We start from the raw sequence: 57,671 nt of genomic DNA, 5'->3' as shown, positions 1-57,671 counted from the left end.
CAGCGGTGTTCCGGGGCGTTCGTTTTCGGGGCGTGACCAAAGGACTGTGGGGGTTTCACTCATGCCCACATCTTTCCATGCACGCCGCGCCGCCCCAAAAGCAGGACCCCTCCGGGCACTGGCGAAAACACGTTGTTACCGGGCAGTATGTAAGTGTGAGTGATTCTTTGACGCAACATCCCTGGAACCGATACGTCGCCATGGGCGACTCATTTACCGAGGGCATCGGCGACGCCGAACCTTCAAGCCCGGGCGGATTCCGCGGCTGGGCTGACCGGGTCGCGGAGGAACTCAGCCACGGATCCGAGGACTTCAAGTACGCCAACCTGGCCATCCGCGGACGCCTGCTGGGCCAGATCCTGGGCGAACAGCTGGAGCCGGCGCTTGCGCTCAAGCCGGACCTCATCAGCATCTCCGCCGGCGGCAACGACCTGATCCGGCCCGGCTCGGACCCCGACGCCCTGGCCGAGCAGCTCGACGCGGCCGTTGGACGCATGACGGCGGCCGGGGCCAATGTGCTGATCCTCAACGGCCCCGACATCCGCGACACCCCTGTGCTGGGCCTGATCCGCGGCCGCGTGGCCATCTACAACGAGAACCTGCGCACCATCGCCGCCCGGCACGACGCCATTGTGGGGGACATGTGGTCCCTGCGCCAGCTTTCGGACCCGCAGATGTGGGACGGCGACCGGCTGCACTTCTCACCCCTGGGCCACCACACCATCGCCATCATGGCCCTGCAGGCACTGAACGTCCACCATTCCCTGGTGCCGCTGGAACCGACCCCGCTGCCGCCGCAAAAGTGGCAGGCCGCCCGGGCCGAAGACCTGGTCTGGGCCAGGGAATTCCTGTTCCCCTGGGTGCTGCGCCGGCTGCGCCACCAGTCCTCCGGCGACGGCATCACGGCCAAGCGCCCCACGCCCGGACCCGTGGCCGGTCCGGGAACAACAATGCCGGGGGCGGGCAGCTAGGCCGGCTGCCCTTCGGCCCGGTGGCGGGCCGCGTGTTCCTCGGCGGCCGGCGTTTCTGCATCCCCGGCGTCGGGGTGCTCGGTTCCCAGCGTCTGGCCGTGCCCGCGGCGCCGGAAGACAAGTGCGGACATGACGGCGCCAAAGGCGAAGAAGCCCGCACCCCACCAGTACGCAACTGCATAACTGTGCACGGCCGCCTGGGCCGCAGTTTCAGCGGTGGGCGGCAGGTGTCCGGACAGGTAGCTGGTGGCAGCCGTGGCGGCCAGGGTGTTCAGCAGTGCCGTGCCGATGGAGCCGCCAATCTGCTGGCTCGTGTTGACCATGGCGGAGGCCACTCCGGCAAACTGGCGGTCAACCCCGTAGGTCGCGGTCTGGATGGACGCCGGCATGATGGAGCCAATGCCAAAGCCAATGATCATCAGGGGCGGCAGGAGGTCCCGGGCGTAAGTGCTGTCCAGCCCCAGGTGCGTCAGGTAGACCATGCCTCCGGCGGCCAGCACCATGCCGATGGGGACCATGACCTTGGGCCCGAACCGCGGCAGGAAGATGTTCGTGGACAGCTGGGCGGCCAGGACCAGCATGCCGATCATGGGCAGGAAGCCCACACCCGTTTGGATCGGCGAATAGTGCAGGGATGTCTGGACGTAGTACGTGACGAACAGGAAGATCCCAAACATTCCCGCGCCGGCAATCAGCACCGAAGCGTAGGCGGCACCGCGGTTGCGGTCCAGGATGATGTGCAGCGGCAGGATGGGATGGGCGGCCCGGCGCTGCCACAATATGAACGCCGTCATCAGGACCGCGGCACCGGCCAGCATGCCCCAGGTGTTCGGCGAGTCCCAGCCGTCGGTTTCGGCGTTGGAGAAGCCGTACACCAGGCCGAAGAGGGCGCCGGAGACCAGGACGGTGCCGGGGATGTCCAGCTTGGGGCGCGGGCCCTCAATGTGCGTGTGGCTCACAAAGGCGATGGCGCCAAACACGGCAAAGATGGCGATGAAAACGTTGATGTAGAGGTTCCAGCGCCAGTTGAAGTCTTGCGTCAGGTAGCCGCCCAGCAGCAGGCCCACTGCACCGCCGGCACCGGCGATGGCACCAAAGACACCAAAGGCGCGGGCGCGTTCCTTGGGAACGGTGAACGTGGTGGTCAACACGGCCAGGGCCGTCGGGGCAAGCAGGGCGCCGAACGCGCCTTGCAGTGCGCGGGCAAACACGAGCATGCCGAAGCTGCCGGCCGCGCCGCCGAGGGCCGACGCACCGGCGAATCCGATCAGGCCGATGATGAAGGTGCGTTTGCGGCCCATCAAATCCGAGAGCCGCCCACCCAGCAGCAGCAGGCTGCCGAAGGCCAGGGAGTAGGCCGTGATGATCCACTGTCGGTCGCCGTTGCTGAAGCCGAGGTCGTGCTGCGCGGACGGCAGCGCAATGTTGACCACCGTGGAATCAAGCACCACCATCAGCTGTGCCAGGGCCACGGTGGTCAGGGTCCACCAGCGGCGTGAGGACACGGCTGGCACGTTGCCCGGAACCGGGGCAAGGGTTGAAATGTTGGACATAGCCGCCACTATATACGACACTGACCAGTTTCGGATATGATGAGTTTCAGAATTAATGGGAAGTTCACATCTTCAAAACAAGAGCACCAAGGAGCCTGCCGCGATGACGCAACCGCGCACCAACGACGAGCCCGCACCCGGACCCGCCGACGAGCTTGGCCGCGCCCGCAAGGCGCCTGCCAAGCTCGGGCGCAAGCGCGACCACACGCGCGACCCCGAAATCCTCGAGGCGGCCCTGGCCGTCCTGGCCGAGACCGGCTACGACGGCATGACCATCGACATGGTGGCGGCACGGGCCAAGGCCGGCAAGGCCACGTTGTACCGGCGCTGGCCGTCCAAGGCGGAACTGGTGCTGGACGCCGTCGCCTGCCTGAAAAAGGTCGATACGGACCCCGCCCGCCTGCCCGACACGGGGTCGCTGCGCGGGGATCTGGTGGCCATGGTCAAGCCGCATTCCATCGAGGACGGCGAACGCAAGCTGCAGATCATGGCCGGCCTCATGTCCATGCTGAACAGCTCCCCCGAGCTGGTGGACATGGCCACCGCCGCGATCGTGGATCCGCGGGTTGCTGTGAACCGCATCTTCCTGCGACGGGCCATGGAGCGCGGGGAAATCCCTGCCGACTGCGATGTGGAGACGCTGGCCCTGGTGACGCCGTCGATGGCCGCATTCCGCGTGCTGGTGCTGAAAAAACCCGTGGACAGGGACTTCCTGCTTTCGCTGATCGACGGCGTGCTGCTGCCCGCCGTCGGCCTCGGCGCCGCGAGCGTGCAAGCGGTCTAGGATGGGGTCAGGCGCGGCATCATTGCACGCCACCCATAGAAGAGGTGCATTGTGACCGTACTGCTGGTTCCCATGGCGGCGGACAGCTCCACGTCGTTTTCCGTGCAGCCGTTCATTTTCTTCGCGTTCATTGCCCTGGCCCTGCTCAGTGCCTTCTTCCGGGCCGCCAACCGCAAGAAGCGTGCGCAACAGGCCAACCCCAACGCACACGCGCCGCAGCTCCAGCGCCCCCAGGCGAACCAGGCCGGCCGCAACGGCGCGGCACAGCAGCAAAGGTCCACGGCCAAGCCCTCCCCCGGCGCCCAATACTCAGGCACGCTGCTGAACGGCGTGCCCATGAAAAGCTACGACAACCCCTTCGGCTACCAGGCAACTGGCTTCGCCAATGAGCGCATGCGCATGGAGGCCGAACTCAAGCGCCAGTTGGATGCGCTCGACGCCGCCCGCCGCGCAGGCCAGGTCACGGCAGAGCAGTACGCAGCCCACCGCGAGGCCATCTTCAAGACCTTCTAGGCGCCGGGTCTCAACAGGCTCGACCACCGCTGTTCGGTGATTGAGCCTGTCGAAATCCGCTTCCGGGTCTCAACAGGCTCGACCACCGCTGTTCGGTGATTGAGCCTGTCGAAATCCACCGCCTGGTCTCGACAGGCTCGACCACCGCTAGTCGGTGAAGAACGACTCCCGCAGCAGCTCGCCCACGGCGGCCACCTCCGTAAGGAAGCCGTCGTGGCCGATCGGTGAATCAATCCGTCCCACCGAAACGTCCCCGGGCAGGGCCCGGGCCAACGCCTCGGACTGCGCCGGGAAGTACAGCCGGTCGCTGTTGACGGCCGCGACAAGGAATTCCACGCCGGCCACAGCCTGCAACGATTCCTCCATGCTGCCGCGTCCACGTGAGACATCGTGGCTCATGAGGGCCTCTGTGATGGCTATGTAGCTGTTGGCGTCGAAGCGGCCCACGAGCTTGCGGGCCTGGTGGTCCAGGTAGCTTTCCACCTGGTACAGGCCCCCCGCGTCACCGCGGTTGCGCGCATGGCTGATGGTGCCGCCGTCGTCCTGGGCATTGCGGCCAAAACGGGCACCCATCTCAGCCTCCGAGCGGTAGCTGATGTGCGCAATCCGCCGGGCCAGCCCCAAGCCGGCGGTGGGGGCTGCGCCGTCGTAGTAGTCGCCGCCGGCAAAGTTGGGGTCCTGCCGGATGGCGAGCACCTGCGCCTGTGCCAGGGCAATCTGCTCGGCCGTGCTGGCCGCGCAGGATGCCACCACGGCGCAGCGCCGCACCCGTTCAGGGAAACTCACGGCCCACTCGAGCGCCCGGGCACCGCCCATGGAACCGCCAATGACGGCGTGCCAGGAGGTGATGCCCAGGGCGTCGGCCAGCCGTCCCTCCGCCAGGACCGAGTCGCGGATGGTGACAAACGGGAAGCGCGAACCGTACGGCTGCCCGTCGGCGGCAATGCTGGAGGGCCCGGTGCTGCCGTAGCAGCCGCCGAGCATGTTGGCACACACCACAAAGTACTTGTCGGTGTCGATGGTCTCGCCGGGGCCAACCAGCCCCTCCCACCAGCCGTCCTCTTCCGAGTCGCCACGGCTGACGTGGGTGCTGCCGGTCAGGGCGTGCTGAATGAGGACGGCATTGTCGCCGGCCGCATTCAGCGTGCCCCAGCATTCAAAGGCCATGGTGACCTGCGGCAGCTCTCCCCCTGCCTCCAGGGGCAGCGCGCCGATCTGAATCGAGCGCAGCAGGCCGCCGCCCTGGCCGACTGCCGCCGACCAGGGGGCAGCCGGGGCCGTCCCGCTGTCAATGCCTGACGAAAACACGCTGGTCCCCGCTTCCGGCCGAATCACTTGGCTCATGGAAAATCACGCCGATTTTGCTGCGCGGAATCCGGCTTCGAGGTCGGCGATGATGTCCGCGATGTTCTCGATGCCCACGGAGAGGCGGACCAGGCCGGGGCGCACGCCGGCGGCCAGCTGCTGCTCGGGTGAGAGCTGTGCGTGGGTGGTCGACGCCGGGTGGATGACCAGGGAGCGCACGTCGCCAATGTTGGCCACGTGGGAGTGCAGTTCCAGGCCGTCCACAAAGCGCTTGCCGGCCTCGGCGCCGCCCTTGATGTCAAAGGCGATGACGGCGCCGGTGCCCTTGGGGCCGTACTTGCGGCCACGCTCAAACCAGGGGCTGGACGGGATGCCCGCGTAGGCCACGGCCTCCACGTTCTCGTTCGTCTCGAGCCATTCGGCCACGGCGACGGCGTTGCTCACGTGGCGCTCAACGCGCAGGCTGAGCGTCTCGATGCCCTGGGCAATGAGGAAGGCGTTGAACGGTGCCACGGCAGAGCCGAGGTCACGCAGCAACTGCACACGTGCCTTGAGGATGTAGGCCAAGTTGGCGCCGAGTGCGCTGCCCACGCCCAAATCGCGGGCGTACACCAGGCCGTTGTAGGTGACATCCGGGGTGTTGAAGCCGGGGAACTTCTCCGGGTTCGCGGCGAAGTCGAACTTGCCGCCGTCGACAATCACACCGGCGATGGCGCTGCCGTGGCCGCCAAGGTACTTGGTCGCGGAGTGGATGACAATGTCGGCACCCCATTCCAGCGGACGGATCAGGTACGGGGTGGCCAGCGTGTTGTCCACCAGCAGCGGCACGCCGGCCTCGTGGGCGATGGCGCTGATGTTTTCAATGTCCAGCACGTCCTGGCGCGGGTTGGAGACAACCTCGCCGAAGAAGGCCTTGGTGTTGGGGCGGACGGCCGCACGCCATTCGTCCAGGTTGTCGGCGTCGGAGACGAACGTGACCTCAATGCCGAGCTTCTTCAGGCTGTGCGCGAACAGGTTGTACGTGCCGCCGTAGATGCTGGGGCTTGAAACAATGTGGTCCCCGGCCTCGGCCAGGTTCAAGATGGCGAACGTTGTTGCTGCTTGGCCGGAGGCGAGCAGCAGTGCTGCCACGCCGCCTTCCAGACTGGCAATGCGCTGCTCCACTGCATCCTGGGTGGGGTTGCCGATGCGGGTGTAGATCGGTTCCAGCTCGGCCAGGGCAAACCGCGCTGCGGCGCTCTCGGCGGAGGGGAAAACAAAGGATGTTGTCTGGTAGATCGGCAGGGCGCGTGCACCAGTGGTGACGTCCGGCTCCTGGCCTACGTGGATCTGACGGGTTTCAAATGACCAACCGTTGCTCATGGCTGAATTCCTTCACACTAGAGGCCTGCGCCAAAAAACCCTCCAACGCAGCATGCGTGAAGGGCCTTAAAGACTCGATGGCCCGCGCTTGCACCGGAACCGGACGGCTCGGTGCCAGGTCTTCACCCGGGGCACCCCACCGCGGAAGGAGGGTTGCCGGTCAGCGAGCCGGGGCTTGTCGCTGACACTCATGACCTGCATCCAGTGTGGAAGATCAGCCGCGGCAGACGCAAGAATGTGACGAGTTTATGACCTTGGCCGAACATGTGCTTGAAATCTCACCATACAAATGGCGCGGGGCGAATTTATGAATGACACACCCCCCCTGCGCCCGGCCGTGAGCTCGCATTGCTTACCGCTTCGGGCGCGGCAAAGGGGCAAGCAATGCGAGTTCACGGCGGCACTGGCGCTACTTGCCCAGGCCCGCCCGGCGCAGGGCCTCGGCCATGGCCGTGTTGGCGTTGCCTGCCGCCGGCGCAGCGTTGCCCGGACGCGGCGGGCGGCCGGCCTGCTGCCCGCGGCCCTGGCCTTGGCCGCCGCCCGGGCGGGGGCCACGTGCGGAACTGCGGGAGCCGGCGTCATTCGCCACCCGCTCCGCGGACTTGGCCTCGTCATCCAGGCGCAGGGTCAGCGAGATGCGCTTGCGTTCAGGCTCCACCTCGAGCACCTTCACGCGCACCACCTGGCCGGACTTGACCACGCTGTGGGGGTCCGAGACAAAGGTGTTGCTCATGGCCGAGACGTGGACCAGCCCGTCCTGGTGCACACCAATGTCAACGAACGCGCCAAACGCGGCCACGTTGGAGACGGTTCCCTCCAGGATCATGCCGGGGCGCAGGTCGGTGATCTTTTCGATGCCGTCGGTGAAAGTGGCTGTTTCGAAGCGGGGGCGGGGGTCGCGGCCCGGCTTCTGCAGTTCGGCCACAATGTCCGCCACTGTGGGCAGGCCAAAGTCGCCGTCCACAAAGTCGGCCGGGTTCACGGAGGCCACGGCACCCACACCGCCGGCAATCTGGCCCGGCTTGGCACCCACGGCGGCGAGGATCTTGCGGGCCACGCCGTACGCTTCCGGGTGCACGCTGGAGGAATCCAGGGGTTCAGCTCCCCCGGTGATGCGCAGGAAGCCGGCGCACTGCTCATAGGCCTTGGGACCCAGGCGGGCCACCTTGAGCAGTTCGCGGCGCTTGCTGAACGGGCCGTGCTCGTTGCGGTGGGCTACGATGTTTTCGCTCAGGAGGGGTCCGACGCCGGCCACCCTCGCCAGGAGCGCGGGCGAGGCCGTGTTCAGGTCAACGCCCACGGCGTTCACGCAGTCCTCCACCACGGCACCGAGGGAGCGTTCCAGCTTGGCCGGCGTGAGGTCGTGCTGGTACTGCCCAACACCGATGGACTTGGGGTCGATCTTGACCAGCTCGGCCAGCGGGTCCTGCAGGCGGCGGGCAATGGACACGGCGCCGCGCAGGGAGACGTCCATGCCGGGCAGCTCGGCGCCGGCCAGGGCGGAGGCGGAGTACACGGAGGCCCCGGCCTCGGAGACCACCAGCTTGGTGACCTTGCTCTCCGGATTCAGCCGCTTGAGCTCCGCCACGAGTTCGGCAGCCAGCTTGTCGGTCTCGCGGCTGGCCGTTCCGTTGCCAATGGCGATGAGCTCAACATGGTGCCTTTGCGCCAAGCGGACCAGGGTGGCGAGGGACTCGGTCCACTTGCGTGCCGGGGCGTGCGGGTAAATGGTCTCGGTGGCCGCCACCTTGCCGGTGCCGTCCACCACGGCCACCTTGGTGCCGGTGCGCAGACCCGGGTCCAGGCCCAGGGTTGCCCGGTTTCCGGCGGGCGCGGCCAGCAGCACGTCGCGGAGGTTGGCGGCAAACACACGCACGGATTCCTCTTCGGCGCTTTGGAACAGCCGCACCCGCAGGTCAACCGAGAGGCGGGTCAGGATGCGGGTGCGCCATGCCAGCCGGGCGCTGGTCATGAGCCAGGTGTCGGCGGCACGGCCGGACTCGGCGATGCCCAGGGAGTGGGCCACGGCGTTTTCGTACCCGGCCCGGGCCTGTGCCTGGGCGTCGGCATCGCGGGGGTCTGCCTCGGCCAAGTCCAGGCTCAGCACGCCCTCCTTTTCGCCGCGCAGCAGCGCCAGCACGCGGTGGCTGGGCAGCGTGTGCGGCGGCTGGGCAAAGTCAAAGTAGTCCTTGAACTTCTCGCCCTCGGTGTCCTTTCCGGCCTTCACGGCCGAGCGCAGGCGGCCCTTCTTCCAGAGCCGTTCGCGCAGTTCGCCCACGAGCACGGCGTCCTGACCTGCACGCTCGATGAGGATGGCCCGGGCACCGGCCAGGGCGTCGTCGGCCGTGGCCACACCGCGCCCCGCATCCACAAAGGTGTCAGCCTCCACTGCGGGGAAGCGGGACGGGTCAGCCAGCAGGGCATCGAGGAGGGGTTCCAGCCCCGCCTCGCGGGCGGCGTCTGCCTTGGTCTTGCGCGTGGACTTGTACGGCAGGTACAAATCTTCCAGCTCGGACTTCGTGGCGGCCGCCTCCACTGAGCGCCGCAGGGAGTCCGTCAGCTTGCCGGCTGCGTGGATGGTTTCCAGCACCACAACGCGGCGGGCCTCCAGTTCACGCAGGTACCGCAGCCGTTCCTCAAGGTCGCGGAGCTGGGCGTCGTCCAGCGTGCCCGTGGCTTCTTTTCTGTACCGGGCAATGAACGGGACGCTCGCGCCGTCGTCCATGAGGGCCACCGCGGCACGGACCTGTGCCGGGCGAACGCCCAGCTCCGCGGCGATGGCGGCAATGATGCGCTCGGCCTGGGCGGCGGCGGCGGGCAGGGACAGCGGGGCTGGCAAAGTCTGGGTCACATCACCAATTCTGCCCCACCCGAGGGGCCGGAAAACACGCCCCTGATCAGACGTCCCATGTGGCTAAGGTAACACTAAGTCGAGAGCCAGAACACAAAGTGCCAAGATGATCACATGCGAATGGATCATGTTTCTTACGCCAGTGAATCAGACGGATTGGCTGCCACCACGGAGCGAATCGCGACCGCCCTCGGGGTCAAGGCGGTGAAGGGTGGAATCCACCCTCGCTTTGGCACCCGCAATATGATCATCCCCCTCACGGACCACCACTATCTCGAGATCGTCGAGTGCCTGGACCACCCCGCCTCGGACAAGGCCCCGTTCGGCCAGGCCGTCAAGGCACGCTCGGCTGCCGGCGGCGGCTGGATGGGCTGGTGCGTTGCAGTTGATGACCTCGCACCTTTCGAGGAACGCCTGGGCCGCAGCGCAGTCCCCGGAAACCGCAAGTTCCCCGACGGCCAGGAACTTATCTGGCAGCAGATCGGCATCAAGGGCCTGATCGCCGACCCGCAGGTCCCCTACATGCTCAAGTGGGAGGGCGACCCCACGCTGCACCCCTCCCTGGCCCGTCCCTCCAACGTCAAGCTTTCCTCGCTGACCATCGCCGGCAGCGCCGAGCGCGTCACCGAATGGCTGGGCGAGCCGGTTGAGGCACCCCTGGACGACGTCGCCGTGGAGTGGATTGCCCCGCGCGGCACCCCGGGCATCATGTCCGTGACGTTCGAGACGGAGCACGGCCCGGTCACGATCTAGCGTTCCTGCTCCACCCCCAGCTCGAGTATGCAGCTATGGCGGTTTAGACCCGGTCTAAGCCGCCATAGCTGCATACTGACCCGGCGGTCAAGGCTCCGGCGGCCGTCAGCCGCCGAAGCCCAGCGCCGGCCCCAGCGTGAAGGCCGCGATGTCCACCAGGGCGTGCGCCACCACGAGCGGCGCCACCCTGCCCCACTTCTTGTACACCCAGCCGAACAGCAGGCCCATGGCAAAGTTGCCAATGAAAGGTCCGAACCCCTGGTACAGGTGGTAGCTGCCCCGCAGCAGGGCGCTGAGCAGGATCGCGGACCATGCCCCCAGCCCAATTTTCTCCAACCGCCCCAGCAGGTAGCCGTTGAGGATGACCTCCTCCAGCACGCCGGCCCGGATGGCGGAGAGCACCAGCACGGGCACAGTCCACCAGTACTGGTTCAGGGCGCTGGGAATGATCTCGGTGGTCACACCCAATGCCCGCCCGGCGGCATAAAGCCCCAGCGACGGCACGCCAATGACCACCAGCAGCCCCAGCGCGCCCAGCCCGTCTCGGACCGGGTGCCGCAAGTCCAGGCCAATCTGCCGGAACACCGACTTCCCGGGCTCGGCCAGCAGGTAGAACACCAGCATGACCGGCACCAGGGCGAAGAAGATGTCCAGGATTTGGTAGGTGAAGTCGAAGAATTCGCGGTTGTTGCGCACCGCGTTCAGCGTGGAGGTTCCCTGGGCAATGGGTGCCCGGCTCATCTTGTCCAGCAGCGAAACCACCGAGTACACGGCAGACTGCCCCAGTGAGACTCCCAGCACCAGCAGCACCTCGGTGATGAGCCGCCGCCGCGACCGGACGCCGCCGGGATTGTCCGGACCGGGCGGGGCGGGGGCCGGGGCAACGCCGCGGTGCGGGGAGGTGGCGGGAACTGGTTCGCTCATGACTGCAATCATGCCGCGCCCGGGGCGTTTTCGCATAAGCTCTCTGGCATGGGTGCACCTCGGCAAATCATCATGGTCAGGCACGGGCAGTCGGCCGCCAACGTAGACCAGACCATCTACAACCGGATTCCCGACTACCGGATCCCGCTGACGGAGCTCGGCGTGGAGCAGGCCCGGGCAGCCGGGGAGCGGGTGCGCCGGCAGCTGGACGGGCAAAAGGTGCGCGTCTACGTTTCCCCGTACCTGCGCGCCTACCAGACCCTTGAGGCGATGAACCTCGGCGACCTTGTGGAGTCGACCATGGAGGAGCCGCGGCTGCGCGAGCAGGACTGGGCCAACTTCCAAAACCCCGCGGAGATTGCCGACCAAAAGGAACTCCGCAACGCCTACGGGCATTTCTTTTACCGCTTCCGGGAGGGCGAATCGGGTTCGGACGTCTACGACCGCGTGTCATCGTTCATGGAGACCCTGTTCCGGCAGTGGGCCAAGCCCAACTACGCACCCAATGCCCTGTTCGTCACCCACGGGCTGACCATGCGCCTGTTCTGCATGCGCTGGTTCCACTGGTCCGTGGAGTACTTCGAGTCGCTGAACAACCCCGAGAACGCCGCCACGCGCACCCTGCTCAAGTCCGGGGACCGCTACGTGCTGGACACGGCCTTTGAGCAATGGACGGCCGCCGACCCCGGCAAGACGGTCCTGGACGCGCCCGAGCACATCTGGTGAGCCGGACCACCACGTTTCATTAGGCAACAATTCAATGGCCTAATTATTGTTTTTCCCCCATGAAAGGGTAGCCTTGCCTGAGTGCAGGGGCAGACCCCTGCGCCAAACGTCTAGGAACCCGGAGCATTTGGGTGCTTGCTACTTTGGTCATCGGCCTGCGTGAAGGCCTCGAGGCCGCCCTCATCGTGGGCATGATCGCAGCCTTCCTGCGGCGCAACGAAAAATCCCTCAAGCCCATGTGGCTGGGCGTCGGTGCTGCCGTGCTGCTCAGCGCCCTGGTGGGCATCACCCTGGAACTTGTCTCGGCCGCGCTCCCCCAGCAACAGCAGGAAGCCATGGAAACCGTCATTGGTGCCGCGGCCGTGGTCATCGTGACGTTCATGATCCTGTGGATGAGCAAGAACGCCCGCTCCATGAAATCCACTCTGGAAGCCCACGCCGGCTCTGCCTTGAAGGGCGGCTCCGTGTTTGCCCTGGCCGGCATGGCCTTCCTGGCGGTCCTGCGCGAGGGCGTGGAAACAGCCGTCTTCATGGTGGCCGCATTCCAGTCCTCGCTGAGCCCGCTCGCGGCCGGCGCCGGCGCTGTGCTGGGCCTGGCCATCGCCTCCGGAATCGGCTTCCTGCTGTTCCGCGGCGCCATCAAGCTCAACCTGGCCAAGTTCTTCAAGGCCACCGGGGTGTTCCTGGTCTTTGTCGCCGCGGGGCTGGTCATGAAATCGCTGCGGACCGCGCACGAGGCCGGCTGGCTCAACACCGGCCAGGGCGCCACGGTGGACCTGACCTGGCTGGCCCCCAACGGCAGTGCCCGCGCCGCCATCCTGACCGGCGTCTTCGGCATCCCGGCCGACCCCCGCGCGGTCGAGCTGCTGGGCTGGGCCCTCTACCTGGTCCCCATGCTCGCTTTCATCCTGTGGCCCCAGAAGCGCAAGCCCTCCGCCGCGGCCCTGCCCCGCCTGCAGCTTGCCGGCGCCGGCACCCTCGCCCTGGCGGCCGTGGCACTGGCCATCGCCGCACCGCTGGCCGTCCCTGCCCCTTCAGTTTCCACGGGCACGACGCCGGCCGTCACCTCGGCGGGCACCGCTGCCGCAACGCTGCGGCTGGCACAGAACGGCGCTGCTGCGGCGGCCGCCGACGCCCAGGCCGCCGCAACCACCAGCCCACAGACGTTGATTGTCACGGCCGCCAACGGCACCGAAAGCAGCCTGGCGTTGACCGGCCACGGCACCGAATCCCATGCCGGGCGAACGGCCAACGTCTACACCGCAGCAGCCCCGGCACCGGCAGCCAATGAGCCGGCGGAAGTGTCCGTCAAGGAGCTCATCGCCCTCAACGGCGGACGCATGCCCGTGGGCATCAGCGCCACGAGCAACCCCGGCCCCTTCGCCGCCACCTGGGCCCACAAGGGCGACGTCACTGTGTGGCTGGCCGGCGGCGCCGTCATTGACGCCGTCAACTCCGAAGGCACAGCCCTGACACTCAGCGGCGGCGGCCTGGCAAACCCGCGCACCATTGCCGTGGCCGGCGACGGCGGCTGGCATGTTCCGGCCGAGCACGTCAGCGCCGCCGTCAACGAACTGAACACCATCGAGGCCGCCCGTTCCGAGAACGTGCTGTGGTCCCGCCTGCTGCCGGCCGTCTTCATCACCGCCGCCGCTGCCCTGCTGCTTTCCGCCCGCCGCAACCGGCGCCAGCTGCTGGCCACAGCCCCCTCACCGTAATTTTCCCACCCCGCCGCCCGCCACCGGCGGGCGGCTTTGTGCACCCCTTTTCCGCACCGGCCCGGGCCGGACCACACCCATTCAAAGGACACCATGAACACCTCCCCCACCTTCCGCCGCACCGCACCAGCCTTCGCCGCCGGCGCAGTGGTGTTGTCCCTGGCCCTGGCCGGTTGCGGTGGCGCGGCCTCCACCGCCGAATCCGCAGCGCCCAAGGGCGATGCGGCACCCGTGAGCAACGGCGCCGCGCAGATCACCGTCAGTGTGGAGCAGGTGGACGGCAAGGACCAGTGCGTCCCCGATTTCAGCACAGCCCCCGCCGGGCCTGTCACGTTCACCATCTCCAACAAGGACGCCTCCGGCGTCAGCGAGGTGGAGCTGCTCAGCGACAAGCGCATCCTGGGCGAGCGCGAGAACATCATCCCCGGACTGAAGGCCGTCAACTTCACCGTCACCCTGGCCGGCGGCGAATACCAGCTGTACTGCCCCGGCGCCACCACCGAGACGAAGCCGTTCACCGTGACGGGGGACGCCGCACCGGCAGCCGCCGGCGGCGTGGCCGGGCTGCTCAAGGAAGGCACCGAGGGCTACGCCAAGTACGTTTCGGGCCAGGTGGACAGCCTGGTCCTGGCCGCCGCAGCCCTGCAAAAGGCCGTGGATTCCGGCGATGTGGCCGCCAGCCAGCAGGCGTACGCCGCGGCACGCCCCTTCTTCGAGCGCATTGAACCGGTGGCCGAGAGCTTCCCTGACCTCGACCCCGCACTCGATCTTCGCGTGGCCGACGTCGAGCCTGGCGCCGAATGGACAGGCTTCCACCCGCTGGAAGAGGACCTGTTCGAGGCCAAGGCCATCACGGAGAAGTCCAAGGCCCTGGCCGCCGGGATTGTGAAGAACGTGGGCACGCTGAAGACCCTGACGGCGGAGCTTGAGTACAAGCCCGAGGAACTGGCCAACGGCGCCAGCGGACTGCTCGAGGAGGTCCAGTCCTCCAAGATCACCGGCGAGGAGGAGGCCTACTCCAAGCTCGACCTGGTGGACTTCGCCGCCAATGTTGAGGGCTCACAGCAGGCCTTCGAGTACCTCAAGCCGGCGCTGAAGGAAATTGACGCCACGCTGACTGAGCAGATTGCCACGCAGTTCGAGACCGTCACCACCGCCCTGGCGGACTACAAGGACCCCGCCGCCCTGGGCGGCTGGAAGCCCTACACGGAGGAGCTGAAGAAGACCGACGCCGCCAAGCTCACGCAGCTGATCCAGGCACTGCAGGCACCCCTGGCCAAGATCTCCGAAAAGGTGGCAACGGTCTAAATGGAAAGTCCATCACCCGCAACGCCCGGCGTCTCGCGCCGCACGTTCTTCTCCGGTTCCGCCGCCGTTGCGGGGGCCGGCGGCCTTCTCATCGGTGCCGGCGGCGCCGCCGCGGCAGCCTCCGCCATGGCACCGGCGGCGGCTCCCGCCGTCGACCGGGAAGCGGAGCGGGCCGCCCTGGCCTACCCCTTCTACGGGGAGCACCAGGCCGGCATCGATACTCCCCCGCAGGACCACCTTGTCTTCACTGCCTTCGACGTCACGGCGCTGACCGCCGTGGAGCTGCAACTGGTGCTGGCCAAGTGGTCGGCGGCCATGTCGGAGATGACAGCGGGCTCAGCCGTGGGCAAGGTGGAGCCCTCCCGCGAGCACGCCATTCCCGTGGACACTGGCGAGGCCACGGACCTGGGCCCGCAGGGCCTGACGCTGACGCTGGGGTTCGGGCCCTCGCTGTTTGACGGCCGCTTTGGGCTGGAAAAGTTCAAGCCGGCCGGATTCACCCAGCTGCCGGCCATGGCGGGCGAGTCGCTGAACCCGGCCATGACCGGCGGGGACCTGTGCATCCAGGCCTGCTCCAACGATCCCCAGGTGGCCTACCATGCGGTGCGAAACCTGGCCCGCATGGCCCGCACTGCCGTGAAGACCCGGTGGACCGTGCTGGGCTTTGGCCGCGCCTCCGCCGGGGCAAACCAGAGCACCCCGCGCAACCTCATGGGCTTCAAGGACGGCACCCGCAACATCAAGGAGCCGGAGGATTTCGCGCAGCACGTGTGGGTGGGCGATGAGGCCAAGCAACCGTGGATGGCAGGCGGCAGCTACCTGGTGGCACGCAAGATCCACATGATGATCGAGACCTGGGATGAGGACTCGATCGGCGACCAGCAAAGCATCTTCGGGCGCAACAAGCTCGAGGGCGCCCCGCTGTCAGGGGTGAAGGAGCACGACGCCCCCGACTTCCATGCGGCCTTGGCCGGCGGCCCGGCGGACACGCCCGCCATCCCGGCGGACTCCCACATTGCCCTGGCCGCGCATGAAAACAACGGCGGCACCAAGATCCTGCGCCGCGGCTACAACTTCACCGACGGGCTCGATTCCTTCGGGCGCCTCGATGCGGGGCTGATGTTCCTGAGCTTTCAGAAGGACCCGGAGCAGTTCATTGCACTCCAGCGCAAGCTTGGCGGCATGGACCGGCTCAACGAGTACATCCGGCACGTTGGCTCCGGAGTTTTCGCCGTCCCGGGCGGGCTGCCGGCGGCCGGAAGCTACTACGGCAAGGAATTCTTCGCCTGACACGCGTGGGCTCGCACTTGTGGCCCCCATCCTGCGGGATGGGGGCCACAAGTGCGAGTTCAGCGCAGGGTTCGCGGGGTTTTAGAGCTCGGGGGCCACAATCACATTGGTGCCGGCGTCCTCGAACGCCTGCAGCTGTGCCGGGGTGATCCCGGAGTCAGTGATGATGTTGCCAAAGTTGGTCTGGTCCATCGTGGCGAAGGCCCGCTTGCCGATCTTGGAGGAGTCAGCCAGGATGTACGCCTCGGAGGCGCGCCGGGCCATCTTGGAATTGACCGAAGCCTCGCCCTCGTCGTTGATTGTGGGTCCGGCGCCCGGCTCCAGGCCGTTGACGCCGATGAAGGCGAAGTCCAGGGCAACACGTGACAGGATCGAGTCGGCATAGGGGCCCACCAGCTCGTAGGAGCGCGGGTTCACGATCCCGCCGGTCACCATGATCTTGAAGTTGGGCCGGATGGCCAACTGCGCGGCAATGTTGATCGCGTTGGTGACCACCGTCAGCGTGGGCCTGTTGGAGTGCTCCATGAGGTCCTCGCGGGTGGAGAGCACCTGGGCCAGGGCCGTGCTGGTGGTGCCGCCGCACAGGCCGATGACAGCACCCTTGGGGATCAGGGCGCTGGCCGCATGCGCGATCTGCTGCTTTTGCACGGCGAAGTCGTCGCGGTTGTACCGCCCGGGCAGGTCGTAGGAAACAGAGCCGCTGGTGGCACCGCCGCGCGTGCGCGTGAGCAGCCGCTCATTGGCCAGCGAGTCCAGGTCGCGCCGGGCCGTGGCCGGGGAAACGGCCAGCTTGTCGACAATCTCCTCGACCTCCACCTGCCCGTCGGCGGCGAGGATGTCCAAGATTGCGGTGAGCCGTTCTGTTCTGTTCATCTACCACTCCTGGGCGGCATGTGCCGCCGTCTCGTTTAGTTGGCTGCTTCGGTGCCGGCAAACAGCGCCAGCAGCCGCGACACTTCGGGAACCAGCGCGTCGCGGCCGGCCCCCAGGTACTTGCGTGAATCCACCACGGCCGGGTTGGCATCCAGGAACTCCCGCACGGCGCGGGTGAAGAAGCCGTTCAGGTGGGTGGAGACGTTGATCTTGGTCATTCCGGCCGCAATCGCTGCAACAATGTTCGCATCCGAAACGCCTGAGGAGCCGTGCAACACGAGCGGAACTTCAAGGGCGGCCTTCAACTCGGCAATGCGGGCCAGGTTCAGGGCGGCGCTGCGCTCGGTCATGGCGTGCGAGGAACCCACGGCCACGGCCAGCGCGTCGACGCCGGTGGCGGCCACAAATGCGGCGGCCTCGGCCGGGTCGGTCAGCACGCCGGGGGCGTGTGCGCCGTCCTTGCCGCCCACCTTGCCCAGTTCGGCCTCAACGTACACGCCGCGCTCGTGGGCGTAGGCGGCCACGCGGGCAGTAACCTCAACGTTTTGCTCGTACTCGAAGTGCGCGCCGTCGTACATGACCGAGCCGAAGCCCAGGTCCACGGCCTCATAGGCCAGGTCCTCGGACTCGGCGTGGTCCAGGTGCACGGCAACGGGAACGCTTGCGCGCCGGGCGGCGGCCAGGGTGGCGGCGGCCACGGGCTCCAGCCCGCCGTGGAACTTGGCGCAGTTCTCGGAAATCTGCAAGATCACGGGCAGTCCGGCTGCCTCGGCGCCGCCGATGAGCCCCTCGATGGTTTCCAGGTGGATCACGTTGAACGCGCCCTGGCCCGTGCCGGCCTTGGCGGCCAGGTCCATGATGTCGCGGGTGTTGGTCAAAGCCATGAAGTTTCGGTCCTTAGTGGTCTGTGATGATGAGTTGCTTGGCCAGTTCGGCATACTCGGGGGAAATTTCCCCGGCGCCTGGCATGAGGACTGCGGCTGCGCTCCAGGCGGTGGCCTGGACCAAAATCTCGCGCAAGTCGGTGACGCCGTTGGCAAGCGCGACGGCGGCCGCGCTCACCGCAGCGTCGCCCGCGCCCGTGGGGTTGCCGCTCAGCGGTGCCGGGAGCTTGGCCTGGATGTAGCCGGGTGCATCGGCGCTGAAGGCGAGCATGCCTTCCTCGCCAACGCTCACCAGGACGCGCTTGGCGCCGAGGTCCATGAGCTTGCGGGCGGCCGTGGGCAGGTCTGGCTCCCCCACGGCTTCCAGCAGCTCGTGGTTGTTGGGCTTGAGCAGGTCCGCCCCGGCCCTGGCGGCGGCCAGGATGCCGGCGCCGGAGGTGTCGATGATGGCCGGGACCCCGGCAGCGTGGGCCAGTGCCACGAGTGCGGGGTAGAAGTCGGCGGGGGCCTGGTCTGGGAGGGAGCCCGAGCCCACCAGCACGCCCGGGCGGCTCACGCCGTCGGACGTCTGGACGCCTGCAAGGTTGTCCACCACGGCCGCGGCCAGGGCCTGCCATTCGGCGCCGGACAGGGCCGGGCCAACTTCGTTGAAGATGCTTGTGGTGTTGTTGTCCGCTGTGTCCACCAGGGCCACGGTGCGCCGGGTGGCTGCGGCGACGGGCACCAGGTGGTGTGCGATGCCGGCCGCGTCCAGGTCCTGGCGCAGTTCCTCGCCGGAGGTGCCGCCGGCTGTGGCGATGGCCAGCGTGGGGTGGCCCAGCTGCTGAGCCACGCGGGACACGTTCAGGCCCTTGCCCCCGGCCCTGTGCAGCGGCGTTGGCACGCGGTGCGAGGAGCCCAGGTTGACTCCGGCCACGGTGTACGTGACGTCGACGGCCGGGTTGGGCGTGACGGTCAGGACCAGGTTGTTCATGCGTGCGTCCCGACAAGGCTGCGGGCCTTGAGCGCGGAGCCGATCAGGCCCGCGTTCTCGCCGAGAGCGGCGTGCACGTATTCGGGGCGGCGGTGGAAGGTGAGCAGTTCGTCAACCCGCGCGGCCAGGGCGTCGAAGAGCACCGGCCCGGCCATGGACAGCCCGCCGCCGAGGACAACGGTTTCCGTGCCCAGGATGGACACGCACTGGGCAATGCTGAAGGCCAGGGCGTCGATGGCATCGGTCCAGACGGCCTTCGCCGCGGCGTCGCCCTCCCCCGCGAGTGCCAGGACGTCGCGGGCGCCGGACACTGCCGTGCCGGTGGCCTCGGTGTAGCGGCGGGCAATGGCGCCGGCCGAACCGAGGGACTCCATGATGGCCATGCCGCCGCCGGGGGCGGGCACCATGGCGTGGCCGATCTCCCCGGCGTAGCCGCCGCCGGCCACGCGGTGGCCGTCGCACAGCACGGCGCCGGCAATGCCGGTGCCGATGACAAGGATCAGCACGTCCGTCTTGCCCACGGCCGCGCCGAGGCGGAATTCCGCCTCCCCGGCCATGCTGACGTCGTGCCCGAACCCGACGGGCAGGCCCAGGGCCGCGGTCAGGGTGGATGTGAAGGGGAAGTCCTTCCAGCCCAGGTTGGCCGAGTAGATGCCGATGCCGGCGTCCTCGTCAACAATTCCGGGCACCGTCACGCCCACGGCGGAGATGATCAGTTCCGGGTGTGCCGCACGGTATTCGCCGGTGAGCTCCACGATCCGCTCGCACACGCTCTCGCCCGTGCGGCCGGCCTCCAGGGGCGTGGGGTGGCGCTGCACGTCCACAACCTCCACGCCGTCGCCGTCGGGCCCGCCGCGCACGATGCCGACCTTCATGTCCGTGCCGCCAATGTCGAAGGCCAGGACCACGCCGCTGCCGTTGGCATCAGTGGTCGGGGCACCGGTTTCGCCGGCAGGGTTTGTCAAGGTGTTCATGGACTCTGTTTCTTTAAGGGCGGCGCACTGGGCAAAGAGGGACAGCTTGGGGTTGGGCAAAAAGCAGGCACCCCACTTGGTGAAAAAAGTGGGGCGCCTGACATTTTAGCCGGATCCCGCGGGGACTATGCGTCCAGGATGACCGAACGTGTCAGGTTGCGCGGCAGGTCCGGGTTCATGCCACGGGCGCGGGCGCGCTCGAGGGTGACGCGGTGGACGCGGGCCAGTTCGGCCAGCGGGTGCACGGTGGTGTTGATGTACAGCGCGCCGGTCTTGACCATGTCGCGGTCCAGGCCCTCGGGCTGCTCGCCGAACATCCAGGTGACGCGGTTCGGGGCGGCGATGGAGATCGGTCCGTGGCGGTATTCCTTGGCGGGGTAGGACTCGGTCCAGCCCTGCACGGCTTCGCGCATCTTCAAACCGGCCTCGTGGGCCAGGCCCACGGTCCAGCCGGTGCCCAGGAAGGTGAACTGCTCGGCGTCAATGAGTTCCTGCTCGACGGGGGCAACCACGGCCAGCTTGGCATCCTCGACGGCGTCGCTGAGGTCCACGCCGATGCTGGTCAGCAGGTAGGTCAGTGCGGTGGTGGCGAAGCGGGTCTGGACCACTGACTGCTCGTCGGCGTAGGGAAGCTCGACGACGGCATCGGCCAGCGCCATGATCGGCGAGGAGGTGTCGCCCACCAGGGCAACGGTGCGCACGGTGCCCTGGATGGCCGTGAGGATTTCCAGCACCTCGGTGGTGGTGCCGGAGCGCGTGATGGCGATGACGGCGTCGTAGCCGCGGTCGGCACCCAGGAAGGCTTCCGAGGCCGCGAAGGCATCGGTGACGCCCTTGCCGGCGGTTTCACGGGCGGTGGCGTAGCTCTGGGCCATGAACCAGGAGGTGCCGCAGCCAATCACGGCCACGCGGGCGCCGTCGGCGGGCAGCAGATTTTCACTCTTGGCCTGGGCAATTGCCTGCGTCCAAACGTCCGGCTGGCTGGTGAGTTCGGCGTCCATGAAGGGGCCAAGCTGGTTGTTCTCGCTCATGCTGTGCATTTCTCCTTGAGTGTTTTTCATCCCGGCCGCGCAAGTCCCGGCGGGAAACGGGTCATTGACATCAATACTAGCACTAAATGATCATTTATGAGATCAAAACGTCAAGTTCAATCATTGTTACGCCAAACTTCACCAGTCCCGCTCCACGCCTACGGGGCGAAACAAAAGGGCCACGCAAGCAAAATGACTTGTCGCCCGGCTCGCAAATAATCCATACTGATACGATGTTATGGATAACAGAGTGATCCAGCTCATAGCCGGCACTCCCCCGTCCAGCCATACGCGCCATCAGCCAAGCGCGCAAAACGCCGCTTGCCCGTAACAAAGTTGTTCAAGGAGTTCTTGATGTCACTCGCTCGACACCACCGCAAGTGGATGGGGATGGGGGTTGCCGGCGCCGTCCTGGCCGGCACCATCGTTCCCATCGCTGCAGCCATGCCGGCCCTCGCGGCGCCGGGAACGGAGGTGATCACCTCCGGGCCGTTGTCCGTGGAGGTCTCCACCGCGTTCCCCCAGGCGCTGAAGTACACACTCGCCGGCAAGTCCATGACAGGCGCCACCGCCGTCGCCACCCAGATGCGCATCAACGGCGTGGACCAGGCGGTCACCGTGACCTCCGCGGTCAGCGGCGACAAGAAGTCGATCGCCTATGACATCACCGTTCCCGGCATGGCCGGGGTAAGCATGAAGGCCAAGCTCTCCGTGGAGGGCAACGTCCTGACCTTCAACATCACGGAGATCAAGGAGACCGGTGCCGCCAAGGTCAACCGGATCCAGATCATGGACCAGGACCTGGTGACCCTGTCCTCCACGCAGGCCGGCGCAAGCCTGGCCACGGCCGTCGTGTCGGTTGACCGGGCCAAGAGCGGCGACACCATCACCGCCATCGACGCGGCCGCAGCGGTGGACGCAGCAGCCAAGACCTCCATGGTGGCCATTGCCAACACGGCGGAGCTGGCCGCAGGCTTCGAGTCCAACTCGATGTACGACGGCGCCTACAGCGCTGCCGAAAAGACCCTCTCCGCCGCGGATCAGGGACGCTTCTGGCGCCAGGTCAAGACCGACGGCGCCAACAAGAAGGTTGGCATTTCCTCCGGCGCCTGGCTGTACCGGGCCAAAGACTCCACGGAGACCGAACCGCTGCCCATGGCCAAGGTGGTCATCACCGCCGACGCGAACGCCGACGGCACCGTCAACTGGCAGGATGGCGCCGTCGCCTCCCGCGACATCCAGATCAAGCCCTACGGCTGGGAGGATGTCAAGAACCGCGTCGTCCAGACCATCCCGTTCAACTTCGCCAGCCAGGCAACCAACCCGTTCCTGCGCACCCTGGACGACGTCAAGCACGTGTCCCTGGCCACCGACGGCCTGGGCCAGCTGAACCTCCTGAAGGGCTTCACCTCCGAAGGCCACGACTCCGCCAACACGGACTTCAATGACAACTGGAATGAACGTGCCGGCGGCCTGAAGGACATGAACACGCTGCTGGAACAGTCCAAGAAGTACGGTGCCACATTCAGCGTGCACATGAACAACACCGAGGCCTACCCCGCGTCCAAGGCGTTCAGCGACACCTTCATCAGCCAGCCCCCGGCCAAGAACTGGAACTGGCTGGAACAGGCCTACTTCATTGACCAGCGCCGCGACGTTCTCTCCGGTGACCAGAAGACCCGCATCAGCGGCATGGCCGGCAACGTCAATGACAACCTGACCACCAACTACATTGACGTCTACTACGAGACGGGCTGGGTTGGCGAGCGCCTGCAGCGCAACATGATCGAGGCCGGCTACTCCGTTTCCTCCGAGTGGGCCAACTACATGGTCCGCAACAACACCTGGTCACACTGGGCCGTGGATGAAAAATACGGTGGCACGGCAAACAAGGGCTGGAACTCGCAGATCCTGCGCTTTGCCCAGAACACCCAGCGTGACACCTGGAACCCGGACCCGCGCCTGGGCACCCCTCACCTGGTGGAGTGGCAGGGCTGGACAGGCCAGAACGACTACAACGCGTTCCTGAAGAACGTGTGGGACAACAACGTTCCCGCCAAGTTCCTGCAGCAGCAGGAAATCAAGTCCTGGACCCCTGACGCCATCAAGCTGGAAAACAACGTGAGCGTCACCGGCAACTCGCTGGAGGATCGCGTCATCACCCAGGACGGCGTGAAGGTCCTGGACGGCCACAACTACCTGCTGCCCTGGTCCAGTGAACTCGTTGAATTCGGCGAGGAAGCCAGCCACGACGTGGACAAGCAGGGCAAGCTGTACAACTACAGTCTGGCCGGCGGCACTCAGAACTGGAAGCTGACCCCCGAATTCGCCACCCAGGCAGCGCTGAACGTCTACGAGCTGACACCCCAGGGCCGCAAGCTCGTGGGCCCCGTCAACGTTGTTGGCGGCGGCATCACGCTCAACCCGAAGGCCAACACCGCCTACGTGCTCGCACCCACCTCCGCACTCGCAACGGTTCCGGACAACACGGCCACCGCATGGGGCCAGGGCACGGGAATCAAGGACCCCGGATTCAACTCCGGCAACCTCGCCGCCTGGAACGCCACAGGCGATGTCACCCTGAGCACCTCCGCCAAGGGCCTGACGGCCGCGAAACTCGGCGCAACGGCGTCGGGCATTACCCAGCAGCTCGACGGCCTGACGAAGGGCACCTACTCCGTGAGCGCCTGGGTTGAAATTGACCCCTCTGCCAACTCGCAGGAAAGCTACCCGCGCGGCAAGCGTGAGACCACACTCTCCGCAACAGTTTCCGGCCAGCCCGCCGTCACGAACACCACCAACTCCTCGGCACTGTTCAACACGGTGGCTGCGGACCAGAAGAACAGCACCTTCACCCAGCGTGTGCGTGTGCTGATCGATGTGAAGAACGACGGCGACAGGCCGACTGTCACCTTCTCCGCCCCCGCCGGGGCGACGGCCGTGCTGATTGATGACTTCCGCGTCGTCAAGACCCAGCACGTCACCGCCGCCGATGTGGTGGACGGCGCCCCCGCCGGCGTGGTGCTGGCCGAGGACTTCGAGAACGTGGACCAGGGCTGGGGCCCGTTTGTGAAGGGCAATGCCGGCGGCAAGACCGACCCGCGCACGCACCTGGCACCGATCCACGCCCCGTACACGCAGAAGGGCTGGAACGGCAAGCTGACGGACAACGTCCTTGACGGCAAGTTCAGCCTGCTCTCACATGAGGAAAACAGCGGACTGGCCTACCGGACCACCCCCGCCACCATGGCCTTCAAGCCGGGCCGCGACTACGAAATCTCCTTCGACTACCAGGCCTCCAAGGCCAACGAATACACCTGGGTTGGCGGCTACGACGGCGCAGCCGGTGCGGTCCAGACCCAGTCCACGCCCATCCCCATGAAGCAGGAGACCACCCGCTGGGTGCAGAACTTCACCGCATCTGCCTGTGGCGACAGCTACGTTGGCCTGCTGCGCAACGGTTCCGTTGCCACGGACTTCTCGCTGGACAACCTGCTGATCCGCGACCTCGGCGCATCCACCAACACCCCCGCCTGTGCGCAGCTGTCGCTGGGACAGACCGGACCCATCATTGAGCAGGATGCACCGAACGAGTTCACCACCACGCTGGTCTCCAACGAGCCCGCCGGCGTCTCGAACGCCAAGGTGAGCCTGGAACTGCCCGAGGGCTGGACTGCCACGGCCACCACGGCCAACACCGCGGCAACGCTGGCACCCGGCGGCAAGCTGGTCACCAAGTGGGCAGTGGATGCCCCGGCAACAGCCGATGGCAACTACACCATCAAGGCCAAGTCCACGTACACCACCACGGTTGCCCCGGTTGGTTCCCGCACGGCCGAGGCGACACTGGGTGTTTACACCATGCCCAACCCGCCCACCAAGGACACCTTCGCCTCCGACATGCAGTGGATCGGCACCCCCACCAACGGATGGGGACCCGCCGAGAAGGACTTCAACAACGGAGAACAGGGCGAGAAGGACGGCCAGGGCATCATGCTGGACAACCAGCTCTACGCCAAGGGCCTGGGCGTCCACGCACCCTCCAACATCAAGTACTTTGTTGGTTCCCAGTGCAGCGCGTTCAAGGCAGTCATCGGCATTGACGACAAGCAGGCCACCCGCGGCTCGGTGATCTTCAAGATCCTCGGGGACGGAAATGAGATCTACAACTCCGGCCTGCTCACGGCAACCTCTGCCGCGCTGCCCATCAACGTGGACCTGAAGGGTTCACGTTACGTGGAACTGGTGGTTGACCCCACCGCGGACCTCAACGGCAACGACTGGGCCGACTGGGCCGATGCCAAGTTCATTTGCTCCGACGATGCGCCTGCACTGGCGTTGGCCCCGGCCATCAACCCCGCGGGCCCGCTGGAGCAGGGCAAGTCCTACACGGTCACCGTTGGCGAGCTGAAGGCAGCCACCGAGGCCACGTTCTCACTCGGCAACACCGAACTGGGCAAGGCCACGGCCAATGCAGAAGGCATTGCAACGTACACCTACAAGGTGGCAGCCGATGCCGCCCTGGGGGCAGGAACCATCAACGTTGCAGGCACCGACAAGAACAGCAAGGCAGCCACGGGCTCCGTTGCCATCAGCACGGTCGGTGCCCCGCCGCCCGCACCCACGAAGGACAGCTTCGCCAGCGACCTTGAGTTTGTGGGCACCCCCGTGAACGAGTGGGGCCCGGTTGAACGGGACCTGAACAACGGTGAAAACGGCAAGGGTGACGGCGCTGCCATCATCATCGACGCCAAGACCTACCCCAAGGGTCTTGGCGTGCACGCCGATTCCAGCATCCGCTTCTACCTCGGCGCCCAGTGCACCAGCTTCAGTGCCGTTGTTGGCATTGACGACGCGAAGCTGCCCAAGGCGCACCGCGGCCACGTGGTGTTCACGGCTGTGGGCGATGGCAAGAACCTTGCCACCTCCCCCGAACTGACCGTGGACGACGCTGGCTACAAGTTCACCGCCGATGTGACGGGTGTCCGCTACATCGACCTGAACGTTGCCAAGATCAAAGTCGGCGGGCTGAACGGTGACGAGTGGGCTGACTGGGCAGATGCCAAGTTCAGCTGCGGCACCACGGTTCCGACCGCCACACCCACGGCCACGCCTTCGGCCACACCGAGCGCTACGCCGTCGGCAACCCCGTCAGCAACGCCCTCGGCCACACCGTCGGCAACGCCCAGCGCAACGCCCTCGGCAACGCCGAGCGCGACGCCTTCGGCAACGGCTTCGGCCACCCCGAGTGCAACTGCTTCGGCCACAGCCTCGGCCTCGCCGAGCGCCAGCGCGACGGCGTCGACGGCTCCCACCGGTGCTGCCGGCGGCAGCATCAGTGCCACCACCGTGGCACCGGGCGGGGAACTGACCATCACCGGCAAGAACTTCAAGCCCGGCACGAAGGCCACGTTCACGCTGCACTCCAAGCCTGTCCTGCTGGGCACAGCGGTAGTCGCCAAGGACGGTTCAGTCACCTTGACCGCCAAGCTGCCCGCCAATGTACCGGCAGGCAAGCACACGGTGGTCATTGCAGGCACCGGCACCGACGGCAAGCCGGCCAAGTTCAGCATCGCGCTGACGGTCACCGGCGGCACCGCCAGCCAGCCCGCCACCGCGGGAGCTGCCACCACGGCGGCATCGGCAGATGACCTGGCCAGCACCGGCGCCAACGGCGTCCTGCCGATCCTCGCCATCGCACTGCTGGCCCTGTTCGGAGGCGCGGCAACCATCCTGGTCCGCCGCCGACGCACGCACGGCTAGCCACCACCCCGGGCAATAAGCCCAAAAAAGCAAGGGCGCCGGACTTGAAGAAATTCAAGCCCGGCGCCCTTTTTTGGTGGTCGAGCCTGTTCCCGGTGATTGAGCTTGTCGAAATCCAGCACCGGATCTCGACAAGCTCGATCACCGGGGTCCCGGGGCAGTCGCTAAACCTCGCGCACACCCGGACCCCGCTGACCGCAGCAGCTTCCATGAACCTTCCGTCGAACCCTTGTAATTTGAATCACGCGGGCGGATACTCAAAATGTTATGGATCACACTCACCGTCCGCCGCTTGCGTCAAGCTGCGCGCCGGCCGCTCTGAGCCCCATTCACACGTCCAATCCCCTGAACCCAAGGACATTCAAGTGATTCCACCCACCACACCCAGCCAACGGCCAACTCCGGCCCACAATGGCCGGGCTTTTCACAAAACCATTGCAACGGCAGCCACAGTGGCGCTCCTTGCAGGCCTCAGCGTTGGCATGGGGGCCACCGCACAGGCTGCACCGGACCCCTCGGGCACGCCCGTCACGCCGTCGCAGTACACGCTCATGGGCACCGACTCGCAGTCGCCGGCGTACCCCGCCCCGCCCGCCCTGGACGGCACGGCTGCCGGGGCCTTCGACAACGACTACGCCTCGCAATGGACAGTCGCCTACAAGGTGGTGGACGGCGTCGGCGTGGCCGATCCCCTGCCGCACTGGATCTCCTGGGACGCTGGCGGGTCCTTCACCCTCACGGGACTGGACTACTCGGTCAAGAACCAGGCCAACGGCCCCGTCAAAAACTTCAAGGTCTTCGTCACCGACGACCGCACCGTGGCAAGCAACCCGGCCGGCGACTGGGGTGCACCCGTCGCGGCGGGCAGCTTGGCCCAGCCTGCCTCAAACACCCAGGTCCAGACCATCCTCTTCGACAACCCGGTCAAGGCCCGCTACGTGAAATTCGAGGCCGACAGCACCGTCAACGGCAGCAACAACGTCTCCGCCTCGGAACTGCGCGTGCGAGCCACCGGTGACACGACCCCCGCGCCCGTTCCGCCAGCGCCCCCGGCCGATCCGGCAACGCCCATCACCATCACCAACGGCAAGGGCCTCTCCGTTGCGGTGGGCAAGGAATTCCCGCAGGTCATCTCCTACACGCTCGGCGGCAAGGCCCTGGCAGGCCAGGCCGACAAGCTGGTGAACTTCACCCTCAACGGCAAGAACTACGCGGCAACCACCACCATGACCTCCGCTGGCGCAACGGCCAACTACACGTCCACGTTTGCCGATTTCCCGAACCTGACCATCGAATCGGCCATCACGGCAACCGCCGCCAACACGGTGGAGTTCGCGGTCACCAAGATTTCTGGAAGCGCCGCCACGACACTTGACCAGTTGGCAATCCCCAACCAGTCCCTGGTGTCTGTCGATTCCAGCGATGCCGCGGCACAGCTTGCCCGGACCAAGATTTCCACCGACTCCACCACCACTGCCGACCAGTTCACCTCCGTCACCGGCAGCACCAAGCTTGACCCGGCCGACGTCGGCACCCCCTACGGTTTTGTCAGCAACTCCCAGCTCTCCGCCGGGCTCATGACGAATGCCACGGACGACTCCGCCCAGGATTCCAACACCAACTGGAACACGCGCCTGCAGTCCCGGATCCTCGACGCTGGCAACGGCGCCAAGCGCGCCGAACTGTCAGTGGGCAACTACACTTACGCAGCCAAGGGTGCCACCGATCCCCGCGTGCAGTTCTACACGCTGCCCAAGACCACAGTGGTCCTTTCCGCCGACGCCAACGCAGACGGCAAGGTCACCTGGGAGGACGGCGCCATGGCGTACCGGACAGCCATGACCGAGCCCCTGGGCGCCAACAGGGTCCCGGAGCGAGTGGTCCAGCACATCCCGTTCAACTTCGCCTCCGAGGCCACCAACCCGTTCCTGAAGACCCTTGACAACGTCAAGCGGATTTCCCAGTCCACGGACGATCTTGGCCAGTGGGTCCTGGAAAAGGGCTACGCGAATGAGGGCCACGACTCCGGCCACCCGGACTACGGCGGGGACTACAACACCCGGGCCGGCGGCCTGGCGGACCTCAATACCCTGGCCGCCAAGGGCGCAGACTACAACGCCGATGTGGCGGTCCACGTCAACGTGACCGAGGCCTACCCGCAGGCCAAGAGCTTCAGCGAAGGCATGATCTCCGGGCAGGTCAACGGCTGGGACTGGCTGAACCAGTCCTACCACATCGACCAACGCAAGGACCTGGGCACCGGGGCCATCCTGGACCGCTTCGCCGAGCTCCGCAAGGAAGCCCCCGGCATCAAGACTGTCTACATTGACGCCTACTACTCCAGCGGATGGCTGGCCGACCAGCTCGCCACCGGGCTGCGCGCCATGGGCTTCGAGGTGGCCAGCGAGTGGGCCTACAAGTTCGAGGGCAACTCCATCTGGTCGCACTGGGCCAATGACAAGAACTACGGAGGCGCCACGAACAAGGGCATCAACTCCAACATTGCCAGGTTCATCGCCAACACCCAGCGTGATGTCTGGAACACCGATCCCCTCCTGGGCGGCGCCCAGCTCAAGGACTTCGAAGGATGGACGGGCCAGGACGACTTCAATGCGTTCTACAACAACATCTGGGTCAACAACCTGCCCACCAAGTTCATCCAGCACTTTGAAGTCACCAACTGGGACATTGGCAAGTCAGCAACACTGACGGACGGGGTGGCCATCAACATGGTCAACGGCCAACGCCAGATCACCATGGGCAACGCCGTTGTCCTGGACGGCGGCACTTACCTGCTGCCCTGGCAGGATGCGGCCAACAACTCCAAGACCACCTCCCCCACCGACGCCAACAAGATGTACTTCTACTCGGCGGCCGGCGGCACCACCACCTTCACGCTGACCAGCCAGTTTGCGGGCAAGCGCAACTTCACGCTGTACAAGCTCACCGACCAGGGGCGCACCAAGGTCGCCGATGTCATCAACAACAACGGCACCGTCACGCTGACCGGGGACAAGGCAGTGGCCTACGTGCTGGCACCCAACGGCAACCAGCCCGTGAACAAGAACGCCAACTACGGCGACGGCTCCCCGCTGGTGGATCCCGGCTTCAACGCCGGCAACCTGGACGCCTGGAACGCCACAGGCGGCGCCGCCGTGGCACGCACCGCCATTGGTGACAACGTGGCTGTCCTGGGGACCTCGGCGTCGTCCATCTCCCAGAACGTCAAGAAGCTCGACAAGGGCAAGACGTACACGCTCAGCGCCAACGTCGAGATCGCCGCCGGCAGCCGCCGGGCCGTCACACTCAGCGTCACAGGCAAGGACCTGAGTGCGTCCAACACCTTCGACATCACCCCGGCGAAGAACCAGGTGGCCGCCGATGCCAAGCAGGGCAGCTACTCACAGCGGGCATCGGTGCAGTTCACCGCCCCAGTCAACCAAAAAGTGGACGTGTCCATCAGCGCAGTGGCCGGCGACGCCGCGGTGACACTGGATGATGTACGCATCATGGAAGACACCACGACGCCGGTGGCAGTTGCGGCGAACAGCCCCGGAAAGCTCGTGGCCAGTGCCAACTTCGAGGGCAACCAGCCCGGCTGGGGTCCTTTCATGAAGGGCGACGCCGGCGGATCCACCGACCCCCGCACCAGCGTCAGCATCCTGCACGCCCCCTACTCCCAAAAGGAATGGAAGAACACCTACAGCCCCTACAACTCCGGCACCCTCAACGGCCAGGCAGTGGATGACGTCCTCAACGGGGACTCCTCCCTAAAGTCGCATGAGGAAAACACGGGACTGGTGTACAGGACAGTTCCGGCAACGGTTCCCTTCACGGCGGGCCACTCCTACACGGTGTCCTTCAAGTACCAGACCAACGTGGCCGGCCAGTGGCAGTGGGTCACAGGCGCGGACACCGTGGTCGGCGGAAAGCTGGCCTCGAAGGACCTCAAGGCCGAAGCCATGGCGCCGGCGCTGGACACCGCAAGTTACTCGCGGACCTTCACGGCCGGCTGCGGCGACAACTGGGTGGGCCTGCGCAAGACCGGCTCCGCCAACGGGGCCGACTTCGTGATCGACGACTTCACGGTGACCGATCTCGGTGCCGTCACCGGAGGGGCCTCCTGCGCCTCCGTGGCAGGGCCCGCCAACGCGGACCTGAACCCGGGCACCAGCAACAGCTACGTGACCACGTTCACGAACAATGAGAGCACTGACGCCACGAATGTGGCCATGTCGCTGGGCACCCTGCCCGCCGGCTGGTCGGCCCAGGTCGCCACCAAGGACGGCAACCTGGTGGGCACGCTCAAGCCTGGTGCCACGGCCACCACCACCTGGCTCATCACCGCGCCGGCCGGGGCCGCCGGCACCACGGCAGTGATCCACCCCGCGGCCGTCTACTTCAACGAGTGCGCCACCAAGAGCGTGGATTCGGATTCAAATCTGCACGTGGCCACCGCGGCCATGGTCCCGACCTCGGCCATGACGGCCAGCGCGGACTCGCAGAACCTGGACTCCGGCCCCGGTGAGGGACCCGTGGCCAATGTGCTGGACGGGGACCTGGGCAGCATCTGGCACACCCAGTACGACCCCACCATCACCAACTACCCCCACTGGGTGCAGCTGAACCTCAACGGCGCCTACACGGTCAGCGGCTTTGGCTACCAGGGGCGCCAGTCCGGCGGCCAGAACGGCAAGGTGAAGGGCTACACCGTCTTCACCTCCATGGACGGCACCACCTGGACCCAGGCGGCCACCGGAAACCTGGCGGACACCACGGCCATGCAAAACATCACGTTCCCGGCCGTTGCGGCCAAGTTTGTGAAGTTCCAGGCCAACAACGCCATCAATGGGCTGCAGTTCGCCGCGGCCGCCGAGATGCGCGTCTATGGCACTGGCGGGACGGCAGCCACCGGTTTCGCCCCCGCCACCCGCCCGGCGGACACGGCCTGCACACCGTAGCCCGGCAGGACGCCTGACAGCACAACCAACCCGCAGTAGTGGCCGAGAAACAAGCGAAAATCGCGACTTTCTCAGCCACTACTGCGGGTTGGTTGTTTAAGGACTAGACCTCGCGCACGCCTGCCCGCCACACGGCTGCCGTCAGCGGGATCCCGGGCCGGTAGGCCAAATGAGTGGCCGAGGGTGCCTTGAGCATGTGGAGGTCGGCGCGGTGGCCCACGGCAATCGTGCCCACGGCCCGCTGCCCGTCGGCATCAACCCCGGACTCACGGCCCAGGGCCAGCGCCCCGCCGTAGGTGGCGGCCCGCACGGCCTCGCGCACGCTCAGGCCCATCTGCAGCACGGCAGTGGTCACACAGAATGCCATGGAGGAGGTGTACGACGTTCCCGGGTTGGCGTTGGACGCCATGGCCAGCTGCACGCCGGCGTCGAGCAGTTGCCGCGCGGGTGCCAGCGGCGCCCTGGTGGACAGGTCACAGGCCGGCAGCACTGTGGCGACGGTCCCGCGCACACCCGCCCCGCGCCCCGCATTGGCCCCCGCATCCCAACCGGACCATGACTGCGCAAGGAGTGCCACGTCGTCGTCCGTCAGGAAGTTCACGTGGTCCACGCTCGCCGCGCCAAGTTCCACGGCCAGTGCCACGCCCGCCCCCGGGCCCAACTGGTTGCCGTGCACGCGCAGGCCCAGCCCGGCGTCGCGGCAGGCCTCCAGCACGCGGCGGGACTGCTCCGGGGTGAAGGCACCTCGCTCGCAGAAAACGTCGGCCCACTTGGCGTAGGGGCGCACGGCGGCAAGCATCTCGGTGCAGACCAGCTCCGTGTACTCGTCGGCGTCCATGCCGGCCGGCACCAGGTGCGCGCCGAGATAGGTGACCTCGTCGGCCACGGTGGAGGCGATGCGGGCGCTGCGGGCCTCATTGTCCACGTCCAGCCCGTAGCCGGTTTTCGTCTCCAGGTAGGTGGTGCCCTGCGAAACTGCCTCGGCCACACGGCCCAGCCCCAGCCGGGTGAGCTCGTAGTCCCCTGCCGCGCGGGTGGCGTCCATGGTGACCGCGATGCCGCCGGCGCTGTAGCTCTGCCCGGCCATGCGCGCCTCAAATTCCGCCGTCCGGTCGCCGGCAAACACCAGGTGCGTGTGTGAATCCACCCACCCCGGCAGCACGGCGCGGCCCTGCGCATCAGTGGCGGTGTCGGCGGCCGGCGCGTTGGCGGCGGGCCCGATCCAGGCGATCCGCTCCCCCTCCAGCACCACGGCCGCATCCTTCAGGGTGCCGTGTTCACCGTCCTGGGTCATCAATTCGCCAATGTTGCTGATCAGTTCACTCATGCCCACAGCCTACGACGGCGCCGCACACCACGGGCGTCCCGGGCCGGCTTGGGCGTCTGGCATGTCAGACGGTGGCGCCCAGAGCGGCTTGCGGGCAGGTGGCACCGCACCGGACAATGTACCCATGACCCTTGTTTCCCTTGTGGCCTTTGCCGGCCTGTGCCTCATGCTCGCCCTTATCCCGGGCCCGGACACCTTCATGGTGCTGCGGATTTCCCTCAACCGCGTGGGTGCCGGCATTGCCGCCGCGGCCGGCTCTGGCGTGGGCGCGCTGGTGTGGGCGGCACTGGTGGGCCTGGGCCTTGCAGCCATCCTGGAGCAGTCTGCCGAGGTGTTCCGCTGGATCAAGATTGCCGGCGGCCTGTACCTGTTGTACCTGGGTGTCTCCTCGTTCCTGAAGGCCCGCAAGGCGGCCAAGGAAGGCATTGCCGCCGACGGCGAGGGAACCCAGCCGCTGGTCTACAGCAAGCGTGCCGGATTTGGCGCGGGCCTGCTGTCCACGCTGCTGAACCCCAAGGTGGGGCTGTTCTACCTGGCCGTGGTCCCCCAGTTCATCCCCCAGGGTGCCAACACGCTCGCCATGGCGATGGTCCTGGGCCTGACCCTGGCCGTGATCGGCTTCCTGTACCTGACAGCCATTGCCTTCATTGCCTACCGGGCCATGAAGTGGCTGCGCAAGCCCAAGGTCAATTCACTCATTGAGCGCATCAGCAGCGGCATCCTGGCCGTGCTGGGCGTGGGCGTCATGGCTTCGGGCGCCACGAGCTAGGCCCGCTGCGTTAAAGCCCTGGCCGCTGCGGGCTCAGGGCCGCGGCCAGCTCTGCATCTTCGCCCGGCAGCTGCCCCGTGATGAGCCGCGCTGCGAGCGTGGCCAGGGCCGCGGAGGTCTGGATTCCGTAGCCGCCCTGTCCGGCCAGCCAGAAGAAGCCGGGCACACCGGCGTCGAACCCCACCACGGGCAGGCCGTCGGCGGGGTGGGTGCGCAGCCCCGTCCAGGAGCGCACGACGCCGGAAATCCCCAGGGTGGTCACGGCGTCAATGCGGTGGATGAGTTGGGCGATGTCCGCCTGAACCACCTGCGCGTCGCCTGCCTCGGCGGGGACCGATTCGCACGGCGAGATGAGCAGGTGCTCCCCGTCGGGGCGGTAGTAATAGGACTCGTCGGCCGGTTCCACCATGGGCCCGGACGGGTTGACGGGCTCCCGAGTGGACACGATTGCCACGCTGCGCCGGTGGGGCACCAGCCCGCGCGGGCGCACCCCGAACATGGCAGCCACGGCATCGGCCCAAGCACCGGCCGCGTTGACCACGGTGGCCGCGGTGATCACATGCTCCCCCGCCACCACCTCAAAGCCGCCGTCCGTTGCGGTGGCCGAGGCCACGGGCGCACCCGTGAGGACCACGGCCCCCGCGGCCACTGCCCGGCTGCGGTAGAACTCAATGAGGGAGGGGACGTCCACCTCCATGGCGGTGCCGTCCAGGGCTGCCTCCTGGAAGATGTCAGGGCGGACGTCGGGGCTCAGCCGCAGCGTTTCTGCGTGGTCAACGCGCTGCAGCTGACTGTGGGTGGCCAACAGCCGGGCCACCTCGGCGGCAGTGCCCAGGGTCAACAGTGGCCGGGGTGCCAGGATGGGGGCTGCGAGCGCGCCGGAGATGTCCCGCACCATGGCGATGCTGCGGTGCGTCAGTTCCTGGATGGCTGCCGGGCCGTAGCTGGGCTGCATCTGCCGGGCCGAACGGGAGGAGGTGTGGTGGGCCAGGGTTTCCTCGGCCTCCGCCACAACAACCCGCGTGTGGGGCGCCAGCGCCCATGCGAGCGAGAGCCCGGCAATTCCTCCGCCAATGACCAGTACCTGTGCATCCATGGCGCCATGGTGGCACACTTGCGCCGCCACGCGCCAACCGGGGCGGTTTCGCCGCGCCGGAAGCCTAGACTGGTGGGAATCCCAGATGCCTGCTTGCAAGGAGAACCCGTGTCCAGTTGTTGCAGTCCCGGCGGCCGCGCCGGCCACGGGGACCACGCGCCCGCCGGTGCCCAGCTCTTCTCTCCCAGCGTGCCGGCCAAGCCCTCCCGGGCATCCGGCCACGGCCACCTGGAAGTGGCCATCCCCGGCGGCACCTTTGCCATGGGCGACCCCTTCGATGAGGGCTACCCGGCGGACGGCGAGGGGCCCGTCCACGAGGTGCGGATCTCTGGCTTCAGCATCGACACCACTGCCGTCAGCAATGCCGCCTTTGCCGCATTTGTTGACGCCACCGGCTACCGGACGGAGTCGGAACTGTACGGCACCTCGGCGGTGTTCCACCTGGCCGTGCAGGCCGACGCGGCGGACATCCTGGGCACGGCCGCCGGCACACCCTGGTGGTTGAATGTCCGCGGAGCTGACTGGGCCCACCCGGCCGGGCCGCAATCGTCATGGCAGGACATCCCGGACCACCCCGTCACCCAGGTCTCGCACACGGATGCCCTGGCCTACTGTGCCTGGGCCGGGCGTGCCCTGCCCACGGAGGCGCAGTGGGAGTATGCGGCCCGCGGAGGCATGGCCCAGGCCCGCTACCCCTGGGGCAATGAACTCCATGGCACGGCGGACGACGGCGCGCAGCTGCACCGCTGCAACATTTGGCAGGGCACCTTCCCCACGCAAAACACGCTCGACGACGGCTTCCTCACCACCGCACCGGTGGACAGCTTCGAGCCCAACGGCTATGGCCTGTTCCAGACCAGCGGCAATGTGTGGGAGTGGTGCGCCGACTGGTTCCTGCCCAAGTACTACAAGGGCTGCCTGGCCCAGGGCACCGTGGAGGACCCGGCCGGTCCCACGATTGGCCGCGGACGGGTCATGCGCGGCGGCTCCTACCTGTGCCACGACTCCTATTGCAACCGCTACCGGCTGGCCGCGCGCAGCTCCAACTCTCCGGAGTCGGCCAGCGGCAACCTGGGCTTCAGGACGGTGGCGCCCGCATGAGCTATTCCTCGCCCTTGAAGTTCGACTACTCTCCCTGGCTGTTCTGGCCCTCGGCCTCGGAGGAGGAACAGCGTCGCCAGTTGCAGCACCAGGGCGAGCTGAAGGAAACCCCCGGCGTCTCCATTGGCGAGCAGGTTTTCCTCTCCCCACACGCCAACATCGACCCCGTGGAATTCCACATCGGCGACAACTCCTACGTTGCCGCCCACGCCTACATCACCGACCATGTGCATCTTGGCGCCAACACCACAGTCAACCCCTTCACAGTGATCCGCGGCAAGGTGCGCATTGGTGATGCGGTGCGGATTGGCGCGCACACCTCCATCATTGCCTTCAACCACTCCATGCACCCGGATGAGCCGGTCTATAGGCAGAAACTCACCGTCAAGGGCATCACGATTGGCGACGACGTCTGGATCGGCTCCAATGTCACGGTCCTGGACGGCGTCACCGTCGGTTCCCACGCCGTGCTCGCCGCGGGCGCCATCGTGACCCGGGACGTGGCGGACTGGTCAATTGTTGGCGGCAACCCGGCCCGGCACCTGCGTGACAGGCGGGAGGTTGGAGCCGCCAAGCCAGCCCCACTGGCGGCGAGGCTGGCGGACTTCGGCGCCATGGTCCGCCAGGATGCCCCCGCCCTGATTGCCCGCTGTTGGGATCCCGCCCGCAACGGCGGCTTGTATGCCGATTCGCCCGGTGCCGCGCCCACGGTCCGGGCGCACTGCGACGCCGTCGAACTTGCGGAACTGCTGCTGGGCACAGCACCGGCCCAGCTCACCCACGCCGGCCATGTGGCCCGGCTGCAGTCCCTGCAGGATCCCGTCACGGGCCTGGTTCCCGAGTACTGTGCAGATGGCACGCCCGACGCCGGCCCCCTCGCCTTTGGCACCGGCGCCGCCACGTACCATGTCCTGTCCGTGGGCTACGCTCTTGACCTGCTGGGCAGCCGGTTTGCCCACCCCATCCACGCGGTGGCACAGATGGATGCCCCCGGCCTCGTGGATGCCTTGGCAAAACTGCCGTGGCAGAAAAACGCCTGGGGCGCCGGGGCCTGGATCGACGCCTGGGGCACGGCCAGCCACTGGAACCTTGCGCGGGGCACCGGGGACCGGAGCCCGGCGAACGCCCTTTTTGGTTGGCTGCTGGGCAATGCCAGTCCCTCTACCGGTGCGTGGGGAGACCCGGCAGAAGGATCCCTGTTGCAGACTGTCAACGGCTTCTACAGGCTGACGCGCGGAACCTTTGCCCAGTTCGGGCTGCCCATTCCCTACCCTGGGAAACTTGTGGACACCGTGCTGGGGCATTCGGGCGATCCGCGCCATTTTGCCCCCGGGCGGCAGAATGCGTGCAATGTCCTGGACGTGGCTCACCCGCTGTGGCTGGCCGGCCAGCAGACCGGCCACAGGCGGCAGGAGGTGCTGGCGTGGGCCAGGGAACAACTGGATGCCGCGCTGGGGCATTGGGTGCCGGGCGAAGGCATGCCGTTCAGCTTTGCAGCCGATGGGACGGCCGAATCGCTTCCGGGCCTCCAGGGCACGGAGATGTGGCTGGCCATCATCTGGTATCTGGCGGATTTGCTGGGTGAGTCCGAGGCCCTGGGCTACAGGCCGCGCGGCGTGCACCGCCCGGAGGCCGCGTTCAAGCTGGCAACGGGCTAGGAACCGCCAGGATGGGGCCACGCGCCTGCGGGACCCGGAAATCGCGCCAGCGATTTGTGGGAGGGCGTGGGGACTAGCTGTATCCGCCGGCCTGGGCCTGGTAGAGCCGGGCGTACTCCGCCCCGTTGTCCATGAGCGCCTGGTGGTTTCCCCGTTCGGCCACCCGGCCCTTGGAGATCACCACAATTTCATCTGCCATCCGCACCGTTGAGAAGCGGTGCGATACCAGGACAGTGACCATGCCGTTTGCCCCCGTGGCCTGGTCCACGAACCGCCGGTACAGCTCGTCCTCGGACTGCGGGTCCATGGCTGCGGTCGGCTCGTCGAGAACGCGCAGCAGCGGCGCCTGCCGCATGAGCCCCCTGGCCAGTGCCACCTTCTGGGCCTGGCCGGCGGACAGCTGCACGCCGCCGTAGTGCAGCCCCAGCTGCGTGGCCGGCCCGTTGGCAAGCGTGCCGATGACGGCGTCCGCACCCGACGCCTGGGCCGCAGCGGCAATGGCGCCCGCATCGGCGCTCCGGGGCAGGTCCCCCACACCGATGGCCGTGCCCACCTTCAGCTGGAAATTGACGAAGTCCTGGAACGCGCCGGCGGTGCGCTGCCTCCAGCCCTCCAGGTGCAGCCCTGCCAGCTCGGTGCCGTCAACGGTGATGCTGCCGCGGTCCGGGGTGTACATCCCCGTCAGGAGCTTCACGAGCGTGGTCTTGCCAGCCCCGTTGATGCCCACCAGGGCCACGGTGGAACCAGCGGGGAAGTCCAGGTTGATGCCGGAGAGGACCTCCACGTCGGTTCCGGGGTAGCTGAAACTCAGGTCCGTCAGCTTGATGCCGCTGCCAAGCGTCTCCGGAACGGGCACCGTGCCTGTGTGGCGCTGCCTGTCGGCATAGTCCATGAGCCACAGGTAGTGCTCGGTGGCCAGCCTGGCATCGGCAATGCGGGTGTACTCCTCCACGATCTGGCGGACCTGGAACCGCAGCGTGGAGGCGAGGGTGATGACCAGCATGACGTCGCCAACGCCGGCCCTGCCGCCGGCCACGAGTTGCGCCAGCAGCACCAGGGCCGCGATGTAGGCGGCGGCAAAAGCCGACCACGAGAGCAGGTTCAACCCCATGGCACGGGTCCTGGCCCGGGCCCGGACCGCGATGACCTGGTCCGAGGCCTGGCGGGCCTGGGCATCGAGTTCGCCGGCGGAACCGGAGAGCTGGATTTCCTTGGCCGCTGCCGGGTCCAAAAGGAGCTTGTGGAGGGCTGCCTCGTGGCGTTCCAGTTCGGCTGTTTCGCGCCTCGCACCAGCTTCGTACGCTGTGGCCCGGTTGGCCGCCCACAAGGGAACCAGGGACACGGGGGCAAGCAGGCCCAGCAGCGGATGGACCTGCATGAGCAGCACAACGGAAAAGCCCACGCTGACCAGTGCCCCGGCCCCTGCGGCCATGGCCCAGCCGCCGCTGCTGAGGTCGCGCACGGAACTTCGCAGCAGGGACACCTTGTCCAGGAAATCCGAGCGCTCAAGGTGGGCCAGGGTGGGAATGCTCCCGGCGGTGGCCAGGATTTCGTCGTTGACACTGACCTCGATGAGGTCAATCAGGTGGCCCTGGCGGTAGCGCTGGATCCAGTCAGCCGCACCGCCAATGCCCACCACGGCACCGCCCAGCAGGGCCGCCATGACCACACCGGCCACCAGCTGGGCGCCTGCCGCGTCCACAATCCAGCGCTGCGCGATGGCGCCCAGGCTGTTCAGGGACGCGCCCACGGCAATGAGGACCAGGATCGCCACCGTGGACTTCCTGTCCACGCGCCAGCCCAGGCCCATGATGTGGCGGGTGACGCCCCTGGTCCGCACCTTGTTTTCCTTGAGGGTTTGCTCAGCCACGTGCGGACTCCTGTTCTGCGTCTTCGGCGTCGGACGGGGTGCCTGCCGTGAACCGGTGGGCCTGGAGGGCGAACGCGGAGGCGTAGTTGCCGCCGCGTTCCATCAGTTCCTGGTGCGTTCCGTCCTCTGCCACCCCTTCCCTGTCCAGGACCACTATCCTGTCGGCCGGGCGGACGGTGGAGAGGCGGTGTGAAATCAGCACCACTGTGGCTTTGCCGCGCACGGCGTCGACCAGGTTTTGGAAGAAGTCGGCCTCTGCCTGGACGTCCAGTTGCGCCGTGGGCTCGTCCAGGACCAGGAAGTCCCGTCCATGGGCCACGGCGAACAGGGCGCGGGCCAGGGCAATCTTTTGCCACTGTCCGCCGGACAGGTCCGTCCCGCCGGAGCGTTGGCGGCTCAGCAGGGTGTCCAGGCCTTCGGGCAGGGTGTGCAGGATCGGCGCGGCACCGGCTTGTTCCAGCGCCATCCTGATTCCCTCAATGTCGGTGCGGTGTTCCGGCGCCTCCATGGCAACGTTGTCCGCCAGAGACAACGGGTAGCGGTTGAAGTCCTGGAAGACCACGGCGCACCGCCGCTGCCATTGCGTGCGTCCCGGGCCGTCCACGCGGAGCCCTCCGGCAACAATCGTTCCCCCGTCCGGCCGGTAGAGTCCCGTGAGCAGCTTGATGAGCGTGGTCTTGCCGATGCCGTTGCGGCCCACGATGGCGAGAACCTGGTGGTGTGGGATGGATAGGGAAAAGTCGGCCAGCACGGGCCGGGGGCCCTGCGGGTAGGTGTAGGAAATGCCCCGCACGTCAACATCGTTGCGGGTCCCTGCCGGAACCGCCCCGGTGCCAGCAGACGCCACGCTGGGGCCGAAGGAGTCGGTGAGCCGGTTCATGGCCTCCAGCGCCCGCATGCCGAAGGAGATCTGAATGGCCTCGGAGCCTAGGTGGCTGTTGGCCAGCACGGCCAGGCCTGCCACGGAGGTCTGGACCAGCACGGAGATGCCGGCCTCGCCGTTGGCCACGGCCAGGCCGGGCAGCGCGAGTGCGGCCGCAGCGGCCGCCATCCGGGGAACGGCAAGGATCCAGTTCGCCTTGAACATGGCCTCCCTGGCCGCTGTCACCTCACCGAGGTACTCCCCCATCTCGGCACGGCGGCGCCCCGCAACCCAGTCACCGAGCCCGAACATCCGCACCTCCTTGCCGGCCCCCGGGTCGGTGCCCAGCTCGGTCCAGTAGGCGGCCCGGCGCCGGTGCATTTCGCGTGTGTCCCGGACCGTGGAGTTTTGCAGAAACGCGCGCAGCGCAAAGACCCTCGTGATGAGCCCGGCCGCGACCAGCCCGGCCGCCAGCCACCAGGAGAAGTGGGCCACCACTGCGGCGCTGCTGACGATGGCCGCGATGCGGAAGATGAAGACCAGCTGCTGGGTGGCCGCCTGCCCGGCGGAGCGGATGAAGCCGTTCAGGTTGGCCAGTTCTGAGGCACGCGAGGCATCGTCGCCAAAGGCCGCAGATTCAATCGTGGAGAGTTCGGATGCCTGGAACTTCAGCCGCACCCGGGAGCGGATGTCCGCATCGATGATGGCCGAGATGGTGGCGGCCAGGGAAAATCTCAGGGACTGCGCAACTTCCTGCGCAATGAGCAGTACGGCCAGGGCGCTGAGCGGGCCGGCGGCTGCCGCCAGGGTCAGGCCGCCCGGCACGGCCAAGGTGGCGGCCAGCCATCCGGTGGCGAGGGCGGTGGCACCCGGCACCACTGCCGTGACCGCGCTGAGCAGGGCCAGGGCCATGCTGCGCCGGCCGTCCAGCTTCAGCAGCTGCAAAAGCTGCCACCGCGCGCGTGCCGACTGCCGTGTTCTTGAAAAGAATTCCCCCATGGTGCCCATTCGATCCAGCCTATGCACCTCGGTGAAAAAAGATGCTTCGTTACGAGCAGAAAGAGTCAGGCGTCAGGACAGCCGCTGCGCCAGCCAGCCGAGGACCGCATCCCCCTGCTTCCTTTGGAAGGCGCGCAGGGTGGGGATGCCGGCGGGCGCAGGCATGCGGGACATGTCCAGGAAGTAGCCGATGAATCCGGCCAGGACCCCGTTGATGGCTTCCGGGGTGGCCCCGCGGAACGCCGGATGCGTTTCAATCCAGTGTTCAATGTCGGATTCCGGCGCCAGCGTCTTGGCGTTGATCAGCACTCCCAGCGCATCAAACCACGAAGAGCCCACGGTGGCCCATGGCCAGTCAAGCAGGATGGCGGCTCCCCCGGCCAGCAGGATGTTGTCGGCACGCAGGTCGCCGTGGACCAGCGAGTTGCCGGCGAGCGATCCCAGGCCCGCGCGGGCCAGTTCCGCCAGCTCGCCCAGGTGGGCTGCAGCCCAGGGGTCTATGCCGTCCATGGGCTGCTCCGCCAGCTTGTCCCAGCCCAGAAACTCCCCGCTAAGTTCGTCCTCGTTGCGCGGCAGTCCGAGCCCCTCCGGCACGGGACGCTGCGCCACCTGCGCCAGCGTGTCCAGAACGCAGCGCAGCTCGTTTTCGGCCCAGGGTTCCTGCGGGTGCCGGCCCGCGACGTCGGCCAGTGCCAGCGCAACCCAGGTGCCGTCGTCGTACGTGCCGAGGAAGGCGGGGGCCGGGGTATCCGGCGGGAGGGCTGCGGAAATGCCTGCCTCGCGCCGGTGCAGGGTGGCCGAGGTGGCGTTGACGTCCGCGCTCACGGCCTTGACGAAGGCGCGGCGGCCCGAGGCCAAGACCACGCGGTCGGCAGATCCGGGCGAGAACCCGCCGGGCTGGGACACGGCTGACACGACGGTGTCGCCCAGGATGTCCTCAACCCCGGCGCGGACGTGGGGTGGCAGCTGGGCCCAGCCGATGCGGTGGTTGGATTTCGACAAGGTCAATCACCGGTCCGCGGAGCGAGCGTGAGGATCGTGGCGTCGTCGGCCACCTCGTCGATTTCGCCCTGGCGCACGCGCAGCTCGTGCAGCAGGCCCAGTGCGTCGACGGTGGTCGCCGTGCGGGCCAGGAATTCCTCGGGGCCGCTGACGATCCCCAGGTCCACGGCGCGCCACGCCCCGTCGGTGGCCATGACCATGAGCTCGGGCCGTCCCAGCTGGACCACATGGGCGTGGTCCGCCGCTTCGGCTTCGCGCCGTGCCACCCAGAGCCGGCCGGGAGTGTTGCGCATTTCGCGGTCTCGCTTGAGCTGCGCCAGCCGTTCGGCGGGCTCAACGGCGGTGATGCCCGCGTCCGCCAGCTCGGCGCGGACCAGGTGGGTGGCGCCGTCGTGCGTGCGGACCACCATTGTGCAGTCGGCAAGGCTGGCGATTTCCACGCCGTCGGCGTTCAGCTGCGCCACGGTGATGGCGGCGCTCGGGAAGCGCACGCGCTCATCCCCCACCAGCGGTGAAGCGGCCGCATCGACGGCAGCAAGTGCATCCGCCAGCACGGCGCCGACGCCGGACTCGGTGGCTGCACCCAGCGCCTGAGTTAGTTTCTGCGCCAGCCACTGCGGGTTGGACGCGGCGGGCAGGTCCAGGGGCTCAAGCAGCGTGGTGGCGCCGTCGATGATCCAGGCGTTGGGGCCGTTGAAGCCGCAGCTGTCCTCCTGGACATGGGCGTCGCCCTCGAATTGCACGCGTGCACGGATGTCCCAGGCAAAAGTCATGGTTTTATCCTGCCACGCCGGGCGTGTACCCCGCGGGAGCTGCAGATATGCGCATGGCCCGCAGCTGGCGGTGTGCATAAACACTTGTGCGCACACCCCGGACCCGGGATGTGCGCACAAGTTCAGGTATTTGCCGGCCCTCTAGCCGCGGGCGGCGACGAACGCGCGGACGCAGGCCTCGACGTCGTCGGCGCTGTGGGCTGCCGAGAGCTGCACGCGGATGCGGGCGGCGCCGCGCGGGACCACGGGGAAGCTGAACGCCGTGACGAACACGCCGTGATCCAGCATGGCGTTGGCCACGCGGGCGGCCTCAACGGCGTTGCCAAACATGACGGGGACGATTGCGTGCTCGCCGGGGAGCAGCTCGAAGCCTTCCTCGGTCATGCGGCTGCGGAACAAGTTGGCGTTCTCAAACAGCTTGGTGCGCAGCTCGCCGGAGCCTGCCACGAGCTCCAGGGCCTTCAAGGTGGCGGCAACGATGGCGGGGGCCAGGGAGTTGGAGAACAGGTAGGGGCGTGCCTTTTGGCGCAGCATGGCGACGATCTCGCCGCGGCCTGCAACGTAGCCGCCGGATGCCCCGCCCAGGGCCTTGCCGAAGGTGCCGGTGTAGATGTCCACGCGGTCGGAGACGCCTGCGTGCTCGGGCGTTCCGGCACCGGTGGCGCCCATGAAGCCCACGGCGTGGGAGTCGTCAACCATGACCAGGGCGTCGTACTTGTCGGCCAAATCGCAGATGGCCTCCAGGGGTGCCAGGAAGCCGTCCATGGAGAAGACACCGTCGGTGACGATGATGGTGCGGCGGGCGCCGGCGCCGTCGTTCATGGCGGCAGCTGCCTGGAGCTGGACTTCCAGGTCTGCCATGTCCTGGTTGGCGTAGCGGAAGCGCGCGGCCTTGGACAGGCGGATGCCGTCAATGATGGAGGCGTGGTTCAGGGAGTCGGAGATGATGGCGTCCTGCGCCCCGAACAGGGACTCGAACACACCGCCGTTGGCGTCGAAGCAGGAGGAGAAGAGGATGGTGTCCTCGGTGCCCAGGAATGCCGAGACGGCGGATTCCAGCTGCAGGTGCAGGTCCTGGGTGCCGCAGATGAAGCGGACGCTGGCCATGCCGAAGCCGCGCTCGTCCATGGCGGTCTTGGCGGCGTCGATGATGGCGGGGTGGTCGGCCAGGCCAAGGTAGTTGTTGGCGCAGAAGTTCAGCACGGGGGCGGTGGCGCCGTCCAGCGGGCCTGCCTGCACGTGGCTGGACTGGGCGGAGGTGATTTGGCGTTCGGTCTTGAACAGGCCGGCGGTGCGGATTTCGGCCAGCTCGTCGGTGAGCGCGGCTTTCATGGAGGTGTACATGGGGACTCCTGGGTGGTTCGTAAGGGGCGGACGACGGCGGGACGAAAGGTTCCGCCGTCGTGCTGGGAAGGAAGGAGGTGCTTAGGAGAAGACTGACCAGTCCAGGACAACTTTGCCGCCGCGGCCGGACTTGGCGATCTCGAAGGCCTGCTCCCATTCTGTGGCGGGCAGGACGTCGGTGACAACACTGGCGACGGCTTTGCGCAGGACCGGGTTGGAGGAGAGCATGGCGCTCATGGCGTACCAGGTCTCGAACATTTCGCGGCCGTAGATGCCCTTGAGGGTCAGCATGTGCGTGACAACCTTGCCCCAGTTGATGTCGATGGACTGGCTCGGCAGGCCCAGCATGGCGATGCGGCCGCCGTGGTTCATGTTGTCGATCATTTCCGGCAGGGCGGTGGGGTGGCCGGACATTTCCAGGCCGATGTCGAAGCCCTCGCGCATGCCCAGCTGCTGCTGTGCTTCCTTCAGGCGCGTGGTGGCGACGTTGACGGCCAGGTCTGCGCCCATGGCCTCGGCCATGGCCAGGCGCGGTTCGGAGACGTCGGTGATGGCGATCTTGCGGGCGCCGGCGTGGCGGGCCACGGCGATGGCCATCAGGCCGATGGGGCCGGCACCCGTGATGAGGACGTCTTCGCCCACCAGGCCAAAGCTCAGCGCGGTGTGGACGGCGTTGCCCAGCGGGTCGAAGATGGCGCCGAGTTCGGGGGTGATGGAGGGGTCGTGGTGCACCCAGACGTTGGATTCGGGGATGACAACGTACTCGGCAAACGCGCCGTCGCGCTGCACGCCCACGGAGATGGTGTTGATGCACATGTGGCGGCGCCCGGCGCGGCAGTTGCGGCACATGCCGCAGACCACGTGGCCTTCGCCGGAGACCTTGTCGCCCACCTTGACGTTGTTGACCTCGGCGCCCACTTCAACCACTTCGCCGTAGAATTCGTGGCCCGCAATGAGCGGGGCGTTGATGGTTGAGGCGGCCCAGGCATCCCAGGCCAGGATGTGCAGGTCGGTGCCGCACAGGCCAGTGGTGGCAACCTTGATCTTGACGTCCCGCAGGCCGGTTTCCGGTTCGGGGCGTTCGACGAGTTCGAAGCCGGCGTGTGCGCCGGACTTGTACAAAGCTTTCATGGAGGGTGCCGTGCTTTCGTGGTGCTCAGGTGCTGCGGGCGGGGAGGTTTGATGTCAATTACAACCCGCAAAACCGTTTAGCACAATCGATCATTTCTCCATCGTCGATTAAGCCGCGCCTAAACTGTAGGCTGGAGGGATGGAACTCCACCAACTTCACATGCTCCGGGAGCTGGGCGAACTGGGCAGCGTCAAGGCCGTGGCCGACACCCTCTCCGTCACGCCGTCCGCCGTGTCCCAGCAAATATCGCTGCTGCAGCGCCAGGTGGGCACGCAGCTGACCCGCCGTGAGGGCCGCAATCTGGTGCTGACGGAGGCCGGCCAGGTACTCGCCACGGCCGGCGCCGAAGTCATCGACGCCATGGCCGCCGCGAAGGCCGCCATTGGCGCCTACCAGGAGGATGCCGGCGGCACTGTCACCATCAGCGGCTTCCACAGTGCCGGGCAGGCGCTGTTCGCTCCGCTTGTGCGCCGCCTGGCTGCGATGTCGCAGCAGCCGGCGGCAACTGGCGCGTCCGACGCCGGGTCCCCGTCCCCCGCCGCAGCGCCGGCCGTGCCGCGAGTCAAGTTCTCCGACGAGGACGTGGCCCAGCACGGCTTCCCGGCCCTGACGGCCAGCTACGACCTGGTGCTGGCCCACCGCATGGACCACAGCCCGCCGTGGCCCGAGGACCGGGTCCGCGTCATTCCGCTGGCGCACGAGCCGCTGGACGTGGCGGTGGCGGCAGGGCACCCGCTGGCGGGGCGGCAATCGCTGTCCGCGGCCGACGTCGTGGGCCACCCCTGGGTCAGCAGCCGCAGCGGCTACTCCCCCGCCGACGTGCTGGTGGCCGTGGGCGCCATGGCGAGCCGGCCCGTGGAGGTGGTGCACCGCATCAACGACTATTCAACGGTTGCCGCCCTGGTGTCCACGGGGGACGTGATCGGGCTGCTGCCGCGGTACACCTCCAGCCCGGCGCTGAACCCGGGCGTGGTGCTGCGGCCGTTGTCGGGCATCAACACGCAGCGGCGGATCGACTTGCTGGTCCGGCCGGAAAACCTCAAGCGGCGCTCGGTGCTCATGGTGGCTGCGGCCCTGCAGGAGATCATGGCGGAGCTGGCCGGGGGCTAGTCAGTCCAGGAACGTGCCGCCGGGCCAGCCGGCCACCGCGGCGTTGCGGTCCATGAACTCCTCATAGCCCAGTCCGGCAACTGCGCCGGCCCACATCTTCTGCGCCAGCACCCCGAACGACGGCTTCACGAGCTGGTAGACGGCGCGTTCGTCGTAGTCCAGCAGGACCAGGTCGTTCCACACGGCGGAGGCCGCCCCCAGCAGCTGCGGGTGGCCCGGGTACAGGTTGTGCCCGGTGCCGAAGATGTGCGGCTCCCAGCCCTCGAAAAGTTCCCGGGCGTCCAGTCCCTGGCCGTGGTAGTAGTCGGCGAACGGCACAATGTAGAGCAGGTCGTCGTCGGTGTTGATGACGTTGTAGCCGTCGGCGACGGCGGCCTGGCCGCTGTACCAGCCCTTGTTCCAGGCACAAATGGTCACATCGCGGTTGTAGCCATCCGGCCCCGGAGCCCCGGCCCCGTCGGACATGACGCTCAGGCTGCCCCAAGCCACGGGGTCCTTGCCAAGCGAGCGCAGGTGCGTGCTGACGGCGTTGAAGAATCCGCGGTACGTCTCCGAGTGCCCGCGGGCGTATTCGTCGGCGCCAAAGTGGACGGCGGGGCCGCGGAACCACGGCACGAACTCCGCAAAAACGTCCTTGACCAGTTCCACGGTCTCCGGCTTTTGCAGGTCCAGCATGTCCGAGTCCCCGCCGTTCAAGCCCAGCTCCGGGCGCCAGCGGATGAAGGAGCGCGAGTGCGCCGGCACGTCGATCTCGGGCACCAGCCGCACGTGCCGCTGTTCGGCCAGGTCCTCGAATGAGTCCCACTCGGCGCGGCTGTAGGCACCGTCTTCCGCCGCAAGGCCGGCCAGCCAGGGTGAGTCGGAGGCCAGCCGGAAGCCATGCTGCGCATCGTCCCAGCTGCGCTTGGTGTCCTTGGTGATTTCGTTGTCGTTCAGGTGCACCATAAAGGTGTTGAGCTTGTACCAGCTCAGGAGTCGGATGTAGTCGCGCAGCGCCTCGAGGCGGGCAAAGCGGCGCCCCACGTCCAGCATGAAGCCGCGCACGGGATAGTTGGGCCAGTCCGTTGCGGTGCCGGCCGGCAGCGTGGTGGAGGCCGCCAGCATTTGCAGCAGGCTGCGCGTGCCCCAGTACACGCCGGTGGCCGTGCGCGCCGTGATGCGCACGCCGCCACCGTCAATCTCCAGCACATAGCCTTCGCCCGGCGCAGTGGCGTTGCCGGTGCCAAGGTCCAACTCCGGATCCAGCGCCAGGGTGACCATCCCGGCACCTTCGTCCGGACCGGTGCCGCCCGCCAGGCCTGCGACCTCGGCAATGTCGGCCAGCAACGTCTGCGCCACCCCGGCGAGCTCTTCGGGATGTCCGACGCCGAAGCCCGCACGCAGGGTGGTGGTCCCGGGCCCGGACTCCCAGCGCTGGAGCGAGGGCACCACGACGGGCGCGTTGGCTGTGGCTGAAATGGTGGTGCCGTTCATGGCAGCGGTATTTCCTTTCACGGTGTGGCCGCCGCAATGGCCGCGTTGACCAGTTCGCGGCTGCGCAGGTAGTGGACGGGGTCGTAGTCGAAGCTGTCCATGGCCAGCGGCCCGCCCTGGCCGTTGTGGTTGATGATGTCCATGACGGCGTCCCGGCCGGCGAGTTCCTCCAGCAGGGTGAAGGCCCGGTGGTCGGCCATGGCCTGGGCAAAGACCTTGTAGCGGATCGACGCCCACGGAGTGCCTGAGGTGCCCGGGTAGACCATGAAGGAGTCCCCGCCCTGGAAGCCGCCCCCGGCGCAGGTGTCCTGGAAGGGGTCGATGGGGCTCACGGAATGGACGTTGTTGTAGAAGTTGAACCCCCAGTGCAGGAATCCCGAGCAGTTCATGGCGAACAACTGGTGGCCCAGGACCCGGTTCCGGGCCGACGGCATGGCGATGAAGCGGTTGGCAACGCCCACCTCCTGCGCCGTGCAGTAGTACACCCACAGCCTGTCCATGCCGGCGTCCATGAAAGGCCCGACGGCGTCCGTCGCCACTATCGGGCGGGGCACCGCACCGCTGGTGTAAAAGGCGTAGTCACTGAGGGCATCCACCACCTCGAGCCCCTCAAGCAGGTCCGCCACAACTGCCTTGGCGGCCAGGTAGCTGGCCAGTGCCTCCTCCCCGTGCGGTTCGTCGGAGATGTGGAAGAACACCTTCTCCAGCGACCAGTGCCGGGCCAGCACGGCACGCAGTTCCGGCAGGAGCGCGGCCATGAGCGTGCGGTAGGAGGGGTCCGTGGCCGGCACATCCCAGCCAAAACGCCGTTCACTGCCAGATTCCGTGGTGACGTAGATGGCAGGGGTGAAGCCGGCCCCCCACTGGGTGAACAGGTGGGCGATCTCCAGGTGCTTGATGCCGTGGCGCGCACAGATGCCGAGCCAGCGCTCCAGGAGGCTGAAGTCGAAACTGTACTCCCCGCCGTCGTCCGTGATGCCAATGAGCTGGGTGGGCAGGCGCTCGCCGCCAACGGCAGTGTCCAGCGGCGGCGTCCACGTGGGGGTGAGCAGGGAGTTGACGCCCATGTCCGCGGCCGAGGCAATGAACGCATCAATCGCGTCCCAGTGTTCCTCGCTGAAAACCTCGACGCCGTAATAGCTCGCCAGGCCGTCGCAGTGGAACCAGTGGGAATTGACGATGGCCAGCTCGGGCAGGCGGCGGCCCAGGACGGTGATGGTGATGGTGTCCTGGAAAAGCGTCTGGCCCGTGGCCGAGGTGACGCTGACGGGAACTTCATGGCTGCCTGCCAGCGCCCCGTCGTCCACCGTGATGTCGATCCAGGCCGAGGTCCAGCCGCCGATCAGGGGCTTGATGCCGCCGTCGGGCCTGGGGCGCAGCAGGTCCGGGTAGAGGCCCGGGGTGTCGCGGTCGTAGCCGCCGTCATGGTCAGGGAAGGCTGCGAGCGCGCAGGGCACCAGCTCGGCCTGGTGGATGGCGGCGTTGGCCCCCAATGCGCCGCCAACGCTGAGCGTCAGGCCGCTCGTGGGGCGGAAGGAGCGGAGAAGCGGCGGGCGGATGGCCACCTGGAAGGAGAGAGTTTCGCCCAGAAACGTGGACATGGGCACGGACGGGTCGCGGGGCCGCGGGTCCGTGTCGGGGTGGACCTTCTCCAGGGAATCGGCGATCAGGAACGCCCAGGAATCGTTGGCGAACGGGACGTGCTGTGAATTCAAGTGGGGCGCCTTTGTCTTTGTGTGGTTGGGGGGCGGCCTGCAGCCCCGGAAAGTATCACATGCCGCGGACAGGTCACAGAAGTGTTACGGCGGGGCCGCAGGCGGTGCCCGTGCCCGTCTTGCCCCGGCCCGCGAAAGGCGATAGAACGGAACGTATGACCCCCCTCACACCTGTGACCACGTCCCCCCTGTCCACCGAACACCTCGCGGCCCTGCACGAAGTGTTCGCCGCCGATCCCGTGCTGCGCCGCACCCAGAATGCCGTGGCGCGCGTCAGTGTCGACGACCTCGCCATCGACCACCAGCTGGCCACTGCCCTGACCACCACGGTCTCGAACCGCATTGACGACTGGAAGGTCACCAACCAGAAGAAGTCAGGGCGGTGCTGGCTGTTTGCCGCGCTGAACCTGCTGCGTGCCGGGGCCAAGGAAACCATGGGCGTGAAGGAGTTTGAGTTCTCCCAGAACTACGCCATGTACTTCGACAAGCTGGAGCGTGCCAACTACTTCCTGGCCTCCATCCTGGAAACCTCCCAGCTGCCGGAGGACGACCGGCTCGTGGCACACCTGCTGCGCGACGTCATGGGCGACGGCGGCCAGTGGGACATGGCGGTGAACATCTTCAAGAAGTACGGCGCCGTGCCGAAGTCAGCCATGCCGGAAACCGAATCCTCCTCCAACACGGGCCGCATGAACGCCGTGCTGTGCCTGCTGCTGCGCCGCGGCGCCGGCGAGCTGCGCGCACTCAACGCCGCCGGTGACACCGCCGGGGTTGAGTCGGCCTCGGAGCGGATCCTCACCGAGGTCCACCGCATCCTCACCGTGCACTTGGGCACGCCGCCCACGTCCTTCGAATGGGAATACACCGACGACGCCAAGGTTTTCCACCGCGAGGGCGTGCTGACCCCGCAGGAATTCCTGGCCAAGTACACCACCATCTCGCTGGATGAGTACGTGTGCCTGGTGGATGACCCCCGCTCCGAGCACCCCAAGGGCGGAACCCTGACCGTTGAACACCTGGGCAATGTGCTGGGCGCAGCCCCCGTGCTGTACCTCAACGTGGACATTGCCCTGGCCAAGCGCCTCGCCAAGGAGGCCATCCTCGACGGCGAGCCGGTCTGGTTTGGCTGCGACGTTGGACCGCAGATGGTCCGCAAGGAAGGCATCTGGGACGCCGGCCTGTACGACTACGCCGGCCTGTACGGTGCCGAGCTGGCCATGGACAAGGAGGCCCGCGTGCGGTTCGGCGAGTCGGCCATGACGCATGCCATGTTGCTGACGGGAGTTGATGTCCTGGAGGGGCAGACCCGCCGCTGGCGTGTGGAGAACAGCTGGGGCGACGAGAACGGCGACCAGGGCTTCTACACCATGGCCGACAACTGGTTCGATGAGTACGTCTTCGAGGTGGTCGTGAACAAGAACCGGCTCTCCCCCGAACTCCGCCAGGCCCTGGCGGCAGAGCCCCTGGCACTGCCGGCCTGGGACCCCATGGGAGCCCTGGCCTGACGCCCGGTCACGACGGCGGGGCTCACGGGGCCGGTGGAACCATAGTGTGAATGGCGGCTCCGGGACCCGCCGTGTTGGCCGGGGGCGATCCCGCGGAGGCCTGCATTGATGCTGCGGCTTGCAGGGTTGCCTTCAGCATCCGTGCCGGATCGCTGCGCCCGGTTGGTGCGGAAACCCCGAGGATGACCCTGCTGTCGCCCGGCCCACGGAACTGGACCGCCACGCACCGCCAGCCGAGCATGTACTGTTCGGACTCCACCGAGGCACCGAGCTCGTGTATCTGCCGCAGGATGCCCTCGAGCTGGCGGACGGTTGCGGGGGAATAGGGAGTCGCCCGCGGCAGGCCGGTGCGCGCGACTTGTTCCAGAAGTTCCGGCCTGTGCGCCAGCACGAGGTGTCCTGCTGCCGTGTTGACAAGGTTTTTGGGGTTCGTCAGATCCGGCCACGGGGCTGCGTCCGGGGCTGGGAGCCCGGCGTCATGGACCATCTCGACAGGTGCCGGGCCGGCGGTTCCTGTCCTCCCCACGGCGCTGAACCAGGCGTTCCCGCCGCAGCGGGCCTGCAACTCGACGAGTTGCTCGTGGGCGTCCGGGAACATCCGTTGCAACGCCGCTGCCTGGCTGAAGTGGTCCAGGGCGCATCCCATGGCGTAGCCGTGTGGCGCCCGCACCAGAATCTGCCGCCGCACGAGGTCTTCGGCGATGCGACGCGCGGTGGGCTTCGGGATGCCGGTCCTGGCCGCCAGCTCGGCGAGGGGCGTCTGGAGGCGCAAGGCAACCGCGTTCATGATTTCCAAGGCCCGTCCCACCACGGTGCCGTCATCCATCTGGCCCCCTACGGTGAAACCCGTACCACTCAGTGACACGCAGGCAAGCTGCCCGCCGTTCCTTCCCCTACGATCAGGTTAAGGCCGCAGGCTTGCCAGCGGAAGAAGGCAGCCACCAGAATTTGGCCAGCCTTGGGGTGTCGCGACGCGCTGGATTGCCGGAACGCCCTCTCGACAAAACGTGAATATTTGTTTTTGGAAACATGAAATCGGCATCTTCGAAGTCACTTTCCTCCAACCCATCAAAACACCACCACCGGAACCAGGGTTTTCGCGAGCACACGCGGTGGCCTGGGACTGGTTGCCGTCCCCGGATCAGGCCATCATGAACACCTCAGTCAGTTGCTTGCACGTTCCGTCCTCACGCCCCGCCACGGGCATCGCAGGATTGCTGGTCGCCATGCTCGTGCTCGTGGGGTGCACCCCCATGGAATCGGGCAGCGGCGCCTCCACGTCGGCTGCATCGGCACCCGCCAGCCCAGCACAAGCCACGCAGTTCAACAGTGTTCATTTCTCTGCGCCACTGTCGGTCGCCGTCGATCCGCTGCTGGATCCGACACCCACAGAGGACAGCCCCGGCTTCCTTACCTGGTCTGCCAAGGATGATGACAACAATCGGGTGCGCTTCATGGTGCCCGCCGAATACTACCCCGGCGGAAAATCCCTGGCGGCTCCGCCGCCAGCCGACTACACCGCATACCTTGAAGGTCTTGCCAGTGCCGGCGTCACGTACTCTGACACAAAATCCGTCTCTGTCGGCGGCACCACAGTTCCGGTCATGACCGCGACAACCTCGCGGGCGATGGACGGAGCCTTGGGCTGTCCAACAATCGGCGCTGACCAATCGGAGGGTTGCTACGGTTTTCAGCCCGAATACGCGTTGCGCATCGCAGTCATCAACTTGGGCTCCATAAAGGGCGTGCTCGTCTGGGCACGAACGGATTCCGCCCAGCCGAACCAGGCGTTCCTCCAGCAATTTGATCGCATGCTTGAGACGGTCAGGACGCGGTGACCGGCCCCCTAGGCGGCCAGCGACACCTTCAGCGTCCGACCGTCGGGCGCCGTGGCCGAGACGGTGACGCTGCCGCCGTCGTCGGCAACCACAATGTCACGCGGCACGCCCTGCGTGGCGGTGCCCGCCAGGCACACGAGGGTGGCGAAGACGGACCGGGAACCAGTAAAGGCACCCTCGAGGTAGGGCACGCAGGCGTGCTCCCCCAGCGGTGAAAGGCCCGTTGAGGCGGCCGCCCCTGTCGCGGACCAGCCCGCCAGCGGCCAAATGGTGCTGTGCAGCCCATCCTTGAAGGCGCTCGCCCCTGCCGTGCCGCCCGGGCGTGCCGCAACGGCCAGCGACTGAACCACGGTGTCTGCCGCGATGGCGTAGCCGCCTTCGCGGACTGTCGGGGCGGCTCCGGCGGGGTTGCCGCCGTCGTGCCTTTCAACGGCGCGGGTCACCACGTGCAGCCGCAGTTCATAACTGCCGGCGGCGGTGGTCGCGGTGGTGATCCGCCACGGCGATTCGGCCTCGTCGTCGCGACCCCACACGGGCCGGTGGAAACTGGCAATGCTGTCCTCCCCTGCCGGCAGCCGGTGGATGCGCATGCGCACGGAGCTGTTGCCCGCGCTGTCCAGGATGCCGATGTGGTTGTCCAGGGCATTGTGCGGATCAAAGACGGGAGCCGTGTGGCTGGAGTAGGCCAGGCGGCTGTACTCCACGTTTTCCGGGCCCGGGCCGTAGTACTTGTCGCTGCCGTGGTTCAGGACCCGGGCAATGCCGCCTGCCGCGGTGGACGCCAGCAGGAAGTTCGGCCCCTGCGCCAGGCGAATGCTGTCGGCTGCCTCCACCGGTGAGGCTTCCTCCACAGCCGTCCACACGGGGTGCCCGGCGGGCAGCAGCAGGCCCACGAAGGCCTTGCTGGTCCAGAACGGGGAGGCCGGGCCGGAGTAAGACTGGACCATGGGAGGGAATTCGCCCTGCCACCCCAGTGACGGGAGCCCAAGCGGTTCCCCCGGTGCGCCGTAGGAGCCACCTTCGGCAAAGAACCTGGCGGCGCCGCTGGCGATGCGCCGCAGCTGGCCCGGGGACAGGGGTGAGGGGACGCCAGCCAGCTCGGCCATGAACAGCGGCGCCACGGCGGCGTAGCGGTAGATGAGTGAGCGGCCCTGGAAAACGGGAGATCCGTTGCCGCCGAAGAATCCCACGTGGTCCGGCAGGAACTCCCCAAGCCGGGCGGCAAAGCGGGGCCGCAGTGCGGCGGCCTTGTCGGGGTCTCGCGTTTCCAGCATGCGCAGCCACAGCAGCGGGTACAGGTGCATGGCCCAGCCGCAGTAGTAGTCGAAGAAGTCGCCGTCGCCGTCGCGGTACCAGCCACCGCCCACGTACCAGTCCTCGAGGCGGGCCAGTCCATGGGAAATGTGCCCCTCGTTGTGGTCCCGGCCAACCCCCGCAAGGAACTCCGCGATGATGAGCGGAAAGAGCACCCAGTTGTTTTGGTTGACCTCGCTCGTGGAGGAACCGGACAGCCAGCCGGCCACCTGGTCCTGTTCGGCAACGGTCAGCGTGTCCCACAGCCATGCCCGGGTGAGGTGGAGGCCCAGGGCCACGGAGGCGGCCTCGACCATGGGCTGGGAACGGGTCACGATGGGCGGCCAGGTGCCGGCCGTCCCTGCCAGCAGGCCGCGGCGGTACCGCTCCAGGTGCCCGTGCGGGTCCCCGCCGTCCTCCCCCGCAACACGGAATGCAGCGGCAAGGAAGGTGCGGGCAAATCCTTCCAGCCCGTCGGACACTTCACCGGCACCTGAGGGCCGGCCAGGCAGCAAGATGAGGGACAGGTCCGCACTGGCCCAGGGCCGCACGGCCAACAGCTGCGCATCGGCAAAGTGCAGCCAATGCTCCCTGCCCCATCCGGTGATGGGGCTGAGATTGGTGTCGGGTAGGGGGAAGTTCATGGTTCCGGGGGTGCTTTCTGGGTGCTGGTTGCGGACTGCAGGCGCGCTCATGGCGTTGCCTGGAGAATGACGGGCCTTGCGGCATTTTCGGGCTCGGGCGGAGGCGACGCGGGCCGGTCCATGGTGGCCTGCACGGCTTGGCCGCGGAGGAGGAACACTTCAAAGTTGTTGCCGGCCCGGGTGACACTGGGCAGGGACCAGCGGGGTTCCCGGCCGCCAAAGTTGTCGCGGATCCGCACTGTGCCATCCGTCCCGGCCACAACTTTCAGCCAGGTGGTGGCGTTGTTTTCGCGCTGCGCGGAGACCAGGTGCCCGCCCTCGGCGCGGAGGTCCCCGAAGCGGGCATCGTGCCAGCGCCACGGCATGGCGGGGAACACCCGGACCACTTCGGATCCGGCCGTGCCCGGCGTGGGGCTCCAGCTTTGCAGGAGCATTTCATGGACCACCTGCATGGCGGCAAAGTTTCCCTCGAGGGTGAAGGGGCGGTAGCTGAACTTGGAAAAACCGGATCCGCTCTGGTCGCCGTTGACGTGGAAGCCGTTGCGGGAAGTGAAGGCCTGCGTGAAGACGTCCAGGTGCCTCAGGGCCTGCTCGCCGTCGCCCACCCGGGCCCGCAGGCACCCCATCCACGACCACGAGTACCCGCACCACCAGTCGGTGCCGAGGCTGTCCCAGGCATCGAGGGATGCGCCGATGCGCCGTCGGTCCTCATCCCCTCCCTCAATGGTGATGAGGTTGAAGGGGTGGATGCCGATCAGGTTGGAGAGGTGGCGGTGGCTTTCGCGCAGCGGTGTTTCGCGGTCCAGCAGCAGTTCGCCGTCGGGGGCAACATGGTAGTCGCCCAGCCCGTCCGCCAGCTGCTGCCAGCGCCGGGCATCTGGCTGTTGGCCCAGGGCAGTGGCCATTTCCTGCAGGGACAGGAACAGCATTTTCAGGCACATGAGGTCGTAGTTGCTGTTGGGCAGCAGCCACGCCTTCTGGCTGTTGTCGAAGATTTCCGGCGAGGAGGACCGGGGAAGCACAAGGATTCCGTCGCCGTCCTCCACCAGGAGCCCCTCCATGCACTGCCCCACCTCCCTGCACCACGGATAGGCACGTTCTGCCAGGAAACTGCTGCTGCCCGTGTACCGCCAGTGCTGGTGGAAGAGCTGTGCATTCCATGCGCTCATGGTGGGAGACATGGAGTATTGGCTCCACCCGCCCAGTGGCTGCCCGGCCAGCGACATGACGCCGGGGGTGGCCAGTCCGTCCGTTCCGTAGAAGTCCCGGGCGAACTGGCGGAACGCCGGCGCCAGGTCCCACAGGAAGTCCAGGTAGCTCTCCCCCGCCTCGAAGTTGCCGGCGGCCTGGTAGGCCGAATATGTCAGCTGGGTGTTGAGGTCGTTGTGGTAGTCGCCCTTCCACGGCGGCAGTCCGCCGTGGTCCGCGGTCCAGACGCCCTGCAGCGGCATGGGCGGGGCGCCCTTGCGGGAGCCCGCCCCGTACAGGTACCGAGTCAGCTGGTGGCTGCGCTGGAGGTGGGGTTCGGGCACCTCAATGGATGATTGCGCCCAAAAGCCACGCCACCATGCCGCGTGGCCGCTGAAAATCTCGGCGTGGCCGCGGTCCAGTGCTTCGGTGCATCTCTGCCGGGCAAGGGTCAGGAGGTCCTGGCCGGGTGCACAGTCGTTGCTCGTGGTGACGGCAATGGCCATGACCCAGCCGTCGCCGTCCGGCCTGCCGGCGGTGCACACGCAGTACTGGAAGCCACCGGCGGCGTCCTGCACGTACCACTGCATGTCCGCGGAGCTGCCGGTTTGCGCGGGAGGGTAGCCCAGGGCGGCCACGGCCCCGTCGCTTTTCGCATCCGCCAAGGCGCCCTGGTCGGCGCCGCCGGAGCCTGCCGGGACCAGCCGGACGCCCGGCCTCGGTCCGCCGGCGGTGCGCACCAGCGCGAGGGGCTCGTTGGCGCTGAAGATGGCAGTGACGCAGGAACCGTCACTGAAGCGGGCGCTGGCCTGGGCATCGGCGAGGTTCAGTTCGAAGGAGTCGACGCTCGACCCCTCGGGGAAGGTGATTTCAAGCCGCCCGGCGGGGAGCTTGGTGGGCGTGAGCCCCTTGTAGTACTTGCCCCAGGGGCAGGGTTCCTCGATTTCGGCGTGCCAGGGTTGGTGTTTCCACCATTCTTCCCCGCCGCTGGTCCGCTCGTCCCAGAGGTCGCCCCGGTCCAGGGACAGGCGCAGGGTGTTCCCGCCGCCCCACAGCAGGCCGCCGAGCAGGCCGTTGCCCAGCGGCAGCGCATCCTCCCACCCGGTGATGGGGGCGGCCAGGACAAGGTTGTCCCGGCTGTGCGGCGGCGGGTTGCCCGGTCCGCCCTCGCCGTCGGCCGCACGGCCGCCGGGCCATGGCATTGACGTCATTCTTCTCCCTGAATCCAATGTCGGTGCAACGCCATGGCGGCGGCCGTGCTGGTGGGTGGTTAGGCTGTGGCCTTGACCTGCCCGTTGTTGAAGTACTCCACGAGCTCCGCCGGCAACGCCGGGACCTCCAAGGCCCCTCCCCCGGAACGCAGCGACTGCGCCGCCAGGATCCCGGCAGCCACCGCCTCACGCGCAGCAACAGGAGACGTCTCCGTGGCCCCACCCTCACGGGCAAACCGCAGGA

At 67.3% G+C, this 57,671-nt stretch carries 40 protein-coding genes, 1 pseudogene and 1 riboswitch (1 of these 42 running past the window's edge); of the genes and pseudogenes, 16 read left to right on the top strand and 25 right to left on the bottom strand.

What is annotated here, in order from left to right:
- On the bottom strand, positions 1-63 hold the start of the coding sequence (locus PCK14_RS12030; protein WP_269938738.1) for an alpha/beta hydrolase. 579 nt of this gene lie to the left of the window's left edge; 63 of the gene's 642 nt are visible here — the first part of the coding sequence; its start codon is at positions 61-63; its stop codon lies beyond the left edge, outside the window.
- A gap of 137 nt (positions 64-200) precedes the next feature.
- Here PCK14_RS12030 and PCK14_RS12025 point away from each other — a divergent pair, with 137 nt between their 5' ends.
- Positions 201-971, top strand: coding sequence for an SGNH/GDSL hydrolase family protein (locus tag PCK14_RS12025; RefSeq protein WP_269938833.1), 771 nt, complete (start codon positions 201-203; stop codon positions 969-971).
- On the opposite strand, the gene PCK14_RS12020 is transcribed toward PCK14_RS12025, so the two are convergent.
- Positions 968-2,524: an MFS transporter gene (locus PCK14_RS12020; protein ID WP_269938737.1), complete on the bottom strand. Its 1,557-nt coding sequence runs from the start codon at positions 2,522-2,524 to the stop codon at positions 968-970. The two genes, PCK14_RS12025 and PCK14_RS12020, sit on opposite strands and share 4 nt — an antisense overlap.
- A 103-nt stretch (positions 2,525-2,627) precedes the next feature.
- On the opposite strand from PCK14_RS12020, the gene PCK14_RS12015 reads away from it, so the two are divergent.
- Positions 2,628-3,308: a TetR/AcrR family transcriptional regulator gene (locus PCK14_RS12015; RefSeq protein WP_269938736.1), complete on the top strand. Its 681-nt coding sequence runs from the start codon at positions 2,628-2,630 to the stop codon at positions 3,306-3,308.
- A gap of 51 nt (positions 3,309-3,359) precedes the next feature.
- The gene (locus PCK14_RS12010; protein ID WP_269938735.1) at positions 3,360-3,821 is read left to right on the top strand and encodes a hypothetical protein; all 462 of its coding nucleotides are present in this window, start codon (positions 3,360-3,362) and stop codon (positions 3,819-3,821) included.
- 147 nt (positions 3,822-3,968) lie between these two features.
- Here PCK14_RS12010 and metX read toward each other — a convergent pair whose 3' ends face one another.
- The 3 genes from metX to PCK14_RS11995 form a co-directional block, all read right to left on the bottom strand.
- Positions 3,969-5,165, bottom strand: a complete 1,197-nt coding sequence (gene metX, locus PCK14_RS12005) for a homoserine O-acetyltransferase MetX (RefSeq protein ID WP_269938734.1) — start codon at positions 5,163-5,165, stop codon at positions 3,969-3,971.
- Positions 5,166-5,171: 6 nt separating this feature from the next.
- Complete coding sequence (locus PCK14_RS12000) at positions 5,172-6,488, bottom strand: bifunctional o-acetylhomoserine/o-acetylserine sulfhydrylase (RefSeq protein ID WP_269938733.1); 1,317 nt, start codon at positions 6,486-6,488, stop codon at positions 5,172-5,174.
- 79 nt (positions 6,489-6,567) lie between these two features.
- A riboswitch (SAM riboswitch) is annotated at positions 6,568-6,684 on the bottom strand.
- A 213-nt stretch (positions 6,685-6,897) separates the two neighbouring features.
- On the bottom strand, positions 6,898-9,339 hold the full coding sequence (locus PCK14_RS11995; RefSeq protein ID WP_269938732.1) for a Tex family protein: 2,442 nt from the start codon (positions 9,337-9,339) through the stop codon (positions 6,898-6,900).
- Positions 9,340-9,453: 114 nt separating this feature from the next.
- Here PCK14_RS11995 and PCK14_RS11990 point away from each other — a divergent pair, with 114 nt between their 5' ends.
- Positions 9,454-10,092, top strand: coding sequence for a VOC family protein (locus PCK14_RS11990; protein ID WP_269938731.1), 639 nt, complete (start codon positions 9,454-9,456; stop codon positions 10,090-10,092).
- Positions 10,093-10,197: 105 nt separating this feature from the next.
- Here PCK14_RS11990 and PCK14_RS11985 read toward each other — a convergent pair whose 3' ends face one another.
- Positions 10,198-11,016: a CPBP family intramembrane glutamic endopeptidase gene (locus PCK14_RS11985; RefSeq protein ID WP_269938730.1), complete on the bottom strand. Its 819-nt coding sequence runs from the start codon at positions 11,014-11,016 to the stop codon at positions 10,198-10,200.
- A 48-nt stretch (positions 11,017-11,064) separates the two neighbouring features.
- Between PCK14_RS11985 and PCK14_RS11980 the strand changes: the two genes are divergently transcribed.
- The 4 genes from PCK14_RS11980 to efeB all read left to right on the top strand — a co-directional run bounded on the left by PCK14_RS11980 (position 11,065) and on the right by efeB (position 16,058).
- Complete coding sequence (locus tag PCK14_RS11980; protein ID WP_269938729.1) at positions 11,065-11,742, top strand: histidine phosphatase family protein; 678 nt, start codon at positions 11,065-11,067, stop codon at positions 11,740-11,742.
- 131 nt (positions 11,743-11,873) lie between these two features.
- Positions 11,874-13,460 carry an iron uptake transporter permease EfeU gene (gene efeU, locus PCK14_RS11975; RefSeq protein WP_269938728.1) on the top strand — a complete coding sequence of 529 codons (1,587 nt, stop codon included), beginning with the start codon at positions 11,874-11,876 and terminating at the stop codon, positions 13,458-13,460.
- Between the two features lie 93 nt (positions 13,461-13,553).
- Entirely contained in the window at positions 13,554-14,768 is a 1,215-nt protein-coding gene (gene efeO, locus PCK14_RS11970) for an iron uptake system protein EfeO (protein WP_269938727.1), read from the top strand.
- Entirely contained in the window at positions 14,769-16,058 is a 1,290-nt protein-coding gene (gene efeB / locus PCK14_RS11965; protein ID WP_269938726.1) for an iron uptake transporter deferrochelatase/peroxidase subunit, read from the top strand. It begins immediately after the preceding gene.
- 81 nt (positions 16,059-16,139) lie between these two features.
- Here the strand turns inward: efeB and PCK14_RS11960 are convergent, their stop codons facing one another.
- The 5 genes from PCK14_RS11960 to PCK14_RS11940 form a co-directional block, all read right to left on the bottom strand.
- Positions 16,140-16,931, bottom strand: coding sequence for a DeoR/GlpR family DNA-binding transcription regulator (locus PCK14_RS11960; RefSeq protein WP_269938725.1), 792 nt, complete (start codon positions 16,929-16,931; stop codon positions 16,140-16,142).
- Positions 16,932-16,966: 35 nt separating this feature from the next.
- A complete protein-coding gene (locus PCK14_RS11955) occupies positions 16,967-17,815 on the bottom strand; it encodes a class II fructose-bisphosphate aldolase (RefSeq protein WP_269938724.1) in 849 nt (282 codons plus the stop codon).
- Positions 17,816-17,828: 13 nt separating this feature from the next.
- Entirely contained in the window at positions 17,829-18,788 is a 960-nt protein-coding gene (locus tag PCK14_RS11950; protein ID WP_269938723.1) for a 1-phosphofructokinase family hexose kinase, read from the bottom strand.
- Positions 18,785-19,762: an ROK family protein gene (locus tag PCK14_RS11945; protein ID WP_269938722.1), complete on the bottom strand. Its 978-nt coding sequence runs from the start codon at positions 19,760-19,762 to the stop codon at positions 18,785-18,787. The genes PCK14_RS11950 and PCK14_RS11945 overlap by 4 nt, the downstream gene beginning before the upstream one ends.
- A gap of 125 nt (positions 19,763-19,887) precedes the next feature.
- The gene (locus tag PCK14_RS11940) at positions 19,888-20,793 is read right to left on the bottom strand and encodes an SIS domain-containing protein (protein ID WP_269938721.1); all 906 of its coding nucleotides are present in this window, start codon (positions 20,791-20,793) and stop codon (positions 19,888-19,890) included.
- Between the two features lie 354 nt (positions 20,794-21,147).
- On the opposite strand from PCK14_RS11940, the gene PCK14_RS11935 reads away from it, so the two are divergent.
- Both PCK14_RS11935 and PCK14_RS11930 read left to right on the top strand, forming a co-directional pair.
- Positions 21,148-26,556: an endo-alpha-N-acetylgalactosaminidase family protein gene (locus PCK14_RS11935; protein WP_269938720.1), complete on the top strand. Its 5,409-nt coding sequence runs from the start codon at positions 21,148-21,150 to the stop codon at positions 26,554-26,556.
- Between the two features lie 452 nt (positions 26,557-27,008).
- A complete protein-coding gene (locus PCK14_RS11930) occupies positions 27,009-31,517 on the top strand; it encodes an endo-alpha-N-acetylgalactosaminidase family protein (protein WP_269938719.1) in 4,509 nt (1,502 codons plus the stop codon).
- 103 nt (positions 31,518-31,620) lie between these two features.
- On the opposite strand, the gene hutI is transcribed toward PCK14_RS11930, so the two are convergent.
- Entirely contained in the window at positions 31,621-32,844 is a 1,224-nt protein-coding gene (gene hutI, locus PCK14_RS11925) for an imidazolonepropionase (RefSeq protein WP_269938718.1), read from the bottom strand.
- Positions 32,845-32,968: 124 nt separating this feature from the next.
- Here hutI and PCK14_RS11920 point away from each other — a divergent pair, with 124 nt between their 5' ends.
- Positions 32,969-33,613, top strand: coding sequence for a LysE family translocator (locus PCK14_RS11920; protein WP_269938717.1), 645 nt, complete (start codon positions 32,969-32,971; stop codon positions 33,611-33,613).
- Between the two features lie 10 nt (positions 33,614-33,623).
- Here the strand turns inward: PCK14_RS11920 and PCK14_RS11915 are convergent, their stop codons facing one another.
- The gene (locus tag PCK14_RS11915; protein WP_269938716.1) at positions 33,624-34,709 is read right to left on the bottom strand and encodes an NAD(P)/FAD-dependent oxidoreductase; all 1,086 of its coding nucleotides are present in this window, start codon (positions 34,707-34,709) and stop codon (positions 33,624-33,626) included.
- Between the two features lie 108 nt (positions 34,710-34,817).
- Here PCK14_RS11915 and PCK14_RS11910 point away from each other — a divergent pair, with 108 nt between their 5' ends.
- Together PCK14_RS11910 and PCK14_RS11905 are read left to right on the top strand one after the other, a co-directional pair.
- The gene (locus PCK14_RS11910) at positions 34,818-35,810 is read left to right on the top strand and encodes a formylglycine-generating enzyme family protein (RefSeq protein WP_442864711.1); all 993 of its coding nucleotides are present in this window, start codon (positions 34,818-34,820) and stop codon (positions 35,808-35,810) included.
- Positions 35,807-37,468: an acyltransferase gene (locus PCK14_RS11905; RefSeq protein ID WP_269938715.1), complete on the top strand. Its 1,662-nt coding sequence runs from the start codon at positions 35,807-35,809 to the stop codon at positions 37,466-37,468. The genes PCK14_RS11910 and PCK14_RS11905 overlap by 4 nt, the downstream gene beginning before the upstream one ends.
- Before the next feature lie 73 nt (positions 37,469-37,541).
- Here PCK14_RS11905 and PCK14_RS11900 read toward each other — a convergent pair whose 3' ends face one another.
- The 6 genes from PCK14_RS11900 to tdh all read right to left on the bottom strand — a co-directional run bounded on the left by PCK14_RS11900 (position 37,542) and on the right by tdh (position 45,449).
- The gene (locus PCK14_RS11900) at positions 37,542-39,338 is read right to left on the bottom strand and encodes an ATP-binding cassette domain-containing protein (RefSeq protein ID WP_269938714.1); all 1,797 of its coding nucleotides are present in this window, start codon (positions 39,336-39,338) and stop codon (positions 37,542-37,544) included.
- Entirely contained in the window at positions 39,331-41,199 is a 1,869-nt protein-coding gene (locus PCK14_RS11895; RefSeq protein ID WP_269938713.1) for an ABC transporter ATP-binding protein, read from the bottom strand. The genes PCK14_RS11900 and PCK14_RS11895 overlap by 8 nt, the downstream gene beginning before the upstream one ends.
- Positions 41,200-41,271: 72 nt before the next feature.
- Entirely contained in the window at positions 41,272-42,207 is a 936-nt protein-coding gene (locus PCK14_RS11890; RefSeq protein WP_269938712.1) for a phosphotransferase, read from the bottom strand.
- Complete coding sequence (locus tag PCK14_RS11885; protein ID WP_269938711.1) at positions 42,204-42,974, bottom strand: hypothetical protein; 771 nt, start codon at positions 42,972-42,974, stop codon at positions 42,204-42,206. Before PCK14_RS11885 ends, PCK14_RS11890 begins: the two co-directional genes overlap by 4 nt.
- Before the next feature lie 141 nt (positions 42,975-43,115).
- On the bottom strand, positions 43,116-44,318 hold the full coding sequence (locus PCK14_RS11880) for a glycine C-acetyltransferase (RefSeq protein WP_269938710.1): 1,203 nt from the start codon (positions 44,316-44,318) through the stop codon (positions 43,116-43,118).
- An 81-nt stretch (positions 44,319-44,399) separates the two neighbouring features.
- A complete protein-coding gene (tdh, locus tag PCK14_RS11875; RefSeq protein ID WP_269938709.1) occupies positions 44,400-45,449 on the bottom strand; it encodes an L-threonine 3-dehydrogenase in 1,050 nt (349 codons plus the stop codon).
- 139 nt (positions 45,450-45,588) lie between these two features.
- Here tdh and PCK14_RS11870 point away from each other — a divergent pair, with 139 nt between their 5' ends.
- Positions 45,589-46,560 (top strand): LysR family transcriptional regulator, encoded by a 972-nt coding sequence (locus tag PCK14_RS11870; protein WP_269938708.1) that lies wholly within the window; start codon positions 45,589-45,591, stop codon positions 46,558-46,560.
- Here PCK14_RS11870 and PCK14_RS11865 read toward each other — a convergent pair whose 3' ends face one another.
- Both PCK14_RS11865 and PCK14_RS11860 read right to left on the bottom strand, forming a co-directional pair.
- A complete protein-coding gene (locus PCK14_RS11865) occupies positions 46,561-48,033 on the bottom strand; it encodes a family 20 glycosylhydrolase (protein ID WP_269938707.1) in 1,473 nt (490 codons plus the stop codon).
- Positions 48,034-48,050: 17 nt separating this feature from the next.
- The gene (locus PCK14_RS11860; RefSeq protein WP_269938706.1) at positions 48,051-49,748 is read right to left on the bottom strand and encodes a DUF4091 domain-containing protein; all 1,698 of its coding nucleotides are present in this window, start codon (positions 49,746-49,748) and stop codon (positions 48,051-48,053) included.
- A gap of 155 nt (positions 49,749-49,903) precedes the next feature.
- On the opposite strand from PCK14_RS11860, the gene PCK14_RS11855 reads away from it, so the two are divergent.
- On the top strand, positions 49,904-51,253 hold the full coding sequence (locus PCK14_RS11855) for an aminopeptidase C (RefSeq protein WP_269938705.1): 1,350 nt from the start codon (positions 49,904-49,906) through the stop codon (positions 51,251-51,253).
- A 22-nt stretch (positions 51,254-51,275) separates the two neighbouring features.
- On the opposite strand, the gene PCK14_RS11850 is transcribed toward PCK14_RS11855, so the two are convergent.
- The gene (locus PCK14_RS11850) at positions 51,276-52,079 is read right to left on the bottom strand and encodes a helix-turn-helix domain-containing protein (RefSeq protein WP_269938704.1); all 804 of its coding nucleotides are present in this window, start codon (positions 52,077-52,079) and stop codon (positions 51,276-51,278) included.
- A gap of 181 nt (positions 52,080-52,260) precedes the next feature.
- Here PCK14_RS11850 and PCK14_RS11845 point away from each other — a divergent pair, with 181 nt between their 5' ends.
- The gene (locus tag PCK14_RS11845) at positions 52,261-53,091 is read left to right on the top strand and encodes a hypothetical protein (protein ID WP_269938703.1); all 831 of its coding nucleotides are present in this window, start codon (positions 52,261-52,263) and stop codon (positions 53,089-53,091) included.
- A gap of 8 nt (positions 53,092-53,099) precedes the next feature.
- On the opposite strand, the gene PCK14_RS11840 is transcribed toward PCK14_RS11845, so the two are convergent.
- From PCK14_RS11840 to PCK14_RS11830, 3 genes and pseudogenes are all read right to left on the bottom strand, one after another.
- A complete protein-coding gene (locus PCK14_RS11840) occupies positions 53,100-55,079 on the bottom strand; it encodes a DUF2264 domain-containing protein (protein WP_269938702.1) in 1,980 nt (659 codons plus the stop codon).
- Complete coding sequence (locus PCK14_RS11835) at positions 55,076-57,427, bottom strand: glycosyl hydrolase family 95 catalytic domain-containing protein (RefSeq protein WP_269938701.1); 2,352 nt, start codon at positions 57,425-57,427, stop codon at positions 55,076-55,078. The genes PCK14_RS11840 and PCK14_RS11835 overlap by 4 nt, the downstream gene beginning before the upstream one ends.
- 59 nt (positions 57,428-57,486) lie before the next feature.
- Positions 57,487-57,671, bottom strand: a pseudogene (locus tag PCK14_RS11830) (gfo/Idh/MocA family oxidoreductase); the annotation flags it as partial.

Source organism: Arthrobacter sp. HY1533 (genome assembly GCF_027568515.1).
Lineage (GTDB): Bacteria > Actinomycetota > Actinomycetes > Actinomycetales > Micrococcaceae > Specibacter.
Note: the sequence above shows the minus strand (reverse complement) of the source record. Positions and strands in the feature narration are given on the sequence as shown.

Bases quoted from the DNA above. Each gene is read 5' to 3' on its own strand.
- PCK14_RS12025 (WP_269938833.1), top strand. From the start codon at position 201: ATGGGCGACTCATTTACCGAGGGCATCGGCGACGCCGAACCTTCAAGC.
- PCK14_RS12020 (WP_269938737.1), bottom strand. From the start codon at position 2,524: ATGTCCAACATTTCAACCCTTGCCCCGGTTCCGGGCAACGTGCCAGCC.
- PCK14_RS12015 (WP_269938736.1), top strand. From the start codon at position 2,628: ATGACGCAACCGCGCACCAACGACGAGCCCGCACCCGGACCCGCCGAC.
- metX (WP_269938734.1), bottom strand. From the start codon at position 5,165: ATGAGCCAAGTGATTCGGCCGGAAGCGGGGACCAGCGTGTTTTCGTCA.
- PCK14_RS12000 (WP_269938733.1), bottom strand. From the start codon at position 6,488: ATGAGCAACGGTTGGTCATTTGAAACCCGTCAGATCCACGTAGGCCAG.
- PCK14_RS11990 (WP_269938731.1), top strand. From the start codon at position 9,454: ATGCGAATGGATCATGTTTCTTACGCCAGTGAATCAGACGGATTGGCT.
- PCK14_RS11985 (WP_269938730.1), bottom strand. From the start codon at position 11,016: ATGAGCGAACCAGTTCCCGCCACCTCCCCGCACCGCGGCGTTGCCCCG.
- PCK14_RS11980 (WP_269938729.1), top strand. From the start codon at position 11,065: ATGGGTGCACCTCGGCAAATCATCATGGTCAGGCACGGGCAGTCGGCC.
- efeO (WP_269938727.1), top strand. From the start codon at position 13,554: ATGAACACCTCCCCCACCTTCCGCCGCACCGCACCAGCCTTCGCCGCC.
- efeB (WP_269938726.1), top strand. From the start codon at position 14,769: ATGGAAAGTCCATCACCCGCAACGCCCGGCGTCTCGCGCCGCACGTTC.
- PCK14_RS11960 (WP_269938725.1), bottom strand. From the start codon at position 16,931: ATGAACAGAACAGAACGGCTCACCGCAATCTTGGACATCCTCGCCGCC.
- PCK14_RS11955 (WP_269938724.1), bottom strand. From the start codon at position 17,815: ATGGCTTTGACCAACACCCGCGACATCATGGACCTGGCCGCCAAGGCC.
- PCK14_RS11950 (WP_269938723.1), bottom strand. From the start codon at position 18,788: ATGAACAACCTGGTCCTGACCGTCACGCCCAACCCGGCCGTCGACGTC.
- PCK14_RS11945 (WP_269938722.1), bottom strand. From the start codon at position 19,762: ATGAACACCTTGACAAACCCTGCCGGCGAAACCGGTGCCCCGACCACT.
- PCK14_RS11940 (WP_269938721.1), bottom strand. From the start codon at position 20,793: ATGAGCGAGAACAACCAGCTTGGCCCCTTCATGGACGCCGAACTCACC.
- PCK14_RS11935 (WP_269938720.1), top strand. From the start codon at position 21,148: ATGTCACTCGCTCGACACCACCGCAAGTGGATGGGGATGGGGGTTGCC.
- hutI (WP_269938718.1), bottom strand. From the start codon at position 32,844: ATGAGTGAACTGATCAGCAACATTGGCGAATTGATGACCCAGGACGGT.
- PCK14_RS11920 (WP_269938717.1), top strand. From the start codon at position 32,969: ATGACCCTTGTTTCCCTTGTGGCCTTTGCCGGCCTGTGCCTCATGCTC.
- PCK14_RS11915 (WP_269938716.1), bottom strand. From the start codon at position 34,709: ATGGATGCACAGGTACTGGTCATTGGCGGAGGAATTGCCGGGCTCTCG.
- PCK14_RS11905 (WP_269938715.1), top strand. From the start codon at position 35,807: ATGAGCTATTCCTCGCCCTTGAAGTTCGACTACTCTCCCTGGCTGTTC.
- PCK14_RS11895 (WP_269938713.1), bottom strand. From the start codon at position 41,199: ATGGGGGAATTCTTTTCAAGAACACGGCAGTCGGCACGCGCGCGGTGG.
- PCK14_RS11885 (WP_269938711.1), bottom strand. From the start codon at position 42,974: ATGACTTTTGCCTGGGACATCCGTGCACGCGTGCAATTCGAGGGCGAC.
- PCK14_RS11880 (WP_269938710.1), bottom strand. From the start codon at position 44,318: ATGTACACCTCCATGAAAGCCGCGCTCACCGACGAGCTGGCCGAAATC.
- tdh (WP_269938709.1), bottom strand. From the start codon at position 45,449: ATGAAAGCTTTGTACAAGTCCGGCGCACACGCCGGCTTCGAACTCGTC.
- PCK14_RS11870 (WP_269938708.1), top strand. From the start codon at position 45,589: ATGGAACTCCACCAACTTCACATGCTCCGGGAGCTGGGCGAACTGGGC.
- PCK14_RS11865 (WP_269938707.1), bottom strand. From the start codon at position 48,033: ATGAACGGCACCACCATTTCAGCCACAGCCAACGCGCCCGTCGTGGTG.
- PCK14_RS11855 (WP_269938705.1), top strand. From the start codon at position 49,904: ATGACCCCCCTCACACCTGTGACCACGTCCCCCCTGTCCACCGAACAC.
- PCK14_RS11850 (WP_269938704.1), bottom strand. From the start codon at position 52,079: ATGGATGACGGCACCGTGGTGGGACGGGCCTTGGAAATCATGAACGCG.
- PCK14_RS11840 (WP_269938702.1), bottom strand. From the start codon at position 55,079: ATGAGCGCGCCTGCAGTCCGCAACCAGCACCCAGAAAGCACCCCCGGA.
- PCK14_RS11835 (WP_269938701.1), bottom strand. From the start codon at position 57,427: ATGACGTCAATGCCATGGCCCGGCGGCCGTGCGGCCGACGGCGAGGGC.